The 57,205-nt window shown below is 55.5% G+C and carries 53 protein-coding genes and 1 tRNA gene (2 of these 54 only partly in view); 28 read left to right on the top strand and 26 right to left on the bottom strand.

Translation table 11 applies throughout. The annotated features are described in order from the left end of the window. The 4 genes from GO013_RS08580 to GO013_RS08565 all read left to right on the top strand — a co-directional run. Positions 1–260, top strand: partial view of a hypothetical protein gene (locus GO013_RS08580; protein ID WP_163810142.1) — the 3' portion only. 52 nt of this gene lie to the left of the window's left edge; only the last 260 of its 312 coding nucleotides appear in the window; the start codon falls outside the window, past its left edge; it ends in the stop codon at positions 258–260. Positions 261–332: 72 nt separating this feature from the next. Then, entirely contained in the window at positions 333–1,481 is a 1,149-nt protein-coding gene (locus tag GO013_RS08575) for a 4Fe-4S binding protein (RefSeq protein ID WP_163810140.1), read from the top strand. A gap of 2 nt (positions 1,482–1,483) precedes the next feature. Beyond that, complete coding sequence (locus tag GO013_RS08570; protein WP_163810138.1) at positions 1,484–1,696, top strand: hypothetical protein; 213 nt, start codon at positions 1,484–1,486, stop codon at positions 1,694–1,696. Continuing rightward, positions 1,683–2,684: an FAD:protein FMN transferase gene (locus GO013_RS08565; RefSeq protein WP_163810137.1), complete on the top strand. Its 1,002-nt coding sequence runs from the start codon at positions 1,683–1,685 to the stop codon at positions 2,682–2,684. The genes GO013_RS08570 and GO013_RS08565 overlap by 14 nt, the downstream gene beginning before the upstream one ends. Before the next feature lie 205 nt (positions 2,685–2,889). Here GO013_RS08565 and GO013_RS08560 read toward each other — a convergent pair whose 3' ends face one another. Continuing rightward, entirely contained in the window at positions 2,890–4,962 is a 2,073-nt protein-coding gene (locus tag GO013_RS08560) for a sigma-54-dependent Fis family transcriptional regulator (protein ID WP_163810135.1), read from the bottom strand. A 322-nt stretch (positions 4,963–5,284) separates the two neighbouring features. Between GO013_RS08560 and GO013_RS08555 the strand changes: the two genes are divergently transcribed. The 6 genes from GO013_RS08555 to GO013_RS08530 are packed head-to-tail and all read left to right on the top strand — an operon-like array spanning position 5,285 to position 10,432. Beyond that, positions 5,285–6,622 carry a dihydrolipoamide acetyltransferase family protein gene (locus tag GO013_RS08555; protein ID WP_163810133.1) on the top strand — a complete coding sequence of 446 codons (1,338 nt, stop codon included), beginning with the start codon at positions 5,285–5,287 and terminating at the stop codon, positions 6,620–6,622. Positions 6,623–6,631: 9 nt separating this feature from the next. Beyond that, positions 6,632–7,060: a Lin0512 family protein gene (locus GO013_RS08550; RefSeq protein WP_163810131.1), complete on the top strand. Its 429-nt coding sequence runs from the start codon at positions 6,632–6,634 to the stop codon at positions 7,058–7,060. Positions 7,061–7,078: 18 nt separating this feature from the next. Next, entirely contained in the window at positions 7,079–8,038 is a 960-nt protein-coding gene (locus GO013_RS08545; protein WP_163810130.1) for a thiamine pyrophosphate-dependent dehydrogenase E1 component subunit alpha, read from the top strand. Between the two features lie 49 nt (positions 8,039–8,087). After that, positions 8,088–9,059, top strand: a complete 972-nt coding sequence (locus GO013_RS08540; protein WP_163810128.1) for an alpha-ketoacid dehydrogenase subunit beta — start codon at positions 8,088–8,090, stop codon at positions 9,057–9,059. Between the two features lie 60 nt (positions 9,060–9,119). Continuing rightward, a complete protein-coding gene (locus GO013_RS08535) occupies positions 9,120–10,127 on the top strand; it encodes an NAD(+)/NADH kinase (protein WP_163810126.1) in 1,008 nt (335 codons plus the stop codon). After that, on the top strand, positions 10,124–10,432 hold the full coding sequence (locus tag GO013_RS08530; protein ID WP_163810124.1) for a DUF6506 family protein: 309 nt from the start codon (positions 10,124–10,126) through the stop codon (positions 10,430–10,432). The genes GO013_RS08535 and GO013_RS08530 overlap by 4 nt, the downstream gene beginning before the upstream one ends. A 56-nt stretch (positions 10,433–10,488) precedes the next feature. On the opposite strand, the gene GO013_RS08525 is transcribed toward GO013_RS08530, so the two are convergent. The 3 genes from GO013_RS08525 to GO013_RS08515 form a co-directional block, all read right to left on the bottom strand. Continuing rightward, entirely contained in the window at positions 10,489–10,878 is a 390-nt protein-coding gene (locus tag GO013_RS08525; protein ID WP_163810122.1) for a PaaI family thioesterase, read from the bottom strand. A 102-nt stretch (positions 10,879–10,980) separates the two neighbouring features. Then, complete coding sequence (locus tag GO013_RS08520) at positions 10,981–11,307, bottom strand: carboxymuconolactone decarboxylase family protein (RefSeq protein WP_163810121.1); 327 nt, start codon at positions 11,305–11,307, stop codon at positions 10,981–10,983. Between the two features lie 185 nt (positions 11,308–11,492). Further along, complete coding sequence (locus GO013_RS08515; protein WP_163810119.1) at positions 11,493–12,470, bottom strand: lipoate--protein ligase; 978 nt, start codon at positions 12,468–12,470, stop codon at positions 11,493–11,495. 311 nt (positions 12,471–12,781) lie between these two features. On the opposite strand from GO013_RS08515, the gene GO013_RS08510 reads away from it, so the two are divergent. The 11 genes from GO013_RS08510 (at position 12,782) to GO013_RS08460 (ending at position 26,355) form a co-directional block, all read left to right on the top strand. Further along, complete coding sequence (locus tag GO013_RS08510; protein WP_163810117.1) at positions 12,782–13,660, top strand: methylenetetrahydrofolate reductase; 879 nt, start codon at positions 12,782–12,784, stop codon at positions 13,658–13,660. A gap of 1,150 nt (positions 13,661–14,810) precedes the next feature. Beyond that, on the top strand, positions 14,811–16,586 hold the full coding sequence (locus tag GO013_RS08505; RefSeq protein WP_163810115.1) for a hypothetical protein: 1,776 nt from the start codon (positions 14,811–14,813) through the stop codon (positions 16,584–16,586). A 9-nt stretch (positions 16,587–16,595) separates the two neighbouring features. Further along, entirely contained in the window at positions 16,596–17,111 is a 516-nt protein-coding gene (gene larC / locus GO013_RS08500; RefSeq protein WP_163810113.1) for a nickel insertion protein, read from the top strand. A gap of 380 nt (positions 17,112–17,491) precedes the next feature. Next, the gene (gene larC / locus GO013_RS08495) at positions 17,492–18,904 is read left to right on the top strand and encodes a nickel pincer cofactor biosynthesis protein LarC (protein ID WP_163810111.1); all 1,413 of its coding nucleotides are present in this window, start codon (positions 17,492–17,494) and stop codon (positions 18,902–18,904) included. Between the two features lie 294 nt (positions 18,905–19,198). Then, positions 19,199–19,954 carry a nickel pincer cofactor biosynthesis protein LarB gene (gene larB, locus GO013_RS08490; RefSeq protein WP_163810109.1) on the top strand — a complete coding sequence of 252 codons (756 nt, stop codon included), beginning with the start codon at positions 19,199–19,201 and terminating at the stop codon, positions 19,952–19,954. A 407-nt stretch (positions 19,955–20,361) separates the two neighbouring features. Next, positions 20,362–21,813, top strand: a complete 1,452-nt coding sequence (mptA, locus tag GO013_RS08485; RefSeq protein WP_163810107.1) for a GTP cyclohydrolase MptA — start codon at positions 20,362–20,364, stop codon at positions 21,811–21,813. 9 nt (positions 21,814–21,822) lie between these two features. Then, positions 21,823–22,305 (top strand): 6-pyruvoyl tetrahydropterin synthase family protein, encoded by a 483-nt coding sequence (locus GO013_RS08480; protein WP_163810105.1) that lies wholly within the window; start codon positions 21,823–21,825, stop codon positions 22,303–22,305. 12 nt (positions 22,306–22,317) lie between these two features. Beyond that, positions 22,318–23,661, top strand: a complete 1,344-nt coding sequence (locus GO013_RS08475; RefSeq protein WP_163810103.1) for a DUF6513 domain-containing protein — start codon at positions 22,318–22,320, stop codon at positions 23,659–23,661. Between the two features lie 9 nt (positions 23,662–23,670). Next, entirely contained in the window at positions 23,671–24,525 is an 855-nt protein-coding gene (locus tag GO013_RS08470) for a formylmethanofuran dehydrogenase subunit C (RefSeq protein ID WP_163810101.1), read from the top strand. Next, entirely contained in the window at positions 24,503–25,474 is a 972-nt protein-coding gene (gene mch, locus GO013_RS08465; RefSeq protein ID WP_203529467.1) for a methenyltetrahydromethanopterin cyclohydrolase, read from the top strand. The genes GO013_RS08470 and mch overlap by 23 nt, the downstream gene beginning before the upstream one ends. Next, complete coding sequence (locus GO013_RS08460) at positions 25,471–26,355, top strand: RimK family alpha-L-glutamate ligase (RefSeq protein ID WP_163810099.1); 885 nt, start codon at positions 25,471–25,473, stop codon at positions 26,353–26,355. The genes mch and GO013_RS08460 overlap by 4 nt, the downstream gene beginning before the upstream one ends. On the opposite strand, the gene GO013_RS08455 is transcribed toward GO013_RS08460, so the two are convergent. Then, positions 26,347–27,090 carry a HisA/HisF-related TIM barrel protein gene (locus GO013_RS08455; protein ID WP_163810097.1) on the bottom strand — a complete coding sequence of 248 codons (744 nt, stop codon included), beginning with the start codon at positions 27,088–27,090 and terminating at the stop codon, positions 26,347–26,349. The two genes, GO013_RS08460 and GO013_RS08455, sit on opposite strands and share 9 nt — an antisense overlap. A gap of 15 nt (positions 27,091–27,105) precedes the next feature. Here GO013_RS08455 and GO013_RS08450 point away from each other — a divergent pair, with 15 nt between their 5' ends. From GO013_RS08450 to GO013_RS08440, 3 genes are read left to right on the top strand one after another with little or no spacing between them, the layout of a single operon-like run. Further along, a complete protein-coding gene (locus GO013_RS08450; RefSeq protein ID WP_163810096.1) occupies positions 27,106–28,104 on the top strand; it encodes an ATP-grasp domain-containing protein in 999 nt (332 codons plus the stop codon). Then, entirely contained in the window at positions 28,097–29,149 is a 1,053-nt protein-coding gene (locus GO013_RS08445; RefSeq protein ID WP_163810094.1) for a hydantoinase/oxoprolinase family protein, read from the top strand. Before GO013_RS08450 ends, GO013_RS08445 begins: the two co-directional genes overlap by 8 nt. Further along, positions 29,146–29,832: a hypothetical protein gene (locus tag GO013_RS08440; protein ID WP_163810092.1), complete on the top strand. Its 687-nt coding sequence runs from the start codon at positions 29,146–29,148 to the stop codon at positions 29,830–29,832. The genes GO013_RS08445 and GO013_RS08440 overlap by 4 nt, the downstream gene beginning before the upstream one ends. On the opposite strand, the gene GO013_RS08435 is transcribed toward GO013_RS08440, so the two are convergent. Further along, positions 29,802–30,512, bottom strand: coding sequence for a (5-formylfuran-3-yl)methyl phosphate synthase (locus GO013_RS08435; protein WP_163810090.1), 711 nt, complete (start codon positions 30,510–30,512; stop codon positions 29,802–29,804). The two genes, GO013_RS08440 and GO013_RS08435, sit on opposite strands and share 31 nt — an antisense overlap. 84 nt (positions 30,513–30,596) lie before the next feature. On the opposite strand from GO013_RS08435, the gene GO013_RS08430 reads away from it, so the two are divergent. Further along, positions 30,597–31,190, top strand: coding sequence for a DUF447 domain-containing protein (locus GO013_RS08430; RefSeq protein WP_163810088.1), 594 nt, complete (start codon positions 30,597–30,599; stop codon positions 31,188–31,190). Position 31,191: 1 nt separating this feature from the next. Here the strand turns inward: GO013_RS08430 and GO013_RS08425 are convergent, their stop codons facing one another. From GO013_RS08425 to GO013_RS08375, 11 genes are all read right to left on the bottom strand, one after another. Continuing rightward, positions 31,192–32,154 (bottom strand): beta-ribofuranosylaminobenzene 5'-phosphate synthase family protein, encoded by a 963-nt coding sequence (locus GO013_RS08425; RefSeq protein WP_163810086.1) that lies wholly within the window; start codon positions 32,152–32,154, stop codon positions 31,192–31,194. Then, the gene (afpA, locus tag GO013_RS08420) at positions 32,151–32,714 is read right to left on the bottom strand and encodes an archaeoflavoprotein AfpA (RefSeq protein ID WP_163810084.1); all 564 of its coding nucleotides are present in this window, start codon (positions 32,712–32,714) and stop codon (positions 32,151–32,153) included. The genes GO013_RS08425 and afpA overlap by 4 nt, the downstream gene beginning before the upstream one ends. Before the next feature lie 201 nt (positions 32,715–32,915). Continuing rightward, complete coding sequence (locus GO013_RS08415) at positions 32,916–35,024, bottom strand: FAD-dependent oxidoreductase (RefSeq protein WP_163810082.1); 2,109 nt, start codon at positions 35,022–35,024, stop codon at positions 32,916–32,918. Positions 35,025–35,102: 78 nt separating this feature from the next. Continuing rightward, positions 35,103–35,678, bottom strand: a complete 576-nt coding sequence (locus GO013_RS08410) for an RnfABCDGE type electron transport complex subunit A (RefSeq protein ID WP_163810080.1) — start codon at positions 35,676–35,678, stop codon at positions 35,103–35,105. Between the two features lie 12 nt (positions 35,679–35,690). Then, positions 35,691–36,368, bottom strand: a complete 678-nt coding sequence (locus GO013_RS08405; protein WP_163810078.1) for an electron transport complex subunit E — start codon at positions 36,366–36,368, stop codon at positions 35,691–35,693. A 25-nt stretch (positions 36,369–36,393) separates the two neighbouring features. Then, the gene (gene rnfG, locus GO013_RS08400) at positions 36,394–36,969 is read right to left on the bottom strand and encodes an RnfABCDGE type electron transport complex subunit G (protein ID WP_163810076.1); all 576 of its coding nucleotides are present in this window, start codon (positions 36,967–36,969) and stop codon (positions 36,394–36,396) included. A 3-nt stretch (positions 36,970–36,972) separates the two neighbouring features. Then, positions 36,973–37,923 carry an RnfABCDGE type electron transport complex subunit D gene (locus GO013_RS08395; protein WP_163810075.1) on the bottom strand — a complete coding sequence of 317 codons (951 nt, stop codon included), beginning with the start codon at positions 37,921–37,923 and terminating at the stop codon, positions 36,973–36,975. Next, complete coding sequence (locus GO013_RS08390; RefSeq protein ID WP_163810073.1) at positions 37,920–39,026, bottom strand: 4Fe-4S dicluster domain-containing protein; 1,107 nt, start codon at positions 39,024–39,026, stop codon at positions 37,920–37,922. Before GO013_RS08390 ends, GO013_RS08395 begins: the two co-directional genes overlap by 4 nt. Positions 39,027–39,033: 7 nt before the next feature. Next, entirely contained in the window at positions 39,034–39,798 is a 765-nt protein-coding gene (locus tag GO013_RS08385) for a cytochrome c3 family protein (protein ID WP_163810070.1), read from the bottom strand. 67 nt (positions 39,799–39,865) lie between these two features. Next, positions 39,866–41,056, bottom strand: coding sequence for an ATP-grasp domain-containing protein (locus GO013_RS08380; RefSeq protein ID WP_163810069.1), 1,191 nt, complete (start codon positions 41,054–41,056; stop codon positions 39,866–39,868). 1 nt (position 41,057) lies between these two features. Then, positions 41,058–41,918, bottom strand: a complete 861-nt coding sequence (locus tag GO013_RS08375; protein WP_163810067.1) for an NADP-dependent methylenetetrahydromethanopterin/methylenetetrahydrofolate dehydrogenase — start codon at positions 41,916–41,918, stop codon at positions 41,058–41,060. 1,131 nt (positions 41,919–43,049) lie between these two features. Between GO013_RS08375 and GO013_RS08370 the strand changes: the two genes are divergently transcribed. Then, on the top strand, positions 43,050–43,937 hold the full coding sequence (locus tag GO013_RS08370; RefSeq protein ID WP_163810065.1) for a triphosphoribosyl-dephospho-CoA synthase: 888 nt from the start codon (positions 43,050–43,052) through the stop codon (positions 43,935–43,937). A 163-nt stretch (positions 43,938–44,100) separates the two neighbouring features. Here the strand turns inward: GO013_RS08370 and GO013_RS08365 are convergent, their stop codons facing one another. The 6 genes from GO013_RS08365 to GO013_RS08340 form a co-directional block, all read right to left on the bottom strand. Continuing rightward, positions 44,101–44,949: a formylmethanofuran dehydrogenase subunit C gene (locus GO013_RS08365; RefSeq protein WP_163810063.1), complete on the bottom strand. Its 849-nt coding sequence runs from the start codon at positions 44,947–44,949 to the stop codon at positions 44,101–44,103. Positions 44,950–44,989: 40 nt separating this feature from the next. Beyond that, positions 44,990–45,889 (bottom strand): formylmethanofuran--tetrahydromethanopterin N-formyltransferase, encoded by a 900-nt coding sequence (gene fhcD / locus GO013_RS08360; protein WP_163810061.1) that lies wholly within the window; start codon positions 45,887–45,889, stop codon positions 44,990–44,992. Then, a complete protein-coding gene (locus tag GO013_RS08355) occupies positions 45,880–47,532 on the bottom strand; it encodes a formylmethanofuran dehydrogenase subunit A (protein ID WP_163810059.1) in 1,653 nt (550 codons plus the stop codon). The genes fhcD and GO013_RS08355 overlap by 10 nt, the downstream gene beginning before the upstream one ends. Continuing rightward, a complete protein-coding gene (locus tag GO013_RS08350) occupies positions 47,516–48,808 on the bottom strand; it encodes a formylmethanofuran dehydrogenase subunit B (protein WP_163810057.1) in 1,293 nt (430 codons plus the stop codon). The genes GO013_RS08355 and GO013_RS08350 overlap by 17 nt, the downstream gene beginning before the upstream one ends. After that, the gene (locus GO013_RS08345; protein ID WP_163810056.1) at positions 48,808–49,188 is read right to left on the bottom strand and encodes a molybdopterin dinucleotide binding domain-containing protein; all 381 of its coding nucleotides are present in this window, start codon (positions 49,186–49,188) and stop codon (positions 48,808–48,810) included. The genes GO013_RS08350 and GO013_RS08345 overlap by 1 nt, the downstream gene beginning before the upstream one ends. A 1,067-nt stretch (positions 49,189–50,255) precedes the next feature. After that, a tRNA-Thr gene (locus GO013_RS08340) sits at positions 50,256–50,331 on the bottom strand. A gap of 172 nt (positions 50,332–50,503) precedes the next feature. Here GO013_RS08340 and GO013_RS08335 point away from each other — a divergent pair. Continuing rightward, a complete protein-coding gene (locus GO013_RS08335) occupies positions 50,504–52,810 on the top strand; it encodes a mechanosensitive ion channel family protein (RefSeq protein WP_163810053.1) in 2,307 nt (768 codons plus the stop codon). 179 nt (positions 52,811–52,989) lie between these two features. Further along, the gene (acs, locus tag GO013_RS08330; protein ID WP_163810050.1) at positions 52,990–55,104 is read left to right on the top strand and encodes an acetate--CoA ligase alpha subunit; all 2,115 of its coding nucleotides are present in this window, start codon (positions 52,990–52,992) and stop codon (positions 55,102–55,104) included. Between the two features lie 51 nt (positions 55,105–55,155). Here acs and GO013_RS17530 read toward each other — a convergent pair whose 3' ends face one another. The 3 genes from GO013_RS17530 to hslV form a co-directional block, all read right to left on the bottom strand. Beyond that, positions 55,156–55,371: a 4-oxalocrotonate tautomerase family protein gene (locus GO013_RS17530; RefSeq protein WP_239057794.1), complete on the bottom strand. Its 216-nt coding sequence runs from the start codon at positions 55,369–55,371 to the stop codon at positions 55,156–55,158. 229 nt (positions 55,372–55,600) lie between these two features. Beyond that, entirely contained in the window at positions 55,601–56,989 is a 1,389-nt protein-coding gene (hslU, locus tag GO013_RS08320) for an ATP-dependent protease ATPase subunit HslU (RefSeq protein WP_163810049.1), read from the bottom strand. After that, positions 56,990–57,205 carry the final stretch of an ATP-dependent protease subunit HslV gene (hslV, locus tag GO013_RS08315; protein ID WP_163810047.1) on the bottom strand. It continues 324 nt past the right edge of the window, so 216 of the gene's 540 nt are visible here — the last part of the coding sequence; its start codon lies off the right edge, out of view; it ends in the stop codon at positions 56,990–56,992.

The raw sequence follows: 57,205 nt of genomic DNA, 5'->3' as shown, positions 1-57,205 counted from the left end.
CACTTCAGGTCCTGGTTGTCATGGGACTGGTCGCCTGGCTGAAACACTATGGCCGAAAAGTCATTTGGTGGCAGGTTGGCCTGTTCTATCTCGGTTTTGCCTCTTTGTGCGGGGTTATCGCAGGTGGCACCACACTCATGGGTGAATATGAATCAATCGCCGGATGGTACTTTATCGGTGTGCTCGGTTTGCCTGTGGTGATCTGTCTGGCTATCGCCTTCCGTTTGTTTGTCATGCGAAAGGCACCCACAAAATCGTAAACGTCTTAATCGCTCTTTGGGGCGGTCCGCATACAGCGGACCGCCCGTGAGCGGACTTTCCCGGAGAAAAATGTGTCCAAACAAACTTTAGAACGCCTTGCGGCGGTTGTTTCTGTCTGTATCCTTGTGGCGGCGTGGGCCGCTGGCTGGGTGCGGAGTGAAGGAGCCATCCTTGAGCGCATCAAGAATATTTCCTCTGAAATCGAGGATGTGCAGCAGGTCCGTCCGTCTGTCTTCGAGGGACATCGAACAGGCAACCCCGCTGAAAAATTGTACATTGGTATTGCTGATCATCCGAGTTATGGCGGTCCGTTGAAAGTGGCCGTCGTCGTCAATTCCACAGGGGTGATCGAACGGGTCGCGTTGGTTGAATCCACGGATACCAGTACCTACATCAAGCGGGTATTGGATGAAGGAATTCTCGACGCGTTTCTTGGCGCGGATGAAGGAAAGCTCCCTCGGGTCGATGCTGTCTCCGGGGCATCACTGACATCCAATGCCATGAAGAAAGGGGTCGCAAAGGCCACGGCATATATCCGTGGCGAGGCTGTGAAAAAAGAGTCGCTGTCCTTGTCGTCCACGGAAACGATCAAGGCGGGTGTGACCATCGCCCTTTTCGTGATGGCCTTTTTCATTTCGAGTCGGGTGTTTCGTTGGAACAAGAAGTACGCCCGTCTTGGGTTGCTGGCCGTGTCCACCGTGTTGCTCGGGTTCATGTACGGGGCACAGTTTTCACTGTCGTCACTGATCGTGTTTCTGGCTGGTTTCTGGACACAGGGAATGGCGTCCTACACGGCCTTGATTTGTTTGATTCTGGCTGTGGTCGTATTTTTCATGACCCGGAAGAATCTCTATTGCGCCATGATTTGTCCGTTTGGCGGAGTGCAGGAAGGATTGGGGCGCATTACCAAAAATTCTCCCCCCAAACGGGCTGAATGGATGAAGTGGGTCGCCAGGGCCGTCGCATTGATCGCCATGAGCGGTGCCCTGTATTTCCGCAACCCGTCCGATGCCCAATATGAGCCGTTCGGCATGGCTTTTTCCTTTATCGGATCAACCGCCATTTTCGCACTGATGGTGTTGGTGATCGTGGCATCTCTCGTGGTCAGACGGCCCTGGTGTACGTTGATGTGCCCGGTGTCATCGGTTTTTGAGTTCCTGTCATTCATGCGGAACTGGTGCCTGCCAAAAAAGAAAAAAACCGCGAAAAAGGAGGCCTAGCCATGACGTTCAGAAAACTGTTCACCCTCGTGGTTTTTCTTGCCTTTATCGGATTGTGTGGTTTCGAATTACTCGATCACTTTACGGTCAGCGCGGCCCGCGATGTCGAGAACATTCGGTATGTGCACGGGCTTGACGCTCCGAAAAATGTCGAGAAAAAGGCTGATTCGTTTAATTTGAATGAGATTTTGGAGGTGACCGATGTCAATGGTTAGCAGACGAAAATTCCTGCGGTCTTTCGGCATGGCCGGAGTCGCGGGTGTCGTTGGCACCGTGACGCGTCCAGTCGTCGCGTCCGCAGATGACCGTCTTGAAGGGCGGACCGAAACACAACTTCGTATGGGAACATTTTTGTCCATCGAGGCCCGTCATATTCATCAGGATGTGCTCGATGAAGCGTTGGATGCCGCATTTCAGACCGCACGCGATGCCGAATCGGTTTTCACCCGTCACACATCGGACAGTCCGCTTGGAATTTTGAATGCGCAGGGCGTGCTGCACGGAGCACCTGCATCGCTTGTTGCCATTATCAAGGACGCTTTCCAACTCGCTCGAAAAACAGACAATGGATTCAATCCGACCATAACTCCGGTCCTTGATGCCCTGGCCACCCATGCGGTCCCGACCGTGGCCGCATTGCCGTCCCATGTCCAACGGGATCTGGCCGTGTTGACCGACCCGAAGGCCGTTGTCATCACGAACGATTCCATCCGCTGCCGTCATTCCGGCATGGGAGTGACGCTGGACGGGGTTGCCAAGGGGCATATCGTGGATCAGGTCGCTTTGACTTTGGAGCGTCATGGCGTCGCTGATTATCTGGTGAATGGTGGCGGGGATATTCGCATGGGGTCATCACGGCGTCAGGATCGGCCTTGGCGTGTGGGGATCGAGGATGCTTCCGGTCCCGGAAAAAATCTCGTGACCTGTTCCTTGCACTCCGGGGCAATGGCCACGTCCGGCAACTATGAGAGCCGTGCGACCAAGGGGTACGATCACCTTGTCGCCAGTTCACCCTCGCAGGGTCCAGAATGTCATGCCGTGACCGTCCAGGCCCCGACGTGTGCCGAGGCTGATTCGCTTGCCACCGCACTGTTCGCCATGGGTGTCCGTCGTGGAACGCATTTCCTCCAGGAAAATCCTGCCTACGCCTGTTTGTGGCAAACATCGAATGGCATGATCGCCTCTTCTGGCTGGCGTGCCTGAGTTCGAATGAACAAGCAGAGAATACCGGCAGTCCCAGAGGTCCGTTTCGTTTTGACGGGCCTCTGGTTTTCAGGGCAACCTTGACATAGCTGCACGACAACGATCAGGCCGAGGCGACAGTGTGTTCGCCTCGGCCTTGTCTTTTTAATGGAGTGTCATATCAGTGTGTCTTTGTGGTGACATGAACCGAGGTTCTCGGCTGTCCTCAGAGTGCGATGTGATAGCGGGCCATTTTGGCATATAACGTGTTTCGACCAATGCCGAGCGCCTTGGCTGTCTTGCTGATGTTGCCGTCGTGAAAATCCAGTGCTTCGCGGATGGCGTCTGCCTCGCGTTGTTTCAGATGAAACTCCCGTCCTTGCGGTGCCGGTCCACTTCCTTCAGCCTGATCCGTGCTTCTTTTTGAAAGGGCGTGGGGCAGGTGCTCAGGCAATAACACAGGACCAGACAGGGTGTTGGCAGCATATTCCAGACAGTTGATGAGTTCCCGCACATTGCCGGGCCAGTCGTGGGCCATGAAGATTTTTCGGACATCCGACGGAATTTCCGGACAGGGAATATCAAAGGAGGAACAGAGACGTTTCAAATGGACGTCGGCCAAGAGGTTGACATCGTTGCCCCGTTCCCGAAGGGGCGGGATATGAATGGAAACCACATTCAATCGGTAATAGAGATCTTCCCGGAAACGGCCTTGTTCGACGCGTTCCAAAAGATTCTTGTTCGTCGCGGCAATGATTTTGACATCCACGGGAATGGGGGTGGTCCCGCCGACCGGCACAATGGCCCGTTCTTCCAGCGCGCGAAGCAGGTTGACCTGCTGTGATTTGGGCATTTCCGAAATTTCATCCAGAAAGAGTACGCCGGTGTCCGCTTTCTGAAATTTGCCAATGCGCCCCTGTTTGACAGCCCCGGTAAAGGCTCCTTCGCGATATCCGAAGAGTTCGCTGTGGACCAGTTCCTTGGACAATGCGCCGCAGTTTACTGCTACAAATGGTTTTTTTGACCGAGGTCCGGCCAGATGGATGCCCTTGGCGAACAGTTCCTTGCCCGTGCCGGATTCGCCGGTGAGCAGGATGGTGGACGGTGTCCTGGATGCGCTGGCCGCTTTTTCAATAGTTCGGTGCATGGCCGTGCTGCCATACAGGACATGCTCAAATCCCTTGATCGGTTTTTTTTTCGAGGCAGTGGATGTTTTTTGAATATCCTGTCCGACCGCCATCGGGTGAGACCGTTGCGTTTCGCTGACAGTGACAATGGTGTCGAGCCAGGTGCCACTGGCGCTGAAGGTAGGCATGGCCCTGATGAACAGGGAAGGTCTTTTTAGGGCGTGAATGGTGACCGGGTCGCACAGAGAGGCGTTTTTCTGCTGGGCGAGATAGGGGGCCAGGTCAAAGAATTCTTCGGCATTGTGCCCTCGCAGAGGAATGCCTTCGGGACTGAGCAACAGCTCCGCGATGGTGTTGGCGCTGGTGATGCGTCCTGTCTTGTTGAGAAACAGCACGCCGGTCATGACCGAGTTGAACATGGATGAAAAAAGTGAGGTCATCTGGTTCTCAAGCTCGGAACAGTAGAGACGGCTCAATTGGTGTTCCAGAGCGCGTGCGGCATTCTGGACCAGTTCCAGTGCGTTGGTGTGGTCGGAATCCTTGGGGCCGGAAATATCGAAACAGCCCCAGATGTTGCCGCGAGGGTCAAGGATCGGGGCCGCCGAGCAATTCCAACTGTGGTGACTCTGGCAGAAATGTTCCGAGGCAAAGACCTGCATGGGGCGGCCAGTGGCCAAGGCTGTGCCGATGGCATTGGTCCCGACACTGGATTCCGCCCAGTTGGCCCCCGGGCCGAAGTTGAGTGTGTCTGCCTGGCGAAGCACGTCCAGATCACCGGACGTTCGGGCCACCCGTCCTTCGGCGTTGGTGATGGTCATCAGCAGGTTTTTCCCCTTGATCCCTTCATAGACCGTTGATTCGATGCCATCACAAATCCGTTCCAATGTGGTGGTGAATGGTTTCATCTGTTCCATGGGCAGAAAATCCCAACAACTGCGGGGGGCAGGGTCAACCGCCATGTCCATACACCGTTGCCATGAATCAAGCAGAATCGGGTCCACATCCGGGGAGGTCATGGACTTGCCATTCACAAAGCGTTTCCAGTTGGAGGCATCCACCTGGGCCGCGCGTTGCCGACTGGACCGGGACAGGACCAATGGCACGGGATGTTCAGGGGTATTCGGGTCGCGATGTATTTCGAAACCGTTTCCATCTCTGAGGAGCAAGTGCATGTGTAACCTCCAGACTGACACAGGTGAAATCATGGGGATCGCTCATATTCTCTCCTGCAAGCACTTCATTCTGTCAAGTGTTCAATATTCGAACGCAAATAGATGATCGCCTTTATGATTGTGTCAGATATCCCGGTGTGATGGATTGCTTTTTTCCTGTCTGCCTGTCCGCTGTTTGCTGCTGTTCGGAGGCTGAACACTTTATAGACTCTCGTTTTGATCCGATTTTATTGAACATCTTGATATTGATTGAAAAAGACTCTTGGCACCCCCGTTGCAATTCCCTGTGCAACATATGCAAACAAACCAGGAGGACTTGGTTATGGCTCAAGATGTGATTATGCCCAAATGGGGCCTGACCATGAAGGAAGGAAAGGTCGTTCGTTGGCTCAAGGGCGAAGGTGAGACGGTAGAAGCCGGGGAGCCTTTGTTTGAAGTGGAGACCGACAAGATTACCAACTCGGTTGAGGCCCCTGCCAGCGGTGTCTTGGCGAAAATCATTGTCCCGGAAGGGGATGTCGCTGTTGTGCAGTCTGTTGTGGCCGTGATCGCCGCTCCGGGCGAAAACGTTGAAGCGGGTGCGTCCGAATCGACAGCCGACGCCGTTGATGACGCAGCGGCACCGGCTGCGGCGACTGAAGATCGTGTGGATTCGAAGACAGAAAAATCTTTTGTCAGAGCCATGCCCGCCGCTCGCAGACTGGCTCGGGAGCTGCACGTTGATTTGTCCATGGTCACCGCCACCGGCTCTGGTGGGCGTATTACCATGAAAGATGTGCAGACCGCTGCTGATGCCGTTCCGGATGGGGTGAACGCCAGTCCGAAGGCCATCGAATTCGCCCGAAAGCAGGGAGTCGATCTCACGCTGGTTTCGGGAACGGGCGAAGGCGGACGGATTACCAAGGCGGATATCCTGCGGGCCATGAACCCGGTGGCGGAACAAACCGCTGTCGTGCCGCTGGTGGCATCCGGGGAGACCGTGATTCCCATGGAAGGAGTTCGCCAACTTATTGCAGAAAATATGCAGGGGAGTTTGCAGAACGCCGCTCAACTGACTGTCTTTGTCGAGCTGGATGTGACGGAAATGGTCCAGTTGCGTACCCGTTTATTGGAGCGGAATAAACGCGACGCACAGTATCGCCTGTCGTACAACGACATCATTGCCTATGCGGTATGCCGTGCGCTCAAACGGCATCCGGTCATGAATTCCACACTTCAGGAAGACGGCGTCCATCTGCATGAGCATGTCAATCTCGGCATTGCCGTCTCCATTCCCAACGGGTTGATTGTTCCCAATGTCAAACAGGCTGACACCTATGGTCTGGAAGCCCTCAAGACCGAGGTCCGTGATGTGGCTGGCCGGGCGCGAGACGGCGGATTGAACATGGATGAAATCTCTGGCGGGACTTTCACCATCAGCAACGTGAGTATGCTCGGCATGGACGGATTCACTCCCATTCTCAATCCGCCGGAAACCGGGATTTTGGGTGTGGGGCGTGTGGTCGAAAAACCGGCCGTGCATGACGGAGAAATATGCATTCGCCAGATGATGACCCTGTCGTTGACCTTCAACCATATGGCGACGGATGGGGCACCGGCCATGACCTTCCTGCGAGAGCTGGGAGACATGCTGGAACATCCCGGCCTGATGATCGTCTAGGAGGACCCCATGACCATGGAACGATTCGCTATCGAACTTGGCTATGCGGCTGATCTGCATGGCGAAGACATGACCAAGGCCGCAGTGCGGGCGGTGCGTGATGCGGTGTCGCGTGTCTGTTTGTGCGGCATTGTGGAAATCTGTGGTCGAGACCGTTTTCAGGGAGTGCATGTCCATGCGGATGTGGCGGTCCCGGACCCGGAAGGTGTGGACCGCGAGGCGGTCCTCGCCAGTATTCCCATTGGTGAAACCACTTTGACAGTGACCTCCGGCGGCCTGCGTGTCCCGGGGATCGAAGTGCCCTGTTTCGCCCCCGGGGTGCGCTCTATTGTCGTGGCCTGCGCCGCCCTGACTGTTTCCATTGAAACGGATGGGGTGGACGCACAAGAGAATGGATCGAGTAAATCGGCCTGCGGATGCGCCGCCAAGGCCATATAACGTACAGGAGAGAAAACAATGGCTCTCAGCAAGAAGACATTGATTCACATGTTTGAAACCATGAACAGGATTCGTCTGTTCGAGCAGCAGTTGCAGGAATTCTTCGCCGCAGGCGAGATTCCGGGTTTTGTCCATCTGTATCTTGGTGAAGAGGCAGTGGCCACGGGTGCCTGTTCAGCCCTGACCGAGACTGACATGATGACCAGTACCCACCGTGGGCACGGGCATCTTTTGGCCAAAGGCGGAGATCTGAAATTGATGATGGCTGAAATTTTCGGACGCCAGACCGGCTATTGCAAGGGAAAGGGCGGGTCAATGCACATTGCTGACCTTGATCTTGGCATTCTCGGTGCCAATGGCATCGTGGGTGGCGGTGGTCCCTTGGCCGTGGGAGCCGCCTTTGCCGCGAAGTACAAGAAGAGCGATCAGGTCGCCCTGTGCTTTTTTGGTGATGGCGCGTCCAATCAGGGAACCACGCAGGAAGCCTTGAATATGGCCAGCGCCTGGAAGCTCCCGCTTGTTTTTGTCAATGAGAACAATGGCTATGGCATTTCCTGCCCGCAGTGCAAGTCCATGGCCGTGGTGGATATCGCGGATCGTGCCGCTGCCTATGACATGCCTGGTGTCGTGGTGGACGGCAATGATGTCCTCGCCGTGCACGAAGCCGTTTCCGAAGCCGTCAAGCGCGCCAGAAACGGGGAAGGCCCCTCGTTGATCGAATGCAAGACCTATCGGTGGCGTGGGCATTTCGAAGGGGATGCCTGTGTGTATCGGTGCGCCGAGGAATTGGAAGAATGGATGGCCAAGGACCCCATTCCTCGATTTGAAGCCAAGCTGTTGGAAAGCAAGACCCTGTCCAAGAAGGACGTGGCCGCGATCAAGGAACGCATTGCCAAGGATGTTGATGAGGCAGTGGCTTTTGCCAAGGAAAGCCCCATGCCGCAGACCAGTGCGTTGATGGATGATGTCTACGCCTAGCCGGTGTGACTTTTTTCATGAATCAATAGACTCTTAAACGGAGAGAACAATGTCCGAAAAAACATATCTTCAGGCACTCAATGACGCGTTGCGGCAGGAAATGGAGCGCGACGAAAACGTGTTCATTCTCGGTGAGGACGTGGGGCAGTTCGGTGGGTGCTTCGGCGTGACCCAGGGGCTGTTCGAAACCTTTGGCGAAGAGCGTGTCAAGGATACGCCCATTACGGAAAGCGCCATTGTCGGCGCGGCCGGTGGAGCGGCTGTTGCGGGATTGCGCCCTGTGGCCGAATTAATGTTCGTTGATTTCATCGGTGTGGCCATGGACCAACTGTTCAACCAGGCCGCCAAAATGCGGTTCATGTTTGGTGGCAAGGCCACGGTGCCCATGACCCTGCGGATGCCCCAGGGAGCCGGTATCGGGGCCGCTGCCCAACATTCGCAATCCCTGGAATCCTGGTTCATGCATATCCCTGGTCTCAAGGTGGTCATTCCGTCCACCCCGTATGACGCCAAGGGACTGCTCATCAGTGCCATCCGTGATGACAACCCGGTGATCTTTCTTGAGCACAAGTTGCTCTATGGGATCAGCGGCGAAGTGCCGGATGAAAGTTACACCATTGATATCGGCAAGGCGGATATCAAACGGGAAGGGACTGATGTCACGATCGTGGCGACCTCGCTGATGGTCCATTCTGCGCTGGATGCGGCTGATAAACTTCAGGCTGAAGGCATTAGTGCGGAGGTTGTTGACCCTCGGTGCCTCCAGCCATTGGACTCGGAGACCATCGTGAATTCCGTCAAGAAGACCCACGCGTTGGTCATTGCGCATGAGGCCGTGCAGTTCGCCGGTCCCGGCGCGGAGATCGCGGCCATGGTCGCTGAAGAGGCGCTTGACTATCTGGATGCTCCCATCAAGCGGGTGGGTGCGCCGTTCTGCCCGGTGCCTTTTTCTCCGCCGCTGGAACAATTCTATATCCCGGATTCAGGGAATATCGTCGAGGCCGTGAAACGCATTCGTTAATCAAATGGAGCGGGAGAGCAGGACAGCCTGTTCTTCCGCTTCTTTCACGAGGACATCCTTTTGAGTACTGTCGCAATTCTCGCAAATCCCGCCTCTGGAAAGGATATCCGCCGCCTTGTGGCCCATGGCAGCGTCTTTGACAATCAGGAGAAAGTACGCATGGTCCGGCGGTTGATTCTCGGCCTTGAACAGGCTGGAGTTTCCCGGATTCTGTATATGCCTGACGGGTACGACATTATTCCCCGGGCCTTGAATGCCATTCACCCATCCATTCCGGTGGACGCGGTGGAAATGCCCATTCGCAATAGCCAGACCGACACCACCGTCGCGGCCGGAATCATGGAGACCCTGGGCGCGCGGTGTCTTATCGTGCTTGGTGGGGATGGGACCAGTCGAGCGGCCTGCAAGGGGACGTGCGCGGTTCCGATACTCCCTGTTTCCACGGGGACCAATAATGTTTTTCCCCAAATGGGAGAGGTCACCATTGCCGGACTGGCTGCCGGGTTGGTGGCGTGCGGACGACTGCCGTGCGAGGCGTGTTGCGTTCGATCCTGCATGTTCGACATCCTGATTGATGATCGGGTGGTGGACATGGCGTTGGTGGACGCGGCTGTGTATGACGACGTGTTTCTCGCGTCCAAAGCGGTGTGGGATATCAGCAAGGTGCCACAATTGTTCATGACTCGGTGCAGTGCCAGTTCCATAGGTTTGTCTGCTATCGGCGGACAGCTTCAGGCTATCAGGCCGGAGGAACCTCGTGGGTTGGCCCTGCGGCTGGATGGCGATCCGTCCATGATCGTTACAGCGGCTATTGCACCGGGGTTGTTTGCGGATGTGCCGGTCAGCGAAGTGACTGAGATGACACCGGGGACCGTTTTTCCCATCGATACCCGTCCCGGACTCATTGCCCTGGATGGAGAACGTGAAGTCGAGATTTCGAGGACTGCCTCGGCTGGCATTCGATTGAATACCGAAGGCCCGTTGGTCATTGACGTGCCTGCAACCATGGCTTTGGCTCGAACCAAAGGGTTTTTTGTCAACCTGTATCCCTATGAGGAATCATCATGAGTACTGTTTTGAAAGCTGCATTCATTTTTATCGCACCGGGAGGGGAACCTGCCCGACATCGGAATTGGGTCCGTACTGATTCCGTTGAATTGGTGGCTGTTGCCGTCAATGACTATGCTCAGGCCGAAACCGTTGCCCGGGAATTGGTGGACACGGAAGGCATTGCCGCCATCGAGTTGTGTGGCGGATTCGGATCAGTGGGCACCGCGCGCATTGCTGCGGCGGTGGATGTGCCGGTGGGGGTGGTTCGGTTCGATATTCATCCCGGTCTGGACAACGCCAGCGGGGATACGCTTTTTGCGTGAAATCATGGTTTGGAAAGGGCTGTCGTTTTGATATGGCAGCCCTTTTCCATGCGTGACTATTCTTTGGACAGGACGTGCTTTTGCGGCACGAAGCAGGTGAAAGTCCCGCTGAAAACCACGTCGTCATTACAGGAAACATCTACCTGAACGAGGTGCTTGCGGTCCTCTGGGGTCTGGTCCTGCGCTCGGGCAATAAGGGTGTCGCCGACGCGGGACGGTTTCAGGAACCGGGTGTCCGCTGCGCCGAGGACCACATTGGGATGATTGATCGAAAGCATGGCCGCATAGTCTGCCAGTCCGAAAATGAAGCCGCCGTGAATCAGACCACTGTCATCTGCGGCCATGGAGGGCAGACAGAGCAGACGGACCGTACTGGTGCCCGCGTTCACTTCAAGCGGTTCTCCGCATAATGACTGGTCAATACCTTCATGTGTCGAAATTTTCATGCCATCCTCTGTCACGCGGATCAGTGCCGCTGTTGTGCCGAAACACGCTCGGAACCGGGGACATATAGAGCGTTCCCGGTTCCGAGATCGTGTGCGGCGTGATTAATCGAAAAGATCGTCCAATTCCTCGAACACATAGTGCATGTACATCACTTTGGGAGAGCCGCCCATTGAAATGGATAACATGGCGGCTTGCAGGATTTCTTCCTTGGTCGCGCCGTGGCTTGCCGCTCCCTGAATGTGGAGAGAAATGCACATTTCACATTGAGCCATCATGGAACAGGCAAGGTGAATCAGTTCCTGTGTCTTGTGATCTATGGGACCAAATTGGCTTATTTCCTTGGTACAGGCAAGGTAACTCGGGAAGACGTTTCCGGCCCGGTGTGTCATCTTTGCCAAAGTATCTGCTGCTTTTTCCGCTGAATCCATGTGGTACTCCTTGATTTAAAGTGACGGTATTTCAATACAGCAAGGAGTATGCCCGTAGATATATATCAAATTAAAACAGGGTTTTGATTTAAAAAGTAGATGTTTGTACTCCGAAAAAAGCCGTGGGCGTTGTCCCGGACATGAACATTGATCGGAATTCGAACACCGTGTGGGAGCGGGGCGGATCAGAACAGGCAGTCCAGCAAGGTGTCCAGCGTCACGTCATGAAGGTATTGCTCCAGTTGGACGGTGGCCAATCGGTCTTGTACGGCAGTGCGGGTGTGGGGTGTCCCCACGAGCATCGCTTCCAACGGGCCGATATCCTTGACTCCGAAGTAATCGCCAAACAGTCTCGCCGTGAGAATTTTTCCTTTTTTGACGAATAGATTGACATCCAGCAGTCCCCCGGGTGTGCGGGTGCGTTTGGAAAAATTATAAGCAGGGGAAGCCCCGAAATTCCATGCCCATGTTCGGTATCGCGTATCGGCGAGGGCGGAAATATGGATGATTTCCTCTTTGGTGAGGTGCCTTGTTTCCGGGGCACTGCCGTTGGAAACATTGTCCATGAGTCGATCGAGAAAATCGGTGACCGTCATGGGTGTCTGAAGATGGCTCGCGATGTTGGTGACGCGGGAGCGCACGCTTTTCACGGCCTTGTCCCGGTATTTTTCCGGATCAACTCGCAGTGCGCCGGACAGATCGGTCATATCTGCGGTGAACAACAGTGTGCCATGATGCAGGATACGTCCCTGATGGAAATGTTGGGCATTGCCCGAGAATTTTTTGCCATCGATGAGCAGGTCGTTTCGGCCACTGAAAACGCACTGGACGCCCATGGTTTGCAGGGCCTCTTGAATGGGTTTGGTGAACCGTTCGAAATCCAGTCCTTCCGATGGCTTGCCGTGGGTGATGAAGGTAAAATTGATATTGCCGAGATCATGAAACACGGCCCCGCCACCACTTAACCGTCGGATCACGGGAATGTCGCGTTCCTGTACGAACGATTCGTCAATTTCGGCAACGGTGTTCTGGTTTCGGCCAACAATCACGGCAGGCTTGTTGCGCCAGAGCATGAAGATGTCGGTTTCTGAATTGGTGAGCAACCACTCTTCGGCGGCCAGGTTGAAGGCTGGATCAAGACATTGATTATGGATGTATCGCATGTGTGTTCCTTTCTGTTGGCCAATGCAAAAGGCGGACCTTGTCCTGTTATTCGATGGAGGATCGTTTCGCCGTCGCTCCTATACCCGGAGTCGGGGGAAGACGGCAAGTTTCGTGGTGCGAGGAGTTTTCAGCAGCGGTATTTCTTTTTTTGTGGTCCAATGTCTGCATTGACCCGGTTCTGGAGAAGAGGCTATATACATCCGCACGAAAACGAGCACTGTCGCGTTTTACCCCTGAGAAAGAAGGTGGTGGACATGGCTCTTTGGGCACAGCAAAGCCTCAACTATCCGAAATGGACAGGAGATATACTATGCGGATAATCGATCTTATTCACGAAAGAGAAGGAAAACCTTTTGTTTCCTTTGAATTTTTTCCCCCGAAAGAAGAGGCGGCCATGCCCGGCTTTTATGACACCGCGAAACAACTCAAGGCATTGGACCCGCTCTTTGTTTCCGTGACATATGGTGCCGGTGGCGGGGCGCAGGACAATACGTTGGGCATCGTTTCCGGCCTTCAGAAAGATGAAGGGTTCGAGACCATGTCGCATTTGACGTGTGTGCAGGCCTCGGAAGATCGGATCGCTGGATATCTCGATCAGCTCGGCGCAGTTGGTTCCAGTAACGTGCTCGCTTTGCGCGGTGATCCGCCAAAGGGTGGTTCATCCACCTTTGTCCCCGACAATGAACGATTTAAACACGCATCTGATCTTATTGAATATATTCGGGAAATTCATCCGGAAATCTGCATCGGCGTGGCCTGTTATCCCGACCCGCATCCAGAGTCCCCTTCGGTTCGCGAGGATTTGAATTGGACCGCGCACAAGTTGGAATTGGCTGACTTTGCGACAACGCAGTTGTTTTTTGACAACCGTGTGTATTTTGAACTCGTTGAGAAATTGGCGGACAAAGGGGTGAACAAGCCGGTCATTCCTGCGGTGCTGCCTATTCCCAGCGTCCAATCCGCCAAGTTCATTCTGGGCCTGTGTGGTGCCATGATTCCCGGGAAATTCCTTTTGGCGCTCGAAAAAGCGGACGCCGAGGGTGGTGTTGAAGCGGCTGCGGCTGTCGGACGGGATTTTGCGCGTAGACAGATCGAAGATCTGTTGGCAAAAGGCGCACCTGGCGTTCATCTGTATACGTTGAATCGGGCTGAACATTGCCTCAAGGTTATGGAAGGACTGACTTTCTAATTCTTTTTTGGAACAGTCGGTGCGCAGTATGATGAATGCCGACCGTTTCAGATGTATTGAATGAATATTGATACAAAGCCTTTCTGACGGAATGTCGCCATGACATTCTGTTCGAAAGGCTTTTTGTTGTGGCAATTTCATGCGAATTCTTGTGGGGCCGCCAAAGAAGCAATCTTCTTGACCCGGCGTAATGTTGGTGTCTTTTTTTATGTTTGAAATAGGGCGGAATTTTTTCGAATTTTGACCGGGGAGCTGTCATGTTCGTCTGGATGGCTGTCGGGAAAACGATTTTTTGATACATAAAACAAGAAATGCTGTATCGGGTTTTATTTCGTAAAATGACTGTTGAAATGACGGGGGCCGACAGTTGGTACAGTGATACCGTATGTTTTTCATAAAAAACTGCATTGCAGATCAAAAAAAAATGAAACCACTTGCGCACTTTTCCTTTTTGTTATATTCAAAATTCATATAGCTTATTAACATTGTTCGTTTTTATGCTTTTTAAAAAAAAGCTTGTGTAACGGATGACCGGCAAAAAATAGCTCACTGAGTGTGAGCGTTCATGAGCGGGTCGCCACGACACAAAGGATGTCGGATCGCGCTGCAAGGCCGATTGGATGTTGTAACGAATGATGGACGAGTCTCCTCCCCTGCGATCATTATAAACACCACCGTTCAGAGGAGCAGTTGCAGGGAGATGGTCAAACCAGATGCTTCGTTAGTGGAGGGAGTCGATACTTCAACCATTTGTGTTCCTGAATATATTCTTTGTAGCGGGGGCGAATAGCCCGGATGCTAATCAGGAATGATGTGCCAGAGTATCGTGCACAAGCTCTTTTCACACGAACGGAATCCTCAATAGTAAGACGTCGATCGGCGGGTGACCTTTCTTAGCAAGGCAGTGTCCGCTCATGTGACGGCCCTTCTCGAATATTCCGGTGAAAAATTGATTGGTGTTTTTCCGCCAACAAGCATGTGACGTATGTCATGTGCGGGAGGATCGTGTTTCCTTTTTCGGATACGCGGTGTCTATCGGTAAACACGCACGCTTTCAGAGATATCTGGCATCAGAATTGCGTTCTGAAGTAAGGATATGCTGCCTTTCCTGATGTTTGAATGCGCTAACAATACCTAGGAGACAATCGAAATGAAAAAAGAACTTTTAGCTGGCATGATGGCGATTACTTCTAATGTAGATAATATGACAGCCGACCGTGTTGAAGCTTTGACCAAAGGTCACGGTATGCTGAGTTTGGCTGCGTTGTGCGCGGCGAACGCCATTACCTACGAAATCCTGAAAGGCCGCAGCATCAAGATCAAGGATGCCAACCTGGCCCATTTGCCCTTGGACTACGTTGTTGAAGCCGGTGTCAAGGCTGCCCTGGAAGCTGGAGCCGCTCCGGCCAACGCCGCTTTGATTACAGCAGTTCTGTTGAATATCGCCGGAACCGAGTCTCGCGCCGGTGTGCCCGCTGGTAACCGTAAACTCGGTGCCATGGCCCGCATGAAAGCTGGTGCCGAGCGCGCTGGTGTCATGTCCATTCCGACCTCCAAGCTCACCGGCAAGCTGTCCGGTTTCGCTGCTGTCCATGCGCTGTACGAAGCCATGCGCAAGGGTGAAGTCTGCCGTGTTGATGGTGCTGATGTTCCCGCCTTTGTTGCTGGTGGTGCCGTGTACGGTCATAGCACATTGGGTGAGGATATTACCTATATTGACCTGTGCAAGAACGGAACGCGTGCCGCAGTTGAAGGCATGAAGGCCACCTATCGTGGTGCCGGTATCACCCCCAGCCCCATTGCCTGCGCCATGCTGGCTGCTGCTGCGGTTCTGGAAGTCGTGAATCCTGATGGCATGATCGACGAAGCCGAAGGCGAGTTCTTCAAGCAAGGCACCTGCTACATGGCTGGTAAGGGTGCCATGGAAGCGGCCGGATTGCCTGAGAAACTGCATCTCAAGGGCACCATGCAGGAATTCGACACCGCCACGCTGGTCGGTGACCTCGGCATGATCCTCAAGGACGTTGGTTCTCCGACCGTTGTCGGCATGATGACCTTGAACGAGATCTTGGCCGCATTCATGGAAGGCCCGATTATCGGTGCCGGTTTCGGTGGTGGCCCGCTGAATCCGCCGTTGGCGCACTGCGTTGCCGACTGCGTTGTTGCCATGAAGGTTCTCATCAGCGAGGACGGCACCATGGATTCCGCAGCTGATACGATTCGTGAGATCAAGATGAATCATTTCATTGATGGTGGAACGTCCGCTGTTGCCTACAACATCATTGCACGGAAGGCCGAGCAGGTTCGTCGTGGTTCGGTGACTGAAGCCATGATCAAGGGAACCGAGGGTATTCGGATCAGAATGATCAGCGAACGTGCTGAAGAGACCTACAATGGATTGAACGAAGGCAAAAGCCTGGAAGACATCTGCCGCGACATGGACGAGCAGCGCAAACTCATGGTTGAGAAGAATTCGTCCACCGTGCTGTCCGCATTCCTTGGTGCCGAAATCTCCATCGCCTTTACCAAGATAGCTGGTGGCGCACGCCGGAGCCATCCTTTTGCCGGTTTCTTCTGGGGCTTTGACTCCGATGTAGACGCTGAAGTCACCATCAACGGTGAAAAGTTCGTGTTGGAAGGACTGTGTCACAAGGTCGTTCCCGATGCCGTGCTGAACAAGAAGTCCGAGCTGTCCATGGCTATTTCCTGCGCGGCAGTCGCCATTCAGGAATTGATGTACATCGGTTGCGCTCCTCTGAACGTGATTGTTCCGGCCACCATTGCTGCTGCCATGGGTAAATTGAGTCCCAAGGACGCTGGCAAACAGGCTTCGAAGGGCGCCAAGCTGACCATGGCCATTCCTGGTGCCGCTGAAAAGGCGCAGGAATGCGGTGAGTTGGCAGTACGGATTTTGAAAGACCTCTAGGTCGGTCCCATGCTGTTGATGATCAATGTTGACGACATATCGGGCGAGCTGGTGCCTCATGCCATTGATTCCTTGATGAAACAGGGAGCCAAGAGTGTGCATGTGGTACCGGCCATCACCAAAAAGGGTCGCCCTGAGTTCATCTTCTTTATTGATGCTCCAGAAGATCGAACAGACGACCTTGCCCGGTACGTGACGTCGGAATTGGGAACATTGGGTGTGAAAGTCATTAAACACGATCATATCTATGTCCCATACCACATGACGAGCATCCTGGTGGAGTGCCCCGGTGCGGGGCTGGCCGAGCCGCTCACGGTTCATGCCAAGTGCTTTGACAGCAAGGAGTCGAGTGCTCCCTACGTCAAGGCGGAGTTCGATGATCTCCGTGCGGCCTTGGATGTCCTGATACAGGCAGACCAGCTCATCACCTTTACCACCCTCAAATCTCTGGTGGAGCTGGTGGCCTTGAGTGGCTGCCAAAGCACTGTCGGAGGGGTGACCGCGAGACCTGAAAGCGTTGAATAGGCTTTGAGTTCGCGTCAAAATTGAGGGGGGTGTCTGTTCCGGAACCGTTGAACACGACGGTTTCCGTCGGGCACGCCATAACGAAGTCGTGGAGGCCCCCGCGCGAGGGGACATTCGGACCATGTCGCGTCATTGCCCATTTTTGGGGCAGGGTCCGAATATAAAAGAGTGTGCGCTTTGACAGTGTCATACTTCTCGGATGGCACAGTGGCTTTATAGATGCGTTTGAATATGTTGCCACTGCAATGAAAGGTATTTATTTTGCAATGTGAGAGAAAAGTTCAGCGTGTGTTTTTGGGATTTCAGCAACCACTTATACCGTCGGGTAAGCAGATATTGCTTGCCGTTCAATGTGTTTTGGCGACAGGAGAATCATCACTATGAACATACTCTATTATGAGTGCTTTGCCGGAATAAGCGGGGATATGAATCTGGCTGCCATGATCGACCTTGGCGTCCCCCCCGAATTTTTGCGCACCGAGTTGAGCAAACTCGGGCTTGACCATGAATTTGATGTGCAGGTCACTGCCGCTTCCCGTCAGGGAATATGTGGCACCCGGGTGGATGTGGTGCTCAAGAATCAGCCCGAGGGGCACGTTCACGAGGAACAGGCTTCGATCCACGGTCAGACGCAGACACACCACCATGGTGATGGCGACGGACACACGCATGACCACGTTCACGAACACGAGCATACCCATGAACACGCTCACACTCATGAACACGAGCATCATCACGAACATGATGATGAGCACGGCCATGAACACGAGCACGCTCATACGCATACGCACGAACACGGCCATGAACACAAGCACGACCACGGTCATACACATGGTGCGCATCGGAATCTCGCAGACATTACCGAGATTATAGAGGGAAGTCGCCTTGATCCCGAAGTCAAGAAGACCAGCCTGCGCATTTTTCGGAAAGTGGCCATGGCGGAATCACATGTTCACGGAAAACCGCTTGATGAAGTCCATTTCCATGAAGTGGGCGCAACGGATTCCATTGTTGATATTGTGGGTGCGGCCATCTGCTTTCAGTATTTGGGTGTTGACTCGGTCTGGTCCTCTTCGGTGGAACTGGGCGGAGGCTTCATCCAGTGTGCCCATGGGAATATCCCGGTTCCGGCCCCGGCCACGCTAGAGATACTGCACGGAGTGCCGACCACGAGAGGCGCGACGCGCAAGGAGGCCACAACGCCGACCGGAGCGGCCATTCTGGCGGCTTTGGTCGAGAATTTTACCGATACACCGTCTCTGGTGACGGAAAAGACCGCCTATGGCATCGGGCATCGGGAAGTGAATATTCCGAATATCCTGCGGGTGCAGTTGGCTCGGCCCGTTTCAACCGGTGAGACCGTGCAGTCCGCCTGTTTGCTGACCTGCAACATTGACGATATGACCGCCGAGATGTTGGGAGTCGCCATGGATATTCTCATGGACCAGGGGGCGATGGATGTCCATTTTACGCCCATCATCATGAAAAAGAATCGTCCGGCGACCAGTCTTTCCCTGTTGTGTTCCGTGGCCGACGAAGCGCGTTTCAAGGATCTGCTGTTTCGGCATACCTCCACGTTGGGTATCAAGAGTTTTCCGTTGACAAAAACAGAGTTGAAACGGTCATTCGAGCGTCTTGAAACACCGTTTGGCCCGGTGACTATGAAAAATGCGTACAGAAATGACGAGATGATTCGGTCCAAGCCCGAGTTGGAGGATTGTCGTCGTCTCGCTGAGAAGCACGATATTCCCTTGGTGGAAGTCTATGACAGTATCGCCAGACTCAAAGGGTAGACGACCAATGACGGCCATGCCGCGTTTTCGACAGACAGGTTTTTCACGCGGTGTGAAAAATGTTTTTTGACGGCGAAGCCTGGTGGCTTGAACAGCCCACGGAGTTGTAGAGAACAGAGCTTTGGACACAGTTTTTTGAAAAGTTTTAGTATGGAATCATGGTGACTTCGTCAGATTGAAATAGGACTCGAGCGTGAAATCGGATTGACAGCGGTGTCGTCTCCCAATGGTGCAGATTTTTTTGCCCTGGTTCATATGACGAATGACCGCCTCGACAGAAAGGATGAGAGGAACATGAATACACTGGACTCATTGAAACAACTATTGACCGACGTACAAAATGGCACTGTGGATGTGGAACAGGGAATGGACCACTTGCGTGATTTCCCCTACATGGACATCGGGCATACCAAGATCGATTTGCACCGGACGTTTCGAAACGGATTTCCCGAAGTGATCTACGGGGCCGGTAAAACCCCGGAACAGGTGGGCGACATCTTTCTCCGCATGAAAGACCAAAGCAATGTCCTGGCCACGCGTGTGTCGCCCGAAATGGCCGAACATGTCCTCTCGATCGTGCCTGGTGTCGAGTACAACCAGATGGGCAAAACCCTGACCTTCATTCAGGAACCGATCGAATACCGGGACGGGTCTGTCGCCATCGTCACTGCTGGCACATCTGATCTCGATGTGGCCGAAGAAGCCCGGGTGACCTGCGAGATGCTCGGCAGCCGGTCCTTTGTCTTGTCCGACGTGGGGGTGGCCGGTATCCACCGTCTTCTCGATCATCTTGATGAAATTCGCGAGGCCAATGTCATTATCGTGGTCGCCGGCATGGAAGGCGCGCTTGCCAGTGTCATTGGCGGACTGGTGTCCCAACCGATTGTCGCGGTTCCCACTTCGGTGGGATATGGAGCGGCTTTTTCCGGTCTTTCCGCATTGTTGGGTATGCTCACCTCCTGCGCCAGCGGGGTGACAGTGGTCAACATCGACAATGGATTCGGAGCGGCCTGCGCGGCCTGCAAAATCAATAATCTTGTTGCGAGGTAACCGACTGACACGAGCGGGGAAAAACTGACGCGGTACGCTTGAAACGAGGCATCTCATGCGCGATCGAGCCTGTGTCCCCGGATACCCTTTTCGTGTCATCGAATCAGAAGCGACGATCGTTCATGCCCTGGGAAAGGTGTATTCTCTGACTCGTTCATGCTGCGCCGTATATCCGGTTTCTGGCGAGGGCAAATTGTCCTGTACAGCCGGTTTTGACGCTGAAAACAGGCTCTTTCACGGGGTTTGGTCGTTTCGGAAAAAAATGATATAATTCTTTGAAATAATGAAGGAATAGTGATTGAATAACAGGTGATTTTTCCCGCGTGGGTGTCTGAATCAGCATCCTGTGCGGATACAATACGGAGCGAACGCAAACCGCGCATTCGTGCGCGAATCAGGAGATATACATGGGCGGACAGCATACCGCTTATCTGGGATTGGGAGCGAATCAGGGAAACCGCCTGGCCAACTTGTTGCAAGCCCTGCAATACATGCGAGCCAGGATGACCATTGAGAAAACGTCTTCCTATTATGAAACCGATCCGGTGGGATATGAAGATCAACCCGATTTCATCAATATGGCCTGTCAGGTGAAGACGGAATTGGCCCCCCAGGAACTTCTGTCTTTTCTCAAACGCATTGAAAAACGCATGGGACGCAAGAAGACTTTTCGGAATGGCCCGCGTCCCATCGACATTGACATTCTGTTTTATGATGATCTCATTCTCGAGGCCGAGGGCCTGTCCATTCCCCATCCACGGGTCCATGAACGGGCTTTTGTCCTGGTGCCTCTCGTGGAAATCGAGCCGGGATTGATTCACACCACGCTCGATGAAAGTGTGGAGACGTTGCTGGGTCGTCTGAAAGATTGGGGCGTGACCAAAAAAAGTATCCTTCCTCCTCCGGCGCATGATGTGCAACAGGAAAAACCCAGTGTGCCCGTGAGCCTGAGTCGGGTTGGAGTGACCAATGTCCAACGCAATATCCAGTTGGGAAACGGCGGTGGTGCGGAACTGTTTCAGGCGTCATTGGATTTGTATGCCGACCTCGATGCGGAGCAGGCAGGTGTCCACATGTCCCGATTCAGTCAGGCCACCGAAGAATTGGTCCATAATCTGACATTGGTGCCCACCCCGAACATCGAATCGCTGGCAGGCAATCTGTCCCGGCAGGTTCTGGTCGATCAGGGGGCGTTGCGGTCGGAAGTCCGTATCACTGCGCGATCATCCATTGGCAAGGTAACCCCGGTTTCGGGTAAATTCACCGAAGAATTGTACACCTTGATCGGCACGGCTTCCAGCACTGCCGAGCGAACCCGGTGCCTCGTCGGCGTGAGTGTCGAGGGCATGACCGTGTGTCCGTGTGCGCAGGACATGGTTCGGATCAATTCCAGGGAAATCCTGCTCCAGGAAGGGTTTACCGAAGAACAGGCCGATCGCATCTTGGATGCCATCCCGGTTGCATCGCACAACCAGCGCGGACTCGGGACACTCATGATCGGTACGGATGTGCAGGTCCGTGCCGAAAGTCTGGTCCACATTCTCGAAGCGGCCATGAGTTCCGAAACCTACACGCTGCTGAAACGTCCCGATGAGTTTTTCGTGGTCAACAAGGCCCATCGTCATCCTCGATTCGTGGAAGACGTGGTCAGGGAGGTCCTCCGGTTGCTGGTGGATTCCTTCCCGGACTTGTCGGACGATTCCTTTGTGTTTGTTCGGCAGGAGAATCTCGAATCCATTCACAAGCACAATGCCTGTGCCGAACGCTATGGCTTGTTGGGTGGTATTCGGCGTGAGTTGGAGGGTGAACCATTGGACCCGGCCAGTTGTCTCACCATGGACGAGTGGCTGAAATCCTAGGGAGGCGACATGTACAGTTTGAACGTGGACAGTCAGCACCTGAATTTCAGTGCGGCTCATTTCATCACCTTTGCCGGCAAGTGCGAGCGGTTGCACGGCCACAACTACGCGGTTGGGGTGTACCTTGAAGGTGGATTGACCGAAGACGACTACGTGTATGATTTCGTGGAGTTGAAAAAGAAGGTCAAGGCCTTGTGCGATACGCTGGACCACAAGTTCCTGTTGCCCACGGAAAATCCGCAGTTTCAGGTGACGTTCGCCGATGGCGAGGTTGAGATTCGGGTGCATGAACGCCGCTATGTCTTCCCTGAACGGGACGTGCAGGTGGTGCCGGTCTCCAATATCACCGCCGAATGTCTGGCCAAATACCTGGCTGGTGAATTGCTCAGGGAATTGACGGATTCGGAAACGCTTTCTGTCGTGCAGGTCAGTGTGGAAGAAGCCCCGGGACAGGCTGCGTCATTCCGTATTGAAAACGGGCAACGGGGATAGAGGCTCGGTCGTATGGACGCTTCTCGACAACGCTATCTGTTCGTGACGGGCAAGTTGGCGGCCAGGGCTCTCACCGATGTCTTGAAGGCCATGGATCCGGATTTTGAGTATGAAATCAGCGTCTTGAATTCTTCGGTAGCGGCCCTGATGAATTTGCATTGGATCGGGGAGCGACTGGAAGGGGCCGAGCGATTCGACACCGTGGTCGTGCCCGGTCGATGTCACGGAGAAATCGATGTTCTGGCTCGCCACCTCGGCACCAAGGTCGTGCGTGGACCGGAGGATCTCAATGATCTCCCGGCGTTTTTCGGCATGGCCGGGACCAAACCGGATTTGTCGGAATATCACACGAAAATCCTGAGCGAGATTGTTGACGCCTATACCATCGGTACAGAAGCTATCGTGGCCCGGGCTTTCTATTATCGGGAAAATGGCGCGGATGTCATTGATCTGGGCTGTCCTCCGTCCGGGGGATTCCCCGGCGTGGGCGAGGCCGTGACCGCGCTCAAGTCCCGTGGATTCATGGTCAGTGTGGATACCTTTGACCCGGATACCATTCGGGAAGCCGATCGGGCCGGGGTGGACATGCTGCTGTCGGTCAACAGTTCCAACATCGAGGTGGCACGAGACATCCGTGCCAAGGTGGTGGTCATTCCCGATTTCGGCAAGGGTGTGGAGTCCATGGAGCGCAGTGCCGCTCAACTTGTCGAGTGGGGAGTGCCCCATGTGCTGGACCCGATTCTCGATCCCATCGGGTTCGGATTGGCCGACTCCATCGCCCGGTACTCGGCGATCAGGGAAAAGTATCCCGAAGCGGAGATGCTCATGGGATTGGGCAATCTTACCGAACTGACCCACGCTGATACCACGGGTATCAATGCGGTCATGGCCGGGATCATGGCGGAACAGTCCATTGATTTTGTCCTGACGACCGAAGTTTCTCCCCATGCCACCGGTGTGATTCGGGAATTTGATCGGGCCAGACGCATGATGCATTATTCCGTCAACAATCATGTGCTCCCCGTGAATCTGACCGACGATTTGCTGACCATAAAGGACGCGGTTCGACCGGAATTTTCAGACGAGGAACTGGCGGCCATCCATGCCGATGTCAAGGACCGCAACTTTCGGATATTCGTGTCCGGAGGTGCAGTGGTGGTGTTCAACCGGGAGGTTTTTCTGCGGGGAACAGACACGCAAAAGTTGTTTGACCAGATGGGTGTTCAGGACCCCAGTCACGCTTATTACATTGGCCGTGAACTCGAACGGGCCGTGACCGCTGCCAGATTGGGCAAACGGTATGTGCAGGATAACCCGATTCATTACGGCTACCTGTCGGGTCCCAGTCGGTCATGAGAATGAGGCATGAATTTTCAGGCTGAGACCGAAGGCGGTACGGACGCCTGCACCCGACTCATCCTCAAGACACCACTGTCCATTCCTCTGAGGGCTCCGTGCCTGACCCCGGATGTCCTGGCTGGAAAATCCGAACAGGATATCGCGCGCCTGACCGTCATGTCCGGGGAGGATCGAATCCCTCTGGGCGAGCTGTTTCATATCAGACCGGGACAGACCGACGGTGTTGAACTGGTTGGCGATATGGCGTTGGTGCACGGCATTGGGCAATCCATGCGCCACGGTCGATTGATGATTCGAGGGAATGTCGGTCGGGACCTCGGAGCGTTCATGCGGGGCGGGTCCATCTTCGTGGATGGTTCTGCCGATGCCTATGCCGGGGCGCAGATGCGTGGCGGACGGATTCGGATAACAGGCAATGCGGGCCGTCGGGCCGGTGGGCTGTATCCGGGGCGGACCAAAGGCGTCAATCGGGGAACGCTCGTGATTGACGGCAATGCCGGGCCAGAGCTTGGCGCGGGAATGCGGCGTGGACTGGTCGTCGTGCGTGGAGATGCGGACGGCTTTGCGGGAGCGCGCATGATTGGCGGAACACTTTTCGTTTTCGGACATCCGGGAGTGCGTACCGGCATCGGAAACAGACGCGGCACTATTGTCATCCTCGGTGATTGCAGCGAACTGCCAGTGTCGTATGGTGTCAGTTGCACCTATTCCCCTTCTTTCCTCAACTGCTTCTATACGCAGTTCCGTGAATGGGGATGGGACCTGCCCGAAGGTGTAGAATCCGGGCTATACCGACAGTATGTCGGCGATACTAACGTGAACGGAAAGGGGGAAATCCTTGTTTTCAACAAATCTGAATGAACACTCCTGCGGTTTGATCCGCTTCATGGCTGAACGAGCGGACGCCTTGCATGTGGCGGCGCATACCTTGTCCAACGGGACCACCGTGGTGGATGCCGGGCTTTCGGTGACAGGTTCGCTGGAAGCCGGTCGGCTCATGGGGGAGGCGTGTCTGGCCGGATGCGGTACTGTCGGATGGAGTGAAGTCCGTCTTGGCGACGCGGTCTATCCCGGCGTGCGAGTGGTTGTTGATCGGCCCAAGGCGGGGTGCATGGCGTCCCAGTATGCGGGATGGGCGCTTTCTCTGGATGATGACGGCACCGGGTCATCCTATTTTGCCATGGGATCGGGGCCGGCCCGGATGTTGTATGCACACGAGCCTATTTTCGAGCATTTGGGGTGTTCCGAAACCGCTGATTCGGCCGCCATTGTGCTGGAGGGAACCTCGCTTCCCACTGAGACCGTGGCTGAAACGGTTGCCACGGCCTGCAAGGTGGCACCGGAAAACCTGTGCATGGTGATCGCTCCCACGGCATCCATGGCCGGTTCGGTCCAGATTTCATCCAGAGTGGTGGAAACCGGGATGCATAAATTGCACGAATTGGGATTCGATCTCGATGCCGTGGTCTCCGGATATGGAACCTGCCCGATTTCCCCGGTGGCCAAGAATGACCTTCGGGGCATTGGCCGGACCAACGACGCCGTGCTGTACGGTGGTTCGGTCTGGTATACCGTGGATTGCGAGGATGATGCCGTGGAACGGGTCATCGACATGGTTCCGTCCGGTTCATCAAAGGATTATGGCACCCTGTTTTATGATCTCTTCAAGCGGTATGATGGAGATTTCTACAAGATCGATCCCATGCTGTTCAGTCCGGCCAAGGTCACCGTGAATAATATCAGGACCGGTCGGGTCTTTTCGGCGGGATCGGTGAATGGTGAATTGTACGCGAGGTCCTGCGAGTCATGAAGGCAGTCATTCTCGGCAAGAACGGCGGTAAACATACGGTCATGCTTCAGGAGGCCCTTGCCGCTCGCGGCGTGAAGGCTCCCTGCCTGCCCATGACCCGGATCACGGCCAGACCCGGACAGGACCCGCTGGCGACGCTTGCGGGGCAGGGAACGGACGACCGGCGACTGGCTGATGCGGATGTGGTTTTTGTGCGATGCGTTCCCGGTGGTTCACTGGAACAGGTCATTTATCGTCTCGATATTCTGCACACTCTGGTGCTTGCCGGAAAACGGGTGGTCAATCCGCCTGTTGCCATCGAACGGGGAGCGGACAAGTATCTGTCATTCGGGCTGTTGGCCAAGGCGGGGTTGCCTGTCCCGAAGACCATTGTCACCGAGCGTGTGGACGAAGCCATGGTCGCGTTTCATGAATTGGGTGGCGATGTGGTGGTGAAGCCGTTGTTCGGTGCCGAGGGGCGCGGCATGACCCGCGTTCAGGACCCGGATGTGGCCTATCGGGTTTTCAAGGCCTTGGAGCTGGGTGGATACATTTATTATCTCCAGGAATTCCTGGAGCATCAGAATGAGGATATCCGGCTGTTTGTGGTGGGTGGCGAAGTGATCGCCGCCATGCGCAGACAGGGCACGACCTGGAAAACCAATATCTCGGTCGGGGCCAAAGGTGTTGCCTTGACGCCCGACCGGGAAATGACGGACATGGCCCTGCGTGCCGCCTCGGTCATCGGTGCCGAGTACGCCGGAGTGGATATCATGGTCACCAACGGGGAGTACCGGGTGATCGAGGTCAATTCCATCCCGGCCTGGGCAGGACTCAAGGCGGCCACAGGTGTTGATGCCGGTGCCGCCCTGGTGGAGTATGTGCTTGAGGGATCAGGCTAAATCAATTCTGGCCGCCTCTGCATCGGCTGTGGTTATCCAACGCCGGTGCAGAGCCGTGGCCGTGAGTCCTCCCTTGAGACCGAGGGCGGTTCCCTTTCGCAGGTCGTCTGGTGACGCGATGCCGCCACCAGCCAGACAGGTGATGTTCGGGAACCGTTGCATGGCCGCTTCGAGCAGGGACCAGTCCGGACCACCGCCCGTACCGACCACGTCCAGCGTCAACAGGATGAAGGTGTTCAGACCCATGTCTATCATGCGAGCCAGACCGTCCAGCGGATGCAGGTCCTTGAGTTCCGGGGCCGTGGTGAGTATTTTGGTGTTGTGCACGTCAAGGCTCGGGAGAATCCGATCTTTGCCAGCGGCTTCGATCATTGCATCCAGCATGGACAGGGTGGGCAATGTCTCGGTCCCAAGAATGGCCCGGCCGACACCCAGTTCCATCAGGGTCCGGACATCCGTGGCATTTTTCACTCCCGCGTCAACAATGCATTCACACTGCACCGTCCGGGTCACGTCCCGAATGATATCCTGTTGCCAGGGGCGTCCCTGGAGTGCGTCGAGGTCCGCAATGTACATGGTCCGGCACTGGGTGACACGCTCCAGCGCGCGAGCCACGGCAATGGGGTCCGCCGAATCGACTATTTCACTGTTGACGGGTTGGTATCGGGTCCGCTCGCCGCGAATGGCGGCCACGGCCTGTCCGTTCAATATATCAATAACCGGAATGATTTCCATGGGAACAACTCCATTATGAATCTGTTTGTTTTTGAATTTTTCAGTGCCGGAGCCATGGCCGACACCCCGCTTGCCGCCAGTGCTTTGCCCGAAGGGCTGGCCATGCTGAACGCGCTCCTGCGGGATTTTTCCCGGGTGGACGATTGCCGGACCATGACCTGTGTGCAGCCGAATCTGTCCGTTGAGGCGGATGAAGTTCTGACTGTGTCCGGCGATTGGGAAGCCGTCTTTGACACGCTTGCTTCCCGCGCTGATTTCGCCCTTGTCATTGCACCGGATGCGGGCGATTATTTGGCCGACCTCAGTCAACGGGCCATGGCCCAAGGATGCCGACTGCTGAGCAGTGCTCCCGAAGCGATCCGTCGTGCCACGGACAAGAAACAGTGTGGCCAACTGCTGCGCACGGCAGGCATCGCCATGCCCGAGTCCATGCCGGTTTCCCGTGAGACTCTCGGTTCGGTTGTGGCACACATGGGGTTTCCTGTCGTGGTCAAGCCGATTTTCGGTCAGGATTGCGACGGCGTCAGCCTGGTTTCATCGACCAGTGATCTGGATCGGGCCATGCAATTATTGGATGGCCAATCCGAGTTTCTGGTGCAACGATATCAGCCCGGTGTCACGGCCAGTGCAAGCCTGCTCGTGAGCGGGAAAAAGAATACGCCCCTGAGTCTGAACATGCAACATATCACGCCGGGGCAGCCCTTTACCTATTGCGGGGGAATGACACCGCTGGTTCATCCGCAGGCCTCGGCAGCGTTGGACATGGCAACCGGGGCTGTAGGATGTCTTCCCGGTCTGCGTGGATTCGTGGGAGTCGATATGGTCCTGACTGATGATGCCTGTGTGGTCATCGAGATCAATCCGAGGGTGACCGTGGCCTATACCGGGGTTTCCCAATCTCTTGACCTCAATGTGGCACAGGCGATGGTTGATGCGGCTGTCCTCGATCGGTTGCCTGAGAATGTGGTCTCGAAGCGGAGTATTTCATTTGATAAAGGAGGTCCTCGTGGTTGAATCCCGTGGGATTTTGGGACTTGATATCGGCGGGGCCAATGTAAAGGCGGCTCGTCTGGATCGGGATCAGCACGGCGTGTTTTCGGCCCGAGTTGCCAGTGCGCCGCTTGAAGTCTGGCGTGACCCGTCACTGCTGGTCGGGGAACTCTTGGCACTGGGGCGGGAACTGCACGCGGAAACCTGTGCGTTTGTCGCTCTGACATTGACCGCTGAACTGTGTGATTCGTTCGTTACCAAGCGGGAAGGCGTGACGTTTATTTGTGCTTCGGTGCGACAGGCCTTTCCCGATCTCGCGGTTTTCGTGTTGGACGTGATGACCGGCCAATGGGTCCCGTTGGCTCAGGAGATCGATGCCCCCTTGCGGTTTGCGGCCAACAACTGGATGGCTTCGGCCTTGCTGGCAGTCCAGTCCCACCCGAATGCGTTGCTTATCGATATTGGCAGCACGACCTCGGATATCATTCCGCTGGTCGATGGTCGGGTTGCAGCCAGGGGCAGAACCGATACCGATCGGCTTCGGTACGGGGAACTCGTGTATTGCGGGGCACTTCGCAGCAACCCGAATACCGTGGTCCAGACCGTGCCCGTGCATGGGGACCTGTGCCGTGTGGCGGACGAACGGTTTTCGTTCATGGCTGATGTGCATCTTTTACTCGGTCACATCACCGAAGCCGAATACACCTGTGCCACGGCTGACGGGCGCGGGACCTCGTTGAAAGAAGCCCACATGCGATTGGCCCGGCTGGTGTGCGCGGATAGCGAGATGCTCGGTCTGTCGGATATTCGAGGCATTGCGAGGGCCGTGTATGAGGCGCAGCTTCACGGCGTTGTCACGGCTGCGCTTCAGGTGCTGTCCGGTGTGGATTCCGAACAGCGGCCTGAAACGGTCCTGGCGGCGGGGAGCGGGGCTTTTGTGGCTGCCGAAGCCGGGTCTCGGCTGGGCATGAATGTTGTTTTCTACCCCGGTGATCCAAAGCGGAAACAGGAAGTCGTGTTGCCCGCGTTGGCTGCGGCGCGGCTGTTGGCCCAAACGGTGTGGTCATGACCGTGACCGTTCTCAAGATCGGCGGGAGTCAGACCCGGCACGATCGTTTGATGGCCTTGTGCGCCATGCTCGGCGAGATGGGCGCACGGCAGCCCCTGCTCGTGGTTCCGGGCGGTGGCGATTTTGCCGATGCGGTTCGACGGTGCAACGAGCGGTATCCTTTATCAGAGACGGCAGCCCATTGGATGGCCATCTTGGCCATGGATCAATATGGTCATGTGTTGGCGGACCTGATTCCCGGAAGCCGGATTGTCCGATCCTTGAGCGAGGTTCAAGCCGTGACTCGGGCGGGACGTGTGCCCGTGCTGTTGCCGCATGACTGGATGCGGGCCGATGACCCGTTGCCCCATTCGTGGGATGTGACGTCGGATTCCATTGCCGCGTGGGTTGCGCAGCAGGCACAGGCGCACCGGCTCATACTGGTCAAGGATGTGGACGGGTTATACGAAACTTTTCCGCCGTCATCCGATACGGCATTTTTGACGCATATCAGCGTGGACAGAGTGAACGGGAACGGCGGGGTGGATCGATTCCTGGCCGGATTGCTCGAAAAGGCCACTTGCGCAACCTGGGTGGTCAATGGGCGATTCCCCGAACGAGTTGCGCAGTTGCTTGAAACCGGAACCGCTCGGGGAACGCGAATATGCCCGAATCAGGCCGGGTTGAGCAGGGATTTGAGCTGACGGACACTCTTGGCGTTGACGCGACCATTGGCCCTGTCCCCGCCACAGACCGCAGAGCGGAAACCAGCGATGTCCGGTCCGAGTTCGCACAGGGTCGGTGCGTGATCCATGCGTAATTTTCCCGCCAGCGCGGTTTCCAGACCGAGTGTGCGGCCATGGGTCAGAAAGCGGTCCAGTGCGGGGATATCCATGAAGGAGAAAAGGGTGTCTTTCCCCTTGGTGAGCGTGTCCAACATGCAGCCGTTTGCGCCCCCTTCGGCTGCGGCGATGGGCAGATCCTCGGGGCTGATTGACCCGACAGTGTGCCCGTCCGCATAGCCCGTGGCCATGATCTTGATTTCCGGGTTGAATGAGCGGGCCGCCAGACTCACGGCGCGCACCATGGCGATGCCTTCGTCGAGATTTCTGGCCCCAAGCAGGCCGACCTTGACGTATTCCACGCCACAGGATGCGGCTCCGAGGCTGGCAAGGGCCATGGTCCCCGGCAGTTGCGGGGCATCGCCGATGGCGGCACTGACCAGAAAGTCGGACGGGGTTTTTTCACGGATGCTGCGGATGACGTCAGGGAAAGCGGCTCCCAGAGATCCTTCGGGAGGGTTTTTCACATCGATGATGTCAGCCGTGCCGGTCACGGCTTCGGAGACTTCGTCACTTGAGACGATACTGACTAAAAGTTGCATTTTATCTCGCTTTTTTTGCATGAATATTTCATGATTTCATCATTCTGAAAACAGATGGTCATTGAAGGAAAACAAGGAAAATCAATGAAGGACACCTGCCTGCACGCCTTTCATCGGCACTGGATTTATGAAGTGGTCATCACTGCCGGAAATGTTGATCGGGTGGCCGTGGGACCATTCGGGATGTGGACTGATGACGGCATGACCCTCAAGGGATCGTTTTTCAAGGGATCGTCCACCTTGCAGGCTATTGAGGCCCACCGTTGTTTCGTGGTGAATCCGGTGGATGACCCCGTGGTTTTGCACGCGGCGTTGAACCGGAGGGATTCCCTTGAGTTCGAATTCCTTTCGAGCGGTGACGCCGCAGGGTGTCCGGTGCTTGCCGGAATCCCTTCCTGGCTTGCCATGCGGGTGACCCATCTGGATGACACCGGTGACATGGTGCTGCTGGATGCCGAGGTGGTCGGCCATGGCGCAATCCATTCGGCACCGCTTGTCAATCGGGCCAAGGGGCTTTTTCTGGAAAGTCTGGTCCTGTCCACCCGGTGCGCCTTGATCGGGCAGGCCGCAGTGGAGCAGTTGCGCGAAAATGTCCGGGTCATTGCCAAGGTCGCCCCCGGGTCCCGCTATGAAAAAGCGGTCCGGGAACTGCTTGCCTTGGTAACCGAAAGTAGATGACTCAGTCGTCCACACGGATTGTCGCTCCCGAGTTGTTTGGCCTGACCACGCGGACTGTGCCGTCCAGACCGTGCGCTGTCAGGAATTCCTTGCCGGCGCGGACCACGGATTGTTCGGTTCGGCTGTCTACCAAACCATAGAGGCAGGGACCCCAAGAACTCTGGCCGACACCGTAGGCCCCGGCGGAGAGGAGGTTCTCGACCGCGTCATGGGCCAATGCTTCCCGGTAGGTCCCGCCCTGGGCCTTGTTGAAGAAATGTCCGGTCCAGGTGTCCACCTCTGTCAGGGCCGTGCCAAAGGCTTCGATATCCTTGTTGATCAGGGCGGGCAGCATGTTCAGGAGAACCGTCCGGCAAATGGCATCGGAAATGGCGCGGGTGTCACCCAGCTCATGAAACACGGTCCCTTCGTTTTTTCCTGACAAACCGGGTTTGACCGCCGGAAGGAAAAGCACGAAATGCCAGTCTTCCGGGAAATCGTGGTGGACCAGCACATTTGAGGGGACAATGACTTCTGGCCGGTCCAGACGCTGGTGGCCGCCGTCGAGAATGAATCCGCCTGATTCAAAGGTTGCGATGCCCACGCCGGAGCGAAGTCCCCGGTCCAGAGCACCGGCTGCCGTGCGAATGTCGCAGTCCATGCCGTGCAGATGGAGCAGTGCGGCTGCGGTGGCAAGGGCCGTCTGGGTACCGGACCCAAGACCGGAATGTCGGTCAATGGTGTCCTCGATCATCAAATGGGCGTTCCATGCAATCCCATACTGTTTGGCCAGTCGAGTGGCGTATTCAGCAACCTGTTCGGACCGTGGCCCGTGTACGGAAAAATCAGCGGCCGACGTGGCGGTGATGCGGGTGAATGGTTCCTTCAGCCCGACCCCGACACTGCCGTAGACAGTACCCAGTTCGGGCGTCAGATTGGTAAAACCGAAATGGAGTCTGGCGTGAGCGGTGACAGTGATTTTCATTGTGTTCCTCCGATGCCTCGTCCCAGTCGTTCTGCAAGAACCTGTCGGAGGTCGTCCAGTCCTTCCAGAACGTGGAGATCATCCATGGTGCGGAGTATTTCGACGTTGGCGACATCCACGGGCCGGATTTTCAGGGTGAATGGGGTGCCGTCCGGGAGTGTGGTGGTCGTGGTGCCGACTTGCCTGTCCACTGGGAGCAGATAGGTCGGAGTGTCACCTTTGCACGCTTGGGCAACGCAATTCGTGATGAGCGAATCGGCAATGCCGTGGGCGATTTTCGCCGTGCTGTTGGCCGTCAATGGCGCAGCCAGAAACAGGTCGTATTTGCCCACTTGAATGGGACCTGCAATGAACGGGGTGTTCGCGTCCTTTTCGACGCACACCCGTTTGGCAATGGATTTCAGACGGTCGGTCAGTTTGTACCAGTGAATCACCGTATGGGCTGCCTTGGACAAGACTGCGGTGATTTCGATGTCGGGGTCGTGCGAGACGTCCGACATGATGTCAATAAGTTCCGGCATCAGGTCGCCCGCACCAGTGATGCCCCAGACGATTTTCATAGCATCCTCCATCCTGTTATCCGATACATGCACCTGCGATCACATCGATCAAATTAGGTGCTTTTCCAATATAAATCAATCTTTTCAGTATTGTAAAGCCGTAGGTCACATTTTCGCTCGCCGGTTGCTTCGCGGTATTCGCAATGATGGGGGGGCGTGAGCTCGACGGCGAAAATGTGACCATGTGGTGTGATTCTCGTCTTAGCGGGTTCGCTTCGTTGGTTCTGCCGTTTTGGTGTCGGGACCCATGTCCTTGTCGTAGCAGAGCAGCCCACACCGCAGGCAGCGATCCGCCTCGGCCAAAGCTTGTGCCTCATTCAGCGGACCTTCTACTTCATGAAAGGTGCAGGTCTGTTCATTTCCGTGGCAGAGGTGGGGCATGACACCCCGTTCTTTCTGTTTCACCAGATCGACTTCATCGAACAGGGTGTACGGGATCATGGTTTTCTGGGTTGTCTCGGAAACGGGAACGGACCCTTGGGTCATATGATAGTGAATGGATCGGGCCGCCTTGCGACCGTCACCAATGGCCGAGACCACGAGATCCGGGCCGGTGAAGACGTCTCCGGCTGTGAAAACGCCGGGGATGGCGGTCTGGAAGGTGTTCGGGTCAGCCACAATGGTTTTCCACCGAGTGGTTTCCAATGGGCAGTTTTCTGGATCGCCGTTTTCGTACAGGCAGGTCAGGTCCGGTTTCTGGCCGATGGCCGGGATAATCAGACTGGCCTCCATGCGCTGTTCAGACCCTTCCTTCTTGACCGGACGGCGGCGGCCGGAATCATCTGGTTCGCCGAGTTCCATTTCATAATATTCCAGATGGGTGGCCTTGCCGTTGGCATCGCCGATGACGCGTGCCGGTGCCGCAAGGAATTTGAATTGTACGCCCTCGTCTTCGGCTCCGTCGATTTCTTCGACATCGGCTGGCATTTCGTTTCGGGTGCGTCGGTACATGAGGGTGACTTCGGCACCGAGACGGACGCAGGTTCGGGCCGCGTCAATGGCGGTATTGCCGCCACCGACCACGATGACCTTGTTGCCGGTTGCGGGTTTTTGCCCCAATGCATGCGCGGTGAGGAATTCGATACCGCCCATGACCCCGTCCAGGTCTTCGCCTTCGGCATACATGCCGGACGCCTGCCATGCGCCTATTCCGATGAAGACGGCGTCATAGCCCTCGTTTTTGAGGGATTCCAGTGTGAAGTCGCGACCGAATCTGGTGTTGAGCTTCGCTTCGATACCGAGGCTGAGAATACCTTCGATTTCCCAGTCCAGATCCGCTTTGGGCAGTCGGTATTCCGGGATGCCGTATCGGGTCTGGCCGCCCAGCGCGGGCATGGCGTCAAAGATGGTTGGACTGTGACCGAGTCGGCGCAGGAAGTAGGCGCAGGAGAGTCCCGCTGGCCCACCGCCGATGACCGCCACCCGTTTGCCGGTCTCCTTGGCGCAGGGCACGGACAGCCGTGAACCGGAGTGCAATTCCCGGTCGGCCACAAAGCGTTTGAGCATGTTGATTCCCACAGGGGAGTCCACATGTTGCCGACGACATTCGGTCTCGCAGGGACGCGGACACACGCGGCCACAGGTGACCAGCAGCGGGTTCCGTTCCTTGATGGTCATGACTGCGCCGTCATAGTCTCCAGCCTTGATCTGTTCGATGTATTTGGGGATGTTGATCTGTGCCGGGCAGCGTTGGCGACAGGGGGCCAGGCAGTCCGTGGTTTGGTTGAGATGGAGCAGTCGGGCGGACATGCCAGCGACGTGGATCACGCCGCGCGGACAGGCTTCCACACAATTACCGCAGGCCTTGCAGAGTTCCGGGTTGATGATTGGCAGGTGGTTTGGTCCCATTTCAATAGCGTTGAATGGGCAGGCACGGACACAGGAGCCGAGTCCGAGGCATCCTTCGGGGCATTCCTTGTTGCCGCCGTAGAGTTGATGCGCTGCCCGGCAGTCCAGTACGCCTTCGTAATGAAAGGCTGTGTCTGCCCGGGTGCCGCCCGTGCAGTCGCGGATAGCCAATTCAGGTTCTCGGTCAAGGACCTCCTGGCCCATGATGGCGGCAATGGCGCTTATGGCGTCACCATCGGCAACAATGCAGGTCGAGGCCGAGGTCGTGCCCGCGACAATGGCCGCAGCGCAGCCAGAACAGCCCGGATATCCGCATCCGCCGCAGTTGGCACCGGGTAATAAATCTTCCACTTGAGCAATACGTGGGTCTTCCTTGACGTAGAGCAGCTTGGAGGCCACGCCCAGTATCGCTGCGGCTCCGAAGCCGATGCCAAACAGCGTCAGTCCAGAAGTTATGATCATGTCAAATTCCTTTATTCATGCGTTTGTCGGTGTCGCAATATGGACAGATGATCGAATCGTTGTGGCGAGTGTCTGTCATTAGATCATGCCTTTGAAGGCGAAGAAGGCCAACGACATGAGCCCGGCCATGATTAGTCCGATGGGGGTGCCGCGCATGGCAACGGGCAGTCGGCGGACCGCCAGTCGTTCACGGATACCCGCCAGCAGCACCAGAGCAAGCATGAAGCCCAGTCCCGAGGCCATGGCGAACATCATCGATTTGAACAGGCCGAATTCTTCACGTTGGACAATGAGTGCCACACCCATCACCGCGCAGTTGGTGGTAATCAGTGGGAGAAAGATGCCTAATGATTTGTAGAGCGGTGGGATCATCTTTTTGAGAAACATCTCAACGAATTGCACCAGGGCCGCGATGACCAGAATGAAGGCCAGGGTTTGCAGATAGCCCAGCCCCAGCGGGACGAGCAGCTTGTCCTGTACCAGCCAGGTCAGGCCTGTTGCCATGACCATGACAAAGACCACGGCCGATCCCATGCCGACGGCCACGCCAGTGTTTTTTGACGTGCCGATGAATGGGCAGTTGCCCAGATATTGGGCCAGGACGATATTGTTGACGAAGATGGCCGATATGAAGAGGAGAAAGTATTCCTGCATGATGTATCTCTCTTAGGCTTTTTGCGCGTTGCTGCACGCTCCGCAGCTCTTGCAGTCATGGGTCGGTGCTTCGATCAATGCCAGTCCGCGCCGTCTGCGCTGCGTGTTTTGAACAAAGACCATCAGGGCGAGGAGTACTCCAAGGCTGATGAATGCGCCGGGCGCCTCGACCATCAGGCCGAAGGGCTGGAATCCGTCCCAGACCACGTGGGCACCAAAGAGGTTGCCCGTGCCGAGCAGTTCACGCAGTCCTCCCAGAAAGGTTAGGGACATGGTGAATCCGATGCCCATGCCTGCGCCGTCGGCGATGGAGAGGAGTGGCCCGTTTTTCGAGGCAAAGGCCTCGGCCCGGCCCAGAATGATGCAGTTGACCACGATCAGCGGGACGAAAATGCCCAGTTGTTGATAGAGGGGGTAGGCGTAGGCCTGCATCAGCAGTTCCACGGCCACGACCAGTGAGGCGGCGACAACGATGAAGCAGGCGATGCGGACCTTGGCCGGGATGACCTTCCGAAGCAGGGAAATCATCAGGTTGGACAGGGTCAGGACAAAGATGACGGCCAGCCCCATGCCAAGCCCGTTATATGCGGTTTTGGTGACCGCCAGCACCGGACAGAGTCCGAGAACCAGTTTGAAGGGCGGCAGCTCGGTTGTCAGGCCCTTGGAAAATTCCTTCCACAATCTACTCATGTGTCTATCCTTGTGCGAACAGCGGTCAGGACCAGCCGTTCGTCAATTGTGTTTTGAGGGTTCTGTAGATGGCGATAGCCTGCTGCACGGCAGCCACCGTGCCCGTGGAGGAGATGGTTGCTCCGGCCACGGCCTGGATGTCCCCGCCGTTTTTGCTCAGGGTCACGTTTTCGATGGAATGGCCCTTGAATTGGGTGGTGTATCCGTGTTCGGTGACGCGCATCCCCAGCCCCGGTGTTTCTTTCAATGTGGTGATGCCGATGCCGGTCAGGGTGTCGCTTTCAAGGTCGAATCCGACCATGACGCCGATGGTGCCGCCATACCCTTTGCCCGAGGTCTCGAACGCTACGCCTGTGGGCGCGCCATTGTTCATGGCCGGGAAGACCGTGACTGATGCGCCGTCCACTTCGAATTTTTTGCGATCCTGAATCGGGTTGTTGTCGTGATGCTCCAGAACCAGCGCAATGGCCGGGGCCTGGACATAGGTCAACTCCTGTTCTTCGATGATCGGAGCGGTCGTTTCTTTCAAGACAGCGAGCGTGCCGCCGGAGATGCCGCAAATCAGGGACAGGACAAGCATCATGGTGCATATTCCTTTCATGATTTACCTCACTCCGAACGGTTTTGGCCGAATGCGTTCAAGGGCTGGAGTACACAGATTGGCCAGCAGCACGGCGAATGCTCCACCATCAGGATAGACGCCGTAGACGCGGATGATGATCATGAGGACACCGATCAACAGCCCGAAAAGCAGCATGGGCAGGTTTCGGTAGGGACTGGATGGTCCGTCCGGTGCCAGAAAGAACGCCACGAACAGTGTTGATCCTGTCATCAGATGAAACAGGGGTGAGGCGTAGACAGACGAATCGACCACGTAGAAAATGGAAGCCATGATCGTGACACCCGCGAGCACACCCAGTGGGATGAGCGGTGAGACGTGTTTGCGCAGGACCAGAAACAGGCCGCCCACGAGGACTCCCGCGATTTGAACTGCGCCGAGGCCGCCGAGTTGGTGCCCCAGAAAGAGCTGGAGCGGGTCCGTGATTTGAACGGCATCCAGTCCGAAGCTTTTGAGTTGAGCCAAGGGGTAGGTCAATTCAGTGGTCAGCATGGAGGCGTCTATGTCCATGAATGATGGCCACGAAACCCGGCAGATGGCCCAACCGATGAGGGGAGCACAGAATGGGCTGCCTCCCAAGGGACCGAAGGCCATTTTGCCGAGCGCAATGGCGGTTGCGCTACCAACAGTCACCAGCCACCACGGAGCCGAAGCAGGGAGGAGGAAGGCGAAACCAAGAGCCACAGTCAGGGCATGGAGGTCCTGAATGTCGGTTTTTCGGTTCATGAGGAGGTCGCAGATCATTTCCGTAAAGACGGTCACGGCCATTGAAAGGGCCATGACCCGCATTGCGGGGATGCCGAAGTTGACGACCGCCATGACAATGGCGGGGAGCATGGCCACAAGCATGGCGAGCATTCTGCTTCGGACCGTCACACCGCAGTGCTGGTGGGGCGGAACCGAAACGGTCAGTGCAAATGGATTGAGGTGTTTCACCGTTGAGTCCCCTCGTCGGTTTGGGCTGCGGTTTTGGCCAGTTCGGCCTTGGCAAGCCTGATATATTGAAGCATGGGACGACGGGCGATGCAGTAGTACCCGCACAGGCCGCATTCGAAACATGTTCCGACGTGTTCGGCGGCCGCCTGGTCGTACTGACCAAATTCCGCGTAGCTGGTTATCATGGCCGGATCGAGTCGGGCCGGACAACGGCGCACACATTCACCGCACCCGACACAGGCCGTATCAACCGCCACCGGGGACGGATTGCTGACAATGGCCACGGCAAGGGTGTCGCGTGCCACTCCCTGATTGGGCGAAGCCGCGGCTTCGCCCCGGAGCACGCCGCCGAGAACAATGCGATCACGGTCCTGGATGCTGTCCCCTTCCTGTTCGATAATGGTCCCGACCGGAGTGCCCAAGGGCACGATGCGTCCGGTGTTCTTGACCGTGATCATGGTTTCCATGACAGGAAGTCTGGTTTCGATGATGCGGCCGACATGGAAGACCGTTTCGAGACCGATGATGATCGTGTTGTCCGGCAGTTCCTCGCCAGTTACGGCCTTGACGACCAACGGGTCTAGTCCGGCGGGATAATCGTTGGAAATGATGGTGGTTTCCATGCCATCCATGATGTGATTCATGCCATCGGGTATGGCCAGATTCATGTCCTTCGGGTGATAGATTCTGGTCAGGGCCTCGATGCCGGCCTTGAGTGTCTCGTCATGTTCGATCAAGAGACATTGGCGGCTCATGACGGTCGGTTCTGCGTCTACGGCATTGATAATGAGCCGATCAGTGTTGGTTACAACCGGGAGATCCGCACCCATTTTGGCCAATCTGTCCCTGAATTCCGAACCGGACAAGTCGTCCAATATGGCAGGGGAAACGATTTCGCCGACCTCTCGATCGATGCGGATACGGTATCGGTCAACGTGGACGATTTTCCCGGCAAACGGGGCGTGAATGTCGCCGCGATCCGGGACAGTGGCGGTTGCGATGGTCTCGCCTTGCCGGACAGTCTGGCCGCAGCTGACCACGGCACAGTGACAGGTCAAAACCATTTCCGCCCGAGCGGATTGTTTGCGTGTTTGCGTATTCATGGTCGGACTACCTGCTTATGTGACATTGGTTGCAATTGTCTGGGCCATAGGGACCGGCTCCCATTTCTTCGTGACAGGACATGCACTGGTCATGGAAGGCGTTCATGTGGGGGAGGACCAGTTCCCTTGGATCGGCTTCATGACAGGATTCGCAGGAACTGTAGTCCCCGTCGTATTCAGTCATGTCCACTTCGGTGTGGCAGGATTTGCAACTGGAAAGCCCTTGGTCAAACATGTCTTCATGGCAGTTGGCGCAGCTGGTATGTCCGGCCTCGCGCATGGAGATGAGGTCGTTCTCATCCGTGTCTTCATGGCAGTTGGAGCATTTTTGCGGTTCCGGTTCGATGTCCGTGCCGTGGTGACACTCAGCGCAATCGGACGCATATTCCTCATGAGCTTCGTGATCGAAGATCAGTGAGTCGAATTCTCGGTGGTGGCAGCGGACGCAATAGGATTCATCCGGGAACGAATCCATGTGGTTGTCTGCAAATTCCTGATTGAATTCATTGGGGTGGCAGGACCCGCAGGCCAGAGCCTCACCCGGTTTTGCGATGGATTCTCCGGGACGGTCGTGGTGACACCGTCCACATTCGATTTGATAGTCCCTGTGGTGGACCAAATGAGAAAAGACGACCTTCCCCCCCTTGTTTTCGAACAGGATACGTGTGGGCATCGGCTGTGTCTGATCGCTTCCGAGATAGCCAATGGTCGCGGCAACCAGCAGGAGTATGGCTGCGAAAATTACTGGCGTTTTTGTGTTTTTTACGTGCATTTTACCTCTCCGTTACGTGATGCAACGGTTGTTGTTCAGCCTCTGAGCTACTGTCTGATCGATAGAATCAGCAGGGACTTATGGAGTCCGTTCCCGGGTGGGGAATGGCTGGAATATCGTTGGAAGTGTCCGTGGGAAACACCTCGCCGCAGTCCTCTCGGACCGCATCGGCAGCCATGCCGAGCCGACAGACACATTCGTGACGATTCATACCGTTCGCGATCACAGTACAGATCGGATGTCCCGCCTGAATAAACTGTCCCGAATTGGGAATATCTCGGCGATGCATCGTCAACCAGGGTGTCGTGTCGGGCGCTGTCACGTCCCGCATGGCGAAAACAACGGCTTTGCCGTAGACGGAGGTCGCGGGGTCGTGGTGCCAAACGTGTTCCAGAGGGTGCATGTGGGCAGCAAATATACTTGTCCCATGCGCCAATTCCATAAGTTCCGCTGAAGCGGGGGGACGGGGATTCACTTCGACCAGGACCGGATTCCCAATGGGTGGAATGATAAAGTCGAGGCCGTTGATTCCCCGTAACCCGAAATGAACGGTGAGTTTGCGTGTTGTTTTTTCGACCCAGGAACCAATGTCCCCATTGGTGGTTCCCTGCGGGACGAGTGGATAGATGTTACCGCAATAGCGGAATCCCGATGCGCCAAAACGGTCGCGACCGATGAGTTGTTCGGAAAGACCCAGAACTCGGCATCGGGTGCCGTCCGCTTCAAAGACTGCGGATGCAGCCATGCCCTCGACGCGTTGCTGGACATACCACCCCGTTTCGGGGGGGTGTCCATCCCAGCGGCGAATGGCGTGGCCGCCTCCACCTTTCATCGGTTTGAGCAGCCATTCGTCCGGTTCCGAAACAGGTGTGCGGAAATCGGCTTCGGTCAGAATCCGTGGCATAGCAATCCCGGATTCCTGACAAAAGGTTTCCAACAAGGTCCAGTTGCGAATCTTTTCGAGCGTTTCCGGTGTGTTGCCGATTAGCAGACGATCCTTGGCAAGACGAGCGACCAGATCGGGATGATTTTCCAGACTGGCGACATAGGCCAGAGCGTCGTCGTCGAGCGGTTTCGCCAACTCCACAAGGGCATGTGGATCATACGTCTCATACCCGGAATCACTCATGCTGACAGAATGAGCCTGAACAGGCAGATCACGGTCACCGAAAAAGTCCAGGCAGGATACGTCATACCCCGCTCGAACCGCTGACTGCGCCAAAGCCCGCACGCTCACTCCTGTCAGCAGAATTCGCATTCTAGAGCATCTCCTTGGCGACTGCGTAGACTTCTTCGGCATCGAACACTTTGTCGTTGCTGGCGAAAAGTCGCTTGATGCATTCGCGGTGGACTTTCATCTTCAGGTTGCCGATGCCCAGTGCGCCAAAGACGATCTTGTCATTCATGGTTTCGCCGTCGAAATGGGCCTTGGTATCCTCAATGCCGAGCGGGGGAACCGCGTTGATGTCGCCCAGTCGTTTGAGTGTCGGATGATTGGCCCAGAGGTCCTTGCTGATGAGTTGGATACCGGCAGCACCGGCGCACAACACGGCATAGGCGCCGTCCAGAGCGGCCGCGGCCTGTTCTTCTGTGGCGACTTCGGCACCCTGGATGGTGACGTTGAAACGTTCATTGACTTCGGTGCAGGCTTCGTTGACCCGGTCCATGCGACGGGAGGTCAGGACCACATCCGCACCTTCAAGGGCCATGAGTCCGGCGGCGCGCTTGCCGACCGGGCCGGTTCCAGCCAAGACCACGCATTTTTTCCCTTTCAGACCATCATTGCCGCACAGCTTGGCTACCGCAGCCGCCGCAGTGGTATTGCAGCCATTGGAGTCGAGCATGACCGAGACGCGGACATTGCCGAAGAAACTTCCGGTGGCGGCCTTGAGCATGGCCTCGCCCGTGGCAACGTCGGAGCCTCCGATGAAAGCGGCGGAATTTTTCAGATCATCGCCACCCCGAGTGAACATCAGACCATAAATCTGGTCGCGAACATCGTCAGGGGTGATTCCGCTTTGTTGGAGCAGGACGTCCACGCCCGCATCATGTGCAACAACGGCATCGAAAACACTTGCATGTGGATTGCAATCCATCTGAAGCAACAGTTTCTTTTTCATCTGTATTTCTCCTTGTACTTCACACCACCACAAAGGGGATATGTTGTTTATGTCGGACACGAGGTCGCCAGAGGCAACCACATCACGTTTCATCAGTGGACCTGATAATAATGGGTGTTATGGAGCAGACAGTGAATGCTCAAAATATGCATTTTCATGCATGAATCTTGGCATATGTGGTGGGGCTGAACGGAGTGATTGACGAGAGTGAGTCTCGTCAGCGGGCTGTTGCGCCGCGCTTACTGAAGAAAACCGTCAGCCGAACGCACCGTCTCTCTTTTTATACAACGCATTGAAGCTTCCTGCCATTACAGTCCGTCAGCCATCCATGCCAAAGCACTTCGGCCATTGCGAACTGGTGAACAAGCACTGTATAAAGCTGAGACGACTCCTTCCACTGGCGGAACGTTTTGTGACTCTTCTTTCCGCAACCGTTCCTCTTGACGGTGGTGCTTATAAACCTGCGGAGAGAAGGTATGACTGGTTGAATTGCTTATTTGCGAACATGGACCTGCATATGCAGTCACATGATTTTCCATTTGAACAATTCACATTCGCCCGACACTACAGACTCGTGATAGAGGCGACAATCATCAATATATGTTGCAAAATACATAACGCATTTTTCTACTTTGAGTCAACCGGGTATCTGTATATGACCCTGTTTTATGACGAAAAAACATGCAAAATAGGTCCATGAATCGCATAAAATTGTTGATATGCATGGATTCGCAAATTGATTTCTTTTTTTTTAAACGTATATCCTACTAAAACATTCTGAATTTAGGATGGAATTAGTCCGTTTTTCTTCTTTTGAAGTCTTTTTGGCCAAGAGAGCCGATTTGTATGGTTTGTCAATATGGTGGAATGCAGTGTGCCATTTTTCCTCCTTCAAATATTTTTGATGGAAACACGAGCGGAACGGTGGTGATTTTTGGCCGTGTCAACCGCTGGAAAAAACGATGATTCGGAGACTGCCTCATGCCTTTTTAAAAGAATCGATTTTCAGCGATATTAAGGAGATGAAAAAGGTGTGAAAAAATCAGACCCTCTTGACGCACCAGTGCGCCCTCTGTATGTTTCGCTCAAAAAAGTATGGCGATGGATTCGGTGTCGTCATAAGGAGCGTGTATGCCTTCATGCAGTGATAAATGGATAGCCTGGGCGGCCCAGATTGCCTGTCTTTTTGAGGTCTTGGCTGAAAAACCCGGCAATGTGACACGCACCAGGGATTGCTCAGGGTTGCATTTCGAGCAGTTTCTGGTCAGTGCGACGGCCATTGGACCGGCTTTTACTGCCGTGTCCACCTCCTCGGTCGGCGAGCTGATTCGAAACAGTGTCGAGAGTACAAAACTCTTGGCCGGGGTGAATACCAATGTCGGCATTCTGTTGATGATGGCACCGTTGGCCAAGGCCGCATCCCTGGATGATCCGGCGAATCTTCGCAATGCCGTGCGCCGGGTGCTGGCGGAACTGACCGTGGATGACGCCCGTCAGGCCTTTGCCGCGATTGTCAAGGCGGCACCCCATGGAATGGATACCGTGGAAGAAGGGGATATTCGCAATGACAACGTGGACATGACGTTGTTGGAGGCCATGAAATTGGCGCAACATCGGGATACTTTGGCCGCACAGTATGCAACGGATTTCGAATTGGTGTTTGATGTGGGCTGTGCCGGTTTGAAACGGTTTCTTGCCGAGGGCCGGTCATTGTCCCAGGCGGTGGTGCAGGTCTATCTGACCATCCTTGCCACTGTCCCGGATACGGATATTGCCCGCAAGACGGATGTGGAAACCGCCCGTTCCATTTCGGCCAAGGCTGCTGAAGTTATGGGATTGGGAGGCGTTTTTACCGAAGAGGGACGGGAAGCGGCAGAACGGTTTGATCAGTTGATCCGTGATGAAAAACGGTTGTATAATCCCGGCACCACGGCGGATCTGGTGGCAGGTTCCCTGTTTGCTTTCCTTGTCTCTGAAGAAACACCGGAGTCCATGGCCGCTTTGTTGGCTCGTTGGTAGTTTCAAATTTCAAAGCCTAAAAGCAGTCTCATGCGTCCCGTCGGTTGCGACCCTCGGGACGTTTTTTGTCTTTTGCAGATGCCATTTCCAAAGCATGAGGAGGCCGATCGACCTGTGCCGATCGACCTCCCTATTGTTTCGTCGTGCGTTTGACCGCGTTGGTTTAGGCGGTGCCTGCGTACAAGAGCAACTCGCCGCGACTGCCTTCATTGACGTCGCCACTGTATTTCTTGAAGAGCGCGTATGGGCCTGTTTCGGGCACGGACCAGCCCGCCTCTGACAGCGAGCCGTGCATGACCGGCCAGAATGCTGGTACGCAGGTGGCGTTATAGCGGAAGGTCGGTCTGATTTCCTCTGGGGGCGTGAGCAAAATGACCGAGCCTCGGCTCATGTTCGCTCCGGCTCGCACGCCGACTTCGCCACCGATGAGCACGGTTCCCGCACCCATGGAGAATCCCGCCAGATCGCCGCAGGTGCCGCGAACTGCGATGAGTCCGCGACGCATCCGTGCGCCGGTCAGGTTTCCGGCATTGCCGTGGACGAGAATCGTTCCACCGGACATACCTCTGGAATATCCTCGATACGAGGAACCGGCGAAGTGCCCGGCGTTACCGTTGACCACGATGGTTCCGCCGGTCATCATGGCCCCGAGGTAATCCCCGGCATCGCCATTGATAATCAGTTCACCACCGCTCATTTTTGCACCCGCGTGGAAACTTACTGGACCATTGACGGTCAGGGTTCCTCGGGTCATTGCCTCACCGATATGTTTGAATCGGGAGAGGTTGCCGGTCAATTCCAGCGTGGCCAGTGTGTCGGCCGTGTCCGGGGAGCCGTCGGTTATTTCCACCTGGAAATGATCGCCGACGGTTTCCGTGTGATTTCCTACCAGCAAAGGCAGGGCCGCTATGTCCGCAGTTTCTTTACCCGTGACCGTCTCGGGAAGCAGGGAGTCCGCTTCGACGGGCAGGTCCGGGGCCGTGCGGAGGGTCAGATGAACCCGTGTATTCATGATTTGGCTCCAGTTCCTTGTCGTTGTAGTGGGTTTTCCATCAGCCGAGGAGTTCCTGAAGATGGAAGTGGTGCTTGCCAAGTTTGCCGCCGTAGTTCCCGGCTGTGATCTGCATCACGCCGGGCAGGCAGGCCGCCTCAATACCCACACGGGTGGCTTCGGCCACCTGCTCGTAGGTCAGGGCGTCAATGACAATTTCCATGACCGAGTTCACCCCTTTGGGAATCTCGGTTTTTGGCACGCGGCTGCGAATGGTCGGGCAGAAGGCCACGTTGGTTGAGGCGGGGAGGAAGGCGTATTTGGAGCCGACCTGACTGCCGCTTCGCACAATGCCGCCCGGGAAGGGCAGGGCCACGCCACGAATTTCTTTCATGCGTTCGACAGCGGCTTCGGCCGCAGCCAGTGCCGCGTCGTCCGACTCCGCCAGAATCATGAAGTTGCCGCCGCCGATGCCATCGACCATGGTGAACGATTCCTGAATCAGGAACTCGCCTTCCATGACCGGAATGCGCCAGTACCGGGTGTCGTTGATGACCTTGCTGGCCTGGAATCCGTCACCGAAGTAGCGGATTTTGCCGCCGAGCTTCAGCTCGGTGCGCTCGTCCGCCGGGCATTCGGAGACTCCGCCGTCGAAACAGGCGGATGTCGGTGTGGTCATGATGGCCTGGCCGATGCGTTTGAGCATCTGTTTTTCCAGTGCTCCCGCTGACATGCCAAAGAACAGGCAGTCCAGCCCGGGCCGTCCGTCCGGTGTCTTTGAGGAAACACCGTCAATGCCCGCTTCGATACCGCAGCCGATGACCGACGTGGCGAATCCCGTGACGGCCTGCGCGGCCTGCATGGCCCATTTTTCATTTTTCGCCGTGATGGTGACCCGTGCGGCGGCCATGGGAAAGGCCTCGGCGAACGTGTCCACTATTTCAACATTGTTTATCCGCATGGGACAACCTCCGGTGTGTCCAGATATTCATCTTCCACCATGTAGTTCGCCATTTTGACCGTGTAGTACGCATCGAATGTGTCGGTCAGTTCGTCGTCCAGTCGTTCGCCCTGTTCGGGAGACACGCCCAGGCTTTTGCCGGTGACACTCTTGACGATTTCACCGTCTCGCACGACCACTTCGCCATGCTTGATGACGTATGCCGGAGTGCTGAACATGGTGCTCTTGTCGGTGTTGGTTCGATAGATCGTCACATCGGCTTCGGCACCGACTCCGATGTGTCCCTTGCGGTCAAGCCCCAGTGTTCTGGCCGGACCGGACCGGGTGATGATCGCGATTTCATCCAGTGTGTACTCGCGGTCGAGTTCGAACAGGCAGGTGAATTGACGGATCTTGGGATGGAGCTTTTCCACCCAGGATTGCCGATAATCCTTGTCCATGAGCAGCTTGATGATCTGCGGATAGGCCGTGAACGGACCGGCGTTGGGATGGTCCGTGGTCAGCACGACCTGCCAGGGGTTCTTGGTGAGCAGCAATAGTTCGAGACCCACGGCCCACTGGATGGCGTTGACCAGCATTTTGGGTTTGTAGGTAATGGGAACGATGCCGGACCCGCTTTCCATTTCGATATCACCGCTGGCCCATTTGCCCTTGGTCATCTGATGCAGATGGAATTCCATGGGCGCGTCCGAGGTCATGGTCAATGTCGAACCAAACACGATCTGGCCGACATCGAAGGTAAACTCCGGGTGTTTGTTGAGGTAGTCCGTGATCTCCACGGTGCCCGATGTGAATCCGCCTTTTGGCGTTTTGCCGTAGGAGTGGAATTGCAGGTGAGTGAAATGGGCACGATGTCCCTCCAGGGTCCGCATGGTCTCCAATGTGGTGGCCACGTTGCCTGCTTCGCCCAGATGGTTGCAATGCAAATGCATGGAGTGGGGGAGTTTGAGATCATCCACCGCCTCTGCCAGCCCGCCGAGAATCTGTCTCGGGGTCACGCCAAAGGGTGGGGTGGGGGTGTCGAGATCGGCCGCGCCCACGTTCCATTTCCAATCTTCCACGCCGCCGGGGTTGACCACTTTAATGCCATAGCCGCGACTGGCCTTGAGCAACCAGGAAACCAGATTGCGCAGCCGTTCTTTCCGGCGGACCGGATCGGTGTCACTGAGCACCTGCATCACCAGATGGTTGTTGCCCATGACGGTGTAGCACCCTTTGTCCAACATGGGCAGGTCCTGCAACTCTTCATGGGTGTGCCGCGCTTCCAGCGGCGGAACCGCTGCTTCGAAGACCGTGGTATAGCCGAGTTTGGAATAGAGATAGCCCGTGCGATACGTGGTCGGCACGCATCGACCGCAGCCCGCCCGGGTGATTTTGGTCCGGGATGAGACGTGGCTGTAATGCTCTTCCGGACACATGATGCGTCCGGTATTGACCTTGGCTCCGGCAATGTGACTGTGGATGTCCACGCCACCGGCCATGACCACGCAATCCGTTGCGTCGATGGTCTCCATCTCATCCAGTTGGCCTTGTGGGATGCCGTCGGTGGAAATGATGGCTCCCTTGTCCATGACAATATCCTGTACCGTGCCGCTCAGGGTGTTTGTCGGGTCGTGAACGCGCCCATTAGCTATTCGCAGCATAAACGATTTTCTCCTTCATGGTTTTCAAGACCTCTTCGTCCGAGGGGAATGGGGAGTCCACCAACTTTTTCAAGCGCAGCGGGACGTTGTCCATGCGGTAGAAAGTGCCGGTGGCCGCCACGCCAACGGGGGCCACGGGAATGACCACCGAGGACCACGGCGTGGTCAGGTTGCGGTGCGGATCGAGATGGATGGTGGGAATGGTCTTGAGAAAGTCCACCGCATCCTTTGGAAGGTGCGCGCCCGGGTCGGTCGCCACGATGAGCGCGGCGTCGATATCCTTGCGGGCGAGCATGGGCAGGGTGCTGTATTCCCCCGGATTGTGGCGGGGATATCCCTTGCTGAAGTTCACGCACAGGGGATAGCCAGTGAGCCATGTCATGACCTGATTGGCGCCGTTGACGTTGCCGTGACCGCGCATGGCGACCCCGTAGAATCGGGTGTGCCGGTTGGCGTCCTGAACCAGTCGGGCGACCTGTTCGACGTTGATGTCCGAGTTGCGGCATTGGGTTACACCCAAACCGAAATGGAGCACGCCGTATTTGCAGCCCTTGATCATGTCGGCCACTTTACGCCAGGAATCGATGGGCACATCGCCCACGGTGTCCTGCCCTTCAGGGAACTCAAGAGGTTCGCCCTGAATCAGGGCACGCAGGGCCGAGGCTATTTCGAAGGTATGTCCGGGCGAGACTTGCAGGAAGACATCAGCCCGTTTGGTGGTTGGGGTTGGCCGGATGTCGATGGCAATGACCTTGCGGCCCTTTCGTCCTTCCGGAGTGTATAACCCTTTGGGTTGGAGCGAGTAGCGCGACAGATGACGCATGTGGGATTCCACGGGGTTACAGCCCCAATAGATGACGAGGTCCGCCCTGTTCTTGATTTCACCCAGCGAACAGGAAACCAATCCGGTCTGCTGGCGGGCAAGAACACCCGGGCCATGGCAGTACGAGGAGCAGTTGTCGAGGTTGCCCCGGGTGATCTCGGCGATTTCGACCAACTCTCGTTGTGCTTCGGACGTGGTGCTGCTCAGGCCGTAGATGAGCGGGTTTCTGGCCTTGCTCAGGATGCGCGCGGCTTCCGTTACGGCTGCGTCAATCGAGGTTTTCGTGCCGTTCACGCTGGGAGTCGGCGGCTCCGTGATTGCGTGCATGATCTTGTTTTTGCCGATGGCACAGGCTTTTTTGACGGATTTTATGGTGTTGTCTTCAACTTCCACCTCGATGTCGTCGCAGAGGCAGCCGCAGAAGGTGCAGACTACATTTTTATGCACAGTCATTAATCAGCTCCTTGGCCGGAGTTGCGTGGTTCGGGCCGCTCATCGCATGGGGCGAGCGACACCTTGAGTCTTTTCCAGTTGGGAACCCCGGACTCTTCGGTGCTTGTCACACTGAAGAGAACGTTGGCAACAGGGCCAAGGGGGAGGAAGAAGAGACCCCGTGGGACGTCGGCACCCTTGCAGGTGATACGCACTTCGCCATGCTGACTGGTCAGCATGGCAGCCTGTCCGTCTTTCGCCCCCATGGCACTGAGGTCATCCGGGTGAATGCGCAGGATCTTTATCTCCGATGAATAGAGCTCGCCATGTTTGCTGGAAACCATTGCCGAGCCTTGTTTGGCGGTTCGGACAGTCACCAACAGACCTTGTATGCTGCTCACTGTAACCTCCTTGTTCTCAAATGTTTTTTGAATGTGTTCCACCTGTTCCCGATTTCTCGGCGCGCGGAAAGCGTCAAGAGCGTTTCGGGTCGCTCCGGTGTGTGCGCTGCGTTGGAAAGTCGAAGCGGAAGAAACCGGTGCGTTTCAATGGTCGCTATGGTGTACATTGGATCGTTCAATTCACAGATAGAGACATGCCGTGCCACGAGTGGTTCGGCCATATGGAAGCAGGGACAAAGTACGGAAGACAGGGGCGGGCGGCAGACGCGAAACAGCCGGATGCTGTTATCGTGCGCTCAACGGTGCAATGCCTGTGAAAGGCGTGTGTGGAGTCTCTTTGTACCGCCGGTGTCGCTGGACGCGTGGAGCCGAGCATCTTCCCGTAACAATGTCACGACGAACTGACCTTTCGATGAGTTAGATTCCGAGGAATCTCTCATGATTCAGAACGTCATGCGAATTGTACGAAGTATGTCGACTCCCTCCACTGGCGGAACATGTGGTGATGCCTTCCCCTGCGACTGTTCCTCTAAACGGTGGTGGTTATAATTACCGCAGGGGAGGAAGTTCGTTTGAGAAGGACACCCCCTTCTCAGACTGTTCCCGTCTTCGTATTGAAGCGCATACGGAGACCGGAGCTTTTTGCTAAGATTTCAGAGAGATCAGCATATGAAAATCTGCCGATCAATCGTTCTTTAGTGAATAGCATGTCATTTTTTGGGGGACTTGAAAACCCCCTTCGAGGGATAAAAGCCCTGCCATGGGCACAGAAGGCCTTGTGTATGGGAAAAAAATGCCGTGCTTAGGGGAATAGTCGCTGATACGTGTTTTTTAAAGTTTTTTTTGAATGGCGATACCAGACCTTGTGCATGGCAATGATAAAGTTTTTTTCAAGGGAATTTGTATGCATAAGACCTATTTTAACGAATGAAGAGTATCGTTTGACCGAAGTGTGCCGCGAAAATGTAGACCTAAAAAGGAGTTATTATTTTTGATCGATTTTGACACAATGCGTACGAAAAAGGGCTGACAATGGGTAGAAACCCTTGTCAGCCCTTACTATTCCTTGGAGCCAAGAATCGGAGTTGAACCGACGACCTACTGATTACGAATCAGTTGCTCTACCAACTGAGCTATCTTGGCGAAACGGGAGTCGATTTTTAAACCATGGTGTGGTGTTGGGTCAAGCGAAAAAAAACTTTGTCTGAAAATTCTGAACCGATGGCCGACGCTCTTTTGCGTTTACAATTATCCTGTGAACTTGGTATGTGTCTATGAGTGTACTGTTGAGACATGTCATCAATGTGAGGGGTCTATGCGTATTCGATGGTCAAGGTGTGTGGTCGGTCTGTTGCTTGTCGTGTTTTTTGCGTGTCCTGTTTTTGCTGCGAATGTGACGGAATCACCGGCTCCTGAAACGATCGAGAGTCTTGCCATTCCGCCGGACGCCACCCCGGAACAGCTTCGGGAAATTATGGCTTCTCTCAGCGATGAGCAGGTTCGGGCCGTGCTCATTCAGGAATTGAAAAAAGAAGCGGCTGTCATGGCCACTCCCAAAAAGGAAACCGGCCTGGCTGGTTTGGTCCAGCGTCTGCGAAAAGCGAGTTCCTTTTTACGTGACCGTTTTGAATATCTGTTTTCCGGGGCGGCAACTGCGCCCAGAGAATTGCCGGAAAAGGTGAAGAATATTCTCGGCGGGGATGATTCCTTGACCGTGGGAAAACTGCTGCTGGCCCTGCTCGTTTTGACGGGTCTCTGGCTCGTGGCCATGTTTATTTTTCGCAAGAAAACCGTGAAGATTCGGGAAAGTTTTGAGATCACTCCGCCGGATGCGTTGTGGTATACCTGCATGGGACGGCTGTTCATGCGCGCCTTGTTGGATGCGTTCGGAATCATATTGATTCTGGCCGTGGTTTTTGCCGGATATCTGATCCTTTTCAGCGAAGGGGCGGCCAGCAAGCCGGTGGTGATCGCATGGCTCGCTGCCATTGTCTTTTTGGAAATGGTCAAACTGGTGGCCCGATTCATTCTCGCTCCCAAGGCCCCCGCGCTCAGATATCTGCCCCTCACCGATCAGACTGCGCAGTATCTCTATAAATGGATTCTCTGGATCGGACGGATTATCGCCCTCGGTCTGCTTTTGACCACGCTTCTTCGGCTTGAAGGGGGCAGCGAGGCCCTGCTTCTGCTCGTGTCCACATTGTGTGGGTTGACGGTTGTCTTTGTCTTGGTTCTGCTCATTTTGTGGAACAGTCGGCCTGTTGCCCTAGCCCTTCAAGCGCGAAATACGCCCGGGTCGTTGGGATATCAGTTTGCCGGGTTCTGGCATGTGGCGGCCATCGCCTATGTGTTGGGCTTTTGGGTGTTTTGGGTTTTGGGGCTGATGATTTTCGGGACCAAGGCCATGGTGCCCGGTATCATGACATTGCTCGCGGTGCCTCTTTATCTTATTTTTGATTGGGCCACGCAGCGATTGGTTTCGTTTGCCGCAGACATTGCAGGACCGGCCATTCCCGATCAGGCGGAGGATGGCGTTGAAGACGCGGCCGATGCCGGTGAACCCGTCGGGTTGATTGAAAAACATGCCACTCGATTTCAGACTTTCTTGAGCAAGGGATTCCGCTTCATTCTGCTGGCCGGATTTGTTTTTGGATTACTTCATGTGTGGGGTATCGATTTCGATTTTGGTCGAGCCACTGTCCGGGCCTCGTTCAATACACTTATCACGTTGGTCCTTGCCTATATTGTCTGGGTTTTCATCAGTCGAACGATCGAGCGCAAGCTCACAGCAAAGGCCGCGGATCAGGGTGCTGGAGGCGGTCATGAAGGCGGCGGTCCCGGTGGAGATCGTTTTGCGACCTTGTTGCAGTTGTTGAAGAAATTTATTTTTGGAGCCTTGTTGGTCATCACGGTGCTGATTATCCTGTCGTCATTGGGCGTGGACATCGGGCCGCTGATCGCCGGGGCGTCGGTCTTTGGTATTGCCATTGGTTTTGGCGCGCAGACGTTGGTCAAGGATATCATTTCCGGGATATTCTTCTTGACCGACGATGCGTTTCGAGTCGGTGACTACATCGAGACCAGCGGTGCCATGGGAACGGTCGAGGAAATCTCGGTACGCTCATTGAAATTGCGCCATCATCTCGGATTTTTGTATACCATTCCGTTTGGTTCCATGAAGCTCGTCAAGAACAACACCAGAGATTGGGCAGTCATGAAATTGCAATATCTGGTGCCTTTTGACACGGATATTCAGCAGGTCAAAAAAATTATCAAGAAGATCAACAAGGAAGTTCGTGCGGTCCCGGAATTGAACAAAGTGATGCTTGGAGATATCAAGAGCCAGGGCGTCAAGGCCATGGAAGAATACGGGATGCGGATGCGGGTCAAGTTCATGACCAAGCCCGGTGGGCAATTTACCTTGCGGAAATTGGTCTTGGCCAAGATGCGCAAGCACTTTGCGGAAGCCGGTATCGAGTTCGCGCGTCCCCGTGTATCGGTGCAGATTCCCGACGGTGTTGAACTGTCTGATGAAGAGCGCGCCCAGGTCGCGGCGGCTGCATCTCAGACCATTGATGCAAAAGAGAAAGCAAAGGCCGCTGCCAAGAAAAAGAAAAAGTAGAGGGCAGGTCCACCTCGGGAGCATTTTGCCGGATGACGGACAGTGGTTGTCGTGTGTTGACCGTCAGATTCGGCGAGAGGATTGTCTGACGGGGTCGAGTGTTTTGTCCCTTGTCCCTGACGGCAGTTCGGGGTACGAGTTTCTCCAGTTGTTCAACCCATACGCCGAGGATCTGTCATTTGACCAGTGAGACGCATCTGCATTCGTTTTTTTACCCTGAGACCGTGGCCGTGATCGGGGCGTCTGCTACGCCTGGAAAGGTGGGGCATACCATTGTCACCAATATGATTGGAGCGGGATTTCACGGCACGTTGCTGCCGGTGAACCCCAAAGGCGGGGAGATCGAAGGATTGCCCGTGACAACCGATATTGCCGATCTGCCTCGCGGGCTTGATTTGGCCGTGATTTCCGTGCCGCCGCATTTCGTGGTCCCTGCAATTGAAGCCCTTGGCGAACGCGGGGCCAAATCCGCAATCGTTATCACCGCTGGATTCAAGGAAGCGGGCAAGGACGGGCATGTGCTGGAGCAGGAAATCCGTGCCTTGTGCGAAAAATATGACATGGCTCTGCTCGGACCGAACTGCCTTGGCATGATGAATGCCGCTCATGGGGTGAATGCGTCTTTCGGGTCCGGTCATCCGAATCCGGGATCCATTGCATTTTTTTCCCAGTCCGGTGCGTTGTGCGTGGCGATTCTGGATTGGGCGTTGGGTGCGAATGTCGGATTTTCCAAATTTATTTCCTTGGGAAACAAAGCGGTTCTCGATGAAGCGGACATGCTTTATTTTCTCAACAAGGACGAAGAAACAAAAGTCATTCTCGGTTATATCGAGAACGTGGAACATGGCGAGTCCTTTCTCAAGGCCGCGTATGCGACCAGTTTGAACAAGCCGGTTATCATGATCAAATCCGGGACCACGGCGGCCGGAGCCAAGGCCGCATCTTCCCATACCGGGGCCATTGCCGGGTCCGACCAGTCCTATTCGGCAGCATTTCAGCAATCCGGCGTGATTCGGGTGAACGATGTGGCGTCATTGTTCAACTTGGCGCAGGCCTTTTCCTGCCAGCCGTTACCCAAGGGACCGAACCTGGCGGTCGTGACCAATTCAGGTGGTCCGGGAATCCTCACGGCGGATGCCGCAGATCGTTCGTCGCTGAGCATGGCCGCATTGTCGCAAAAGACTATTCAGCGCCTTCAGGAGTTTTTGCCCAGCTACGCGGCCTTTTATAATCCGGTGGACATCGTCGGTGATGCGAATGCCGCACGATACCGGCAGACATTGGACGTGGTTTCCGAAGATCCGATGGTTCATTCCATTCTGGTTTTGTTGACTCCAACCGCGTCGGTCGAGATCGACCAGACCGCCGATGCCGTGATTCACATGGCCCGGAAATGCGGAAAGCCGGTGTTTGCGTGTTTCATGGGAAAGACCCGGGTGGCTTCTGCTCGGAAAAAGCTCATGGATGCCGGAATTCCCTGTTACGCGTTCCCTGAGCCTGCCGTCCATTCCATTGAGGCTATGTACGACTATTATCTCTGGAAAAATCGTTCAACGCCCGAATTTGTGCAGATTGAGCGGGATGTGGAGCAGGCCCGAGAAGTGGTCCGTGCGCACATCCGACGGAATCAGGCTGAGATTGTCGAATTCGAAGCCCAACAGGTTCTCAAGGCCTATGGACTGCCGACCCCGAAAACCGTGTTGGCACGCTCCTCTGACGAAGCCGTGGCCGCAGCCGATGCCATGGGATACCCCGTGGTTCTTAAGATCGCCTCGCCGGATATTTCGCATAAATCCGATGTGGGCGGGGTCGAGATCAATTTGTGGAATGCCAAGGAAGTCCTGAAGAGTTTCAAGACCATGACGGCCAGGGCGCAGCGGATGCGTCGGGACGCGTATCTTGCGGGGTGTCTTGTTCAGGAAATGGCCCCTGCTGGCGTGCAGGAAGTGATTATCGGCTTCAAGCGGGACGAAGAATTCGGGCCGATGTTGATGTTTGGTCTGGGCGGTATTTATGTCGAGATTTTGAAGGATATTTCATTCAAACTCGCACCACTTTCTCGGCAGGATGCTTTTGACATCGTGCGGGAGATCAAATCCTACATGTTGCTCAAGGGATTGAAAGGCGGACAGGCCGTGAACTTTGCGGCACTTGAACACATCATCATGGCCATGTCGCAAATGTCGTTGGATCTCCCGGAGGTGTGGGAAGCGGAATTTAATCCTGTTCTCGTGAACCACGAAAGAGCCATGGTCGCAGATGTGCGCATGACCATCCGACTCCAGGATTGCTAACGGCGCCTATCCCCCCGGTACTTTTTAAGAAACCGGGGGAGACGAGGACATTCAGGCGTTTGGTTCTGTCTGTCCTTTTCGCAGGGCCGTCACCGCTTCGCCACCGATCCCCCAATTGTCGGTATCCACTTCGTCAATGATGACAAAAGTGGTTTTTGGATTTTTCCCCAAGACAGTGAACAGCAGGTCGGTGACTCCGCTGATGAGCTGTTTTTTTTGGGCCGCAGTCGCTCCTTCCTTGGTGATTCGAATATTGACGAATGGCATGGAGGCTTCTCCTTGTTTGCATTTACGAGGTCGTGTCATGTGGCGGTGCACATGACCGTGTGTGGCAAGATGGGCTGACCATAGCAGATGGCTGGTGGGTGGCAAAGCGTTTGCGGGGAAGGGGAAGACTGTTTCGAAGCTGTCAATGAAAACGGCCTGTGTCGGTGTTGTCATAACACCGGCACAGGCCGTTTTTTTGAGCATGATCGGACGGTGTGTCCGAGAGTTTTTACAGAATGTAGCGCGACAGGTCGCGATCTTCCACCACATGGTCGAGCTGTTCCGTGACATAGTCGCGGTCAATGACGACTTTCTGACCAGATTTGTCCGGGGCTTCGAACGAGAGGGTGGCCAGAATCTTTTCCATGATGGTGTAGAGACGGCGTGCGCCGATATTCTCTGTTTCTTCGTTGATCTTTTCCGCCATGGCCGAGATTTCTTCCAGGGCTTCCTGGGTGTAGTCCACGGTGACACCTTCGGTTTTGAGAAGGGCCTTGTATTGGACGGTGAGCGCGTTTTTCGGCTCTGTCAGGATTCGGTAGAATTCTTCCTTGTGCAGGGAAGAGAGTTCTTCGCGCAGGGGGAATCGTCCCTGAAGTTCGGGGATCAGGTCCGAAGGTTTGGCGAAATGGAACGCTCCGGCGGCAATGAAAAGGATGTGATCTGTTTTGACCATGCCATACTTGGTGTTGACCACGCTGCCTTCTACGATGGGCAGCAGGTCCCGCTGCACGCCTTCGCGGGAGACATCCGCAGAGCCGCTCCCGGATTGATCGTGGCGGGTCGCGATTTTATCCATTTCGTCAACAAAGAGAATTCCCTGTTGCTCGACGCGTTCACGAGCGAGTTCATTGACTGCATCCGGGTCGATGAGCTTGTCCGCTTCTTCGTCGATGAGGGCCTGATACGCATCCTTGATCTTCATCTTGCGGGTTTTCCGCTTGCCGGGGAACATGTTTGAAAAGGCGTTTTGCAGATTGGACCCCATGTCTTCCATGCCGGGAATCGCCATGATTTCCACCTGGGCACCGGACTGGATCGTGACTTCCATTTCCACTTCGCGTTCGTCGAGTTGCCCCTGACGGAACATGGTCCGGAATTTTTCGCGCGTGCCGTCGTCCTTTTTTGGGGTTTCAACCGGTTCGACCGCACCGTCCTGATTGGCTGCGAAAAAGCCCATGGGTTCCTGTTTTTGCGGTTTCTTGCCGGGCAACAATAGGTCCAGAAGGCGTTCTTCCGCGTTCTTTTCCGCTTTGATGCGGACCTTGGCGGTTTCTTCCTTGCGGACCATGGAGATACCAATTTCCATGAGGTCGCGGATCATGGATTCAACATCGCGGCCCACATAGCCTACTTCGGTGAATTTGGTCGCTTCGACCTTGAAAAACGGGCAGTTGGTCAACCGGGCAAGGCGGCGGGCAATTTCGGTCTTGCCGACGCCGGTTGGTCCCATGAGAATGATGTTCTTGGGCGCGATTTCATCCCGGAGTTCCGGGTCGATCTGCTGCCTGCGCCAGCGGTTGCGCATGGCGATGGCAACCATTCTCTTGGCGTCATTCTGGCCGATGATATATCTATCGAGTTCCGAGACGATTTCTCTGGGGGTGAGGTTGCTCATTTACTTGTCCTGTGCTTCCAATGTGATGTGATTGTTGGTGTACACGCATATGTCGGATGCGATTTCTATGGCCTTGCGGGCGATGTCGCTGGCAGGCAGATCCGTGTTTTGTTGAAGAGCGCGGGCTGCGGACAGGGCATATGGTCCACCGGAACCGATGGCGGCGACACCGTCGTCCGGCTCGATGACATCCCCGGTGCCGGAGATGATCAGGAT

The organism is Pseudodesulfovibrio sp. JC047, from assembly GCF_010468615.1.
In the GTDB taxonomy this organism is placed as follows: Bacteria; Desulfobacterota; Desulfovibrionia; order Desulfovibrionales; family Desulfovibrionaceae; genus Pseudodesulfovibrio.
The sequence above is the reverse complement of the archived record's forward strand: the minus strand, read 5'-3'. Positions and strand labels throughout refer to the sequence as shown.

What these genes read in the sequence shown, in the direction of transcription:
- GO013_RS08570 (WP_163810138.1), top strand. Translation starts at nt 1,484, where the DNA reads ATGACGTTCAGAAAACTGTTCACCCTCGTGGTTTTTCTTGCCTTTATC.
- GO013_RS08565 (WP_163810137.1), top strand. Translation starts at nt 1,683, where the DNA reads ATGTCAATGGTTAGCAGACGAAAATTCCTGCGGTCTTTCGGCATGGCC.
- GO013_RS08560 (WP_163810135.1), bottom strand. Translation starts at nt 4,962, where the DNA reads ATGCACTTGCTCCTCAGAGATGGAAACGGTTTCGAAATACATCGCGAC.
- GO013_RS08555 (WP_163810133.1), top strand. Translation starts at nt 5,285, where the DNA reads ATGGCTCAAGATGTGATTATGCCCAAATGGGGCCTGACCATGAAGGAA.
- GO013_RS08550 (WP_163810131.1), top strand. Translation starts at nt 6,632, where the DNA reads ATGACCATGGAACGATTCGCTATCGAACTTGGCTATGCGGCTGATCTG.
- GO013_RS08545 (WP_163810130.1), top strand. Translation starts at nt 7,079, where the DNA reads ATGGCTCTCAGCAAGAAGACATTGATTCACATGTTTGAAACCATGAAC.
- GO013_RS08540 (WP_163810128.1), top strand. Translation starts at nt 8,088, where the DNA reads ATGTCCGAAAAAACATATCTTCAGGCACTCAATGACGCGTTGCGGCAG.
- GO013_RS08530 (WP_163810124.1), top strand. Translation starts at nt 10,124, where the DNA reads ATGAGTACTGTTTTGAAAGCTGCATTCATTTTTATCGCACCGGGAGGG.
- GO013_RS08525 (WP_163810122.1), bottom strand. Translation starts at nt 10,878, where the DNA reads ATGAAAATTTCGACACATGAAGGTATTGACCAGTCATTATGCGGAGAA.
- GO013_RS08520 (WP_163810121.1), bottom strand. Translation starts at nt 11,307, where the DNA reads ATGGATTCAGCGGAAAAAGCAGCAGATACTTTGGCAAAGATGACACAC.
- GO013_RS08515 (WP_163810119.1), bottom strand. Translation starts at nt 12,470, where the DNA reads ATGCGATACATCCATAATCAATGTCTTGATCCAGCCTTCAACCTGGCC.
- GO013_RS08510 (WP_163810117.1), top strand. Translation starts at nt 12,782, where the DNA reads ATGCGGATAATCGATCTTATTCACGAAAGAGAAGGAAAACCTTTTGTT.
- GO013_RS08505 (WP_163810115.1), top strand. Translation starts at nt 14,811, where the DNA reads ATGAAAAAAGAACTTTTAGCTGGCATGATGGCGATTACTTCTAATGTA.
- larC (WP_163810113.1), top strand. Translation starts at nt 16,596, where the DNA reads ATGCTGTTGATGATCAATGTTGACGACATATCGGGCGAGCTGGTGCCT.
- larC (WP_163810111.1), top strand. Translation starts at nt 17,492, where the DNA reads ATGAACATACTCTATTATGAGTGCTTTGCCGGAATAAGCGGGGATATG.
- larB (WP_163810109.1), top strand. Translation starts at nt 19,199, where the DNA reads ATGAATACACTGGACTCATTGAAACAACTATTGACCGACGTACAAAAT.
- mptA (WP_163810107.1), top strand. Translation starts at nt 20,362, where the DNA reads ATGGGCGGACAGCATACCGCTTATCTGGGATTGGGAGCGAATCAGGGA.
- GO013_RS08480 (WP_163810105.1), top strand. Translation starts at nt 21,823, where the DNA reads ATGTACAGTTTGAACGTGGACAGTCAGCACCTGAATTTCAGTGCGGCT.
- GO013_RS08475 (WP_163810103.1), top strand. Translation starts at nt 22,318, where the DNA reads ATGGACGCTTCTCGACAACGCTATCTGTTCGTGACGGGCAAGTTGGCG.
- GO013_RS08470 (WP_163810101.1), top strand. Translation starts at nt 23,671, where the DNA reads ATGAATTTTCAGGCTGAGACCGAAGGCGGTACGGACGCCTGCACCCGA.
- GO013_RS08460 (WP_163810099.1), top strand. Translation starts at nt 25,471, where the DNA reads ATGAAGGCAGTCATTCTCGGCAAGAACGGCGGTAAACATACGGTCATG.
- GO013_RS08455 (WP_163810097.1), bottom strand. Translation starts at nt 27,090, where the DNA reads ATGGAAATCATTCCGGTTATTGATATATTGAACGGACAGGCCGTGGCC.
- GO013_RS08450 (WP_163810096.1), top strand. Translation starts at nt 27,106, where the DNA reads ATGAATCTGTTTGTTTTTGAATTTTTCAGTGCCGGAGCCATGGCCGAC.
- GO013_RS08440 (WP_163810092.1), top strand. Translation starts at nt 29,146, where the DNA reads ATGACCGTGACCGTTCTCAAGATCGGCGGGAGTCAGACCCGGCACGAT.
- GO013_RS08435 (WP_163810090.1), bottom strand. Translation starts at nt 30,512, where the DNA reads ATGCAACTTTTAGTCAGTATCGTCTCAAGTGACGAAGTCTCCGAAGCC.
- GO013_RS08430 (WP_163810088.1), top strand. Translation starts at nt 30,597, where the DNA reads ATGAAGGACACCTGCCTGCACGCCTTTCATCGGCACTGGATTTATGAA.
- GO013_RS08425 (WP_163810086.1), bottom strand. Translation starts at nt 32,154, where the DNA reads ATGAAAATCACTGTCACCGCTCACGCCAGACTCCATTTCGGTTTTACC.
- afpA (WP_163810084.1), bottom strand. Translation starts at nt 32,714, where the DNA reads ATGAAAATCGTCTGGGGCATCACTGGTGCGGGCGACCTGATGCCGGAA.
- GO013_RS08415 (WP_163810082.1), bottom strand. Translation starts at nt 35,024, where the DNA reads ATGATCATAACTTCTGGACTGACGCTGTTTGGCATCGGCTTCGGAGCC.
- GO013_RS08410 (WP_163810080.1), bottom strand. Translation starts at nt 35,678, where the DNA reads ATGCAGGAATACTTTCTCCTCTTCATATCGGCCATCTTCGTCAACAAT.
- GO013_RS08405 (WP_163810078.1), bottom strand. Translation starts at nt 36,368, where the DNA reads ATGAGTAGATTGTGGAAGGAATTTTCCAAGGGCCTGACAACCGAGCTG.
- rnfG (WP_163810076.1), bottom strand. Translation starts at nt 36,969, where the DNA reads ATGAAAGGAATATGCACCATGATGCTTGTCCTGTCCCTGATTTGCGGC.
- GO013_RS08390 (WP_163810073.1), bottom strand. Translation starts at nt 39,026, where the DNA reads ATGAATACGCAAACACGCAAACAATCCGCTCGGGCGGAAATGGTTTTG.
- GO013_RS08385 (WP_163810070.1), bottom strand. Translation starts at nt 39,798, where the DNA reads ATGCACGTAAAAAACACAAAAACGCCAGTAATTTTCGCAGCCATACTC.
- GO013_RS08380 (WP_163810069.1), bottom strand. Translation starts at nt 41,056, where the DNA reads ATGCGAATTCTGCTGACAGGAGTGAGCGTGCGGGCTTTGGCGCAGTCA.
- GO013_RS08375 (WP_163810067.1), bottom strand. Translation starts at nt 41,918, where the DNA reads ATGAAAAAGAAACTGTTGCTTCAGATGGATTGCAATCCACATGCAAGT.
- GO013_RS08370 (WP_163810065.1), top strand. Translation starts at nt 43,050, where the DNA reads ATGCCTTCATGCAGTGATAAATGGATAGCCTGGGCGGCCCAGATTGCC.
- GO013_RS08365 (WP_163810063.1), bottom strand. Translation starts at nt 44,949, where the DNA reads ATGAATACACGGGTTCATCTGACCCTCCGCACGGCCCCGGACCTGCCC.
- fhcD (WP_163810061.1), bottom strand. Translation starts at nt 45,889, where the DNA reads ATGCGGATAAACAATGTTGAAATAGTGGACACGTTCGCCGAGGCCTTT.
- GO013_RS08355 (WP_163810059.1), bottom strand. Translation starts at nt 47,532, where the DNA reads ATGCTGCGAATAGCTAATGGGCGCGTTCACGACCCGACAAACACCCTG.
- GO013_RS08350 (WP_163810057.1), bottom strand. Translation starts at nt 48,808, where the DNA reads ATGACTGTGCATAAAAATGTAGTCTGCACCTTCTGCGGCTGCCTCTGC.
- GO013_RS08335 (WP_163810053.1), top strand. Translation starts at nt 50,504, where the DNA reads ATGCGTATTCGATGGTCAAGGTGTGTGGTCGGTCTGTTGCTTGTCGTG.
- GO013_RS17530 (WP_239057794.1), bottom strand. Translation starts at nt 55,371, where the DNA reads ATGCCATTCGTCAATATTCGAATCACCAAGGAAGGAGCGACTGCGGCC.
- hslU (WP_163810049.1), bottom strand. Translation starts at nt 56,989, where the DNA reads ATGAGCAACCTCACCCCCAGAGAAATCGTCTCGGAACTCGATAGATAT.